General features: G+C 49.6%; 17 protein-coding genes and 1 riboswitch. Of the genes, 3 read left to right on the top strand and 14 right to left on the bottom strand.

Features of this window, described 5'->3' with window-relative positions; genetic code table 11:
- Window positions 1–627: 627 nt before the first annotated feature.
- Together ACUTVW_RS26265 and ACUTVW_RS26260 are read right to left on the bottom strand one after the other, a co-directional pair.
- Window positions 628–1650, bottom strand: coding sequence for a Gfo/Idh/MocA family protein (locus tag ACUTVW_RS26265; RefSeq protein ID WP_434749307.1), 1023 nt, complete (start codon window positions 1648–1650; stop codon window positions 628–630).
- A 73-nt stretch (window positions 1651–1723) separates the two neighbouring features.
- Window positions 1724–2500 carry a sugar phosphate isomerase/epimerase family protein gene (locus ACUTVW_RS26260; protein ID WP_445648422.1) on the bottom strand — a complete coding sequence of 259 codons (777 nt, stop codon included), beginning with the start codon at window positions 2498–2500 and terminating at the stop codon, window positions 1724–1726.
- A gap of 235 nt (window positions 2501–2735) precedes the next feature.
- Between ACUTVW_RS26260 and ACUTVW_RS26255 the strand changes: the two genes are divergently transcribed.
- Window positions 2736–3557, top strand: coding sequence for a helix-turn-helix domain-containing protein (locus ACUTVW_RS26255; RefSeq protein WP_445648423.1), 822 nt, complete (start codon window positions 2736–2738; stop codon window positions 3555–3557).
- Between the two features lie 298 nt (window positions 3558–3855).
- Entirely contained in the window at window positions 3856–5001 is a 1146-nt protein-coding gene (locus tag ACUTVW_RS26250) for an outer membrane protein assembly factor BamB family protein (RefSeq protein WP_445648421.1), read from the top strand.
- Between the two features lie 127 nt (window positions 5002–5128).
- Here ACUTVW_RS26250 and mmuM read toward each other — a convergent pair whose 3' ends face one another.
- The 7 genes from mmuM to ACUTVW_RS26215 all read right to left on the bottom strand — a co-directional run bounded on the left by mmuM (window position 5129) and on the right by ACUTVW_RS26215 (window position 13946).
- On the bottom strand, window positions 5129–6208 hold the full coding sequence (mmuM, locus tag ACUTVW_RS26245) for a homocysteine S-methyltransferase (protein WP_445648420.1): 1080 nt from the start codon (window positions 6206–6208) through the stop codon (window positions 5129–5131).
- The gene (mmuP, locus tag ACUTVW_RS26240) at window positions 6205–7599 is read right to left on the bottom strand and encodes an S-methylmethionine permease (protein ID WP_445648419.1); all 1395 of its coding nucleotides are present in this window, start codon (window positions 7597–7599) and stop codon (window positions 6205–6207) included. The genes mmuM and mmuP overlap by 4 nt, the downstream gene beginning before the upstream one ends.
- 91 nt (window positions 7600–7690) lie before the next feature.
- A riboswitch (SAM riboswitch) is annotated at window positions 7691–7792 on the bottom strand.
- A gap of 137 nt (window positions 7793–7929) precedes the next feature.
- On the bottom strand, window positions 7930–9132 hold the full coding sequence (locus ACUTVW_RS26235; RefSeq protein WP_445648418.1) for a Ger(x)C family spore germination protein: 1203 nt from the start codon (window positions 9130–9132) through the stop codon (window positions 7930–7932).
- On the bottom strand, window positions 9129–10229 hold the full coding sequence (locus ACUTVW_RS26230; protein ID WP_445648417.1) for a GerAB/ArcD/ProY family transporter: 1101 nt from the start codon (window positions 10227–10229) through the stop codon (window positions 9129–9131). Before ACUTVW_RS26230 ends, ACUTVW_RS26235 begins: the two co-directional genes overlap by 4 nt.
- Before the next feature lie 114 nt (window positions 10230–10343).
- A complete protein-coding gene (locus tag ACUTVW_RS26225) occupies window positions 10344–12056 on the bottom strand; it encodes a spore germination protein (protein ID WP_445648416.1) in 1713 nt (570 codons plus the stop codon).
- Window positions 12057–12292: 236 nt separating this feature from the next.
- Window positions 12293–13213 carry a methyl-accepting chemotaxis protein gene (locus tag ACUTVW_RS26220; protein WP_445648415.1) on the bottom strand — a complete coding sequence of 307 codons (921 nt, stop codon included), beginning with the start codon at window positions 13211–13213 and terminating at the stop codon, window positions 12293–12295.
- Window positions 13214–13502: 289 nt separating this feature from the next.
- Complete coding sequence (locus ACUTVW_RS26215; protein ID WP_445648414.1) at window positions 13503–13946, bottom strand: VOC family protein; 444 nt, start codon at window positions 13944–13946, stop codon at window positions 13503–13505.
- A 95-nt stretch (window positions 13947–14041) separates the two neighbouring features.
- On the opposite strand from ACUTVW_RS26215, the gene ACUTVW_RS26210 reads away from it, so the two are divergent.
- Entirely contained in the window at window positions 14042–15088 is a 1047-nt protein-coding gene (locus tag ACUTVW_RS26210) for a helix-turn-helix transcriptional regulator (protein ID WP_445648413.1), read from the top strand.
- A 71-nt stretch (window positions 15089–15159) separates the two neighbouring features.
- Here the strand turns inward: ACUTVW_RS26210 and ACUTVW_RS26205 are convergent, their stop codons facing one another.
- The 5 genes from ACUTVW_RS26205 to ACUTVW_RS26185 form a co-directional block, all read right to left on the bottom strand.
- Window positions 15160–34122 carry a non-ribosomal peptide synthase/polyketide synthase gene (locus tag ACUTVW_RS26205; protein WP_445648412.1) on the bottom strand — a complete coding sequence of 6321 codons (18963 nt, stop codon included), beginning with the start codon at window positions 34120–34122 and terminating at the stop codon, window positions 15160–15162.
- Window positions 34123–34161: 39 nt separating this feature from the next.
- A complete protein-coding gene (locus ACUTVW_RS26200; protein WP_445648411.1) occupies window positions 34162–35895 on the bottom strand; it encodes an ABC transporter ATP-binding protein in 1734 nt (577 codons plus the stop codon).
- Window positions 35892–37718 carry an ABC transporter ATP-binding protein gene (locus tag ACUTVW_RS26195; RefSeq protein WP_445648410.1) on the bottom strand — a complete coding sequence of 609 codons (1827 nt, stop codon included), beginning with the start codon at window positions 37716–37718 and terminating at the stop codon, window positions 35892–35894. The genes ACUTVW_RS26200 and ACUTVW_RS26195 overlap by 4 nt, the downstream gene beginning before the upstream one ends.
- The gene (locus tag ACUTVW_RS26190; protein WP_445648409.1) at window positions 37708–41016 is read right to left on the bottom strand and encodes a non-ribosomal peptide synthetase; all 3309 of its coding nucleotides are present in this window, start codon (window positions 41014–41016) and stop codon (window positions 37708–37710) included. The genes ACUTVW_RS26195 and ACUTVW_RS26190 overlap by 11 nt, the downstream gene beginning before the upstream one ends.
- 153 nt (window positions 41017–41169) lie before the next feature.
- Window positions 41170–42911: condensation domain-containing protein (locus ACUTVW_RS26185; RefSeq protein WP_445648408.1), on the bottom strand; the 1742-nt coding region annotated here is incomplete at its 5' end.

Raw genomic sequence — 42911 nt, 5'->3', positions numbered from 1 at the left:
GCACCCGCACCCGCACCCGCACCCGCACCCGCACCCGCACCCGTCGCAAAGTATAATTACTCACTGCTACACAGTAAACCCCTCATTTGTGGCACTTGGTTCCATCGATTACAGCCTAAGGACATACGCCAAATTTCTAACGATCTCAGATGACGCTATTTCGCCTATTTTAGCCTATTCCCAAATCTAACGATCACGAGAAACGCTATTTTCACATTTCATCCTCAATTTTGCTCTTTCGAAGGCATTTCTGAGGAAATAGCGTCGCTGGTGATCGTTAGATTTCTCAGACCGGCAAAATCATGCAAATAAGCTCATCTGAGATCGTTAGCGCATTCCTGGTGTTTTAAACATACGATGTCTCCCTAGATTACTCACAAAAAAGACATTCCCTAGTCTAGAGTACTGGAGAATGCCCCTTGGATTAAATTCATATCCTGCCTGCATCATATGTGGACATGAAATCACCTCGCGTAATGTGCTTAACAGTTGCACTCTAACCGATGACTCACATAAAAAGGACATCCACCAGCATACTGCGCTGGAGAATGTCCTCTAAATTTAATGATTGCGAACCAATAGCAATTTTTATCCTAAATATAGCCTGTTACAGCCTATTACGACCTACTACAGCTTAACGATCTGACCTGTTTTCTCGGATTCAAACGCAGCCAGGATGACTTGCAGGGAACGCAAGCCCTCTTCACCCGAGATGGTTGGTGGTGTCTTCGTCACGATGGATTCTACGAATGCATCGATTACGCCGCTTGGTACTTGTTTTTCATTCGTAGCCATCGCGCCAACTTTGTATGTTTCAACCGTACCGTTGGTCAACTCAACGATGACCTCGTCACCTTCCACTGTACCGATCTTCATTACGCCGTTTTCACACCACAGCACGGTGCTGTTGTCCCCGCCTCGGTATTGTGTCCAGCTGGCTACGAGTGTGCCGATTGCGCCGCTCTTCATACGCAGCAAACATGTAGCATTGTCATCCACATCTGTACCTTCTTTGTGCAGCGTGCTGATGAAACCAGCCACTTCGGACACTTCATCGTTCAGCAAATAACGGATAAAGTCGGATTTGTGCACGCCAAGGTCACCCATGGCACCCATAATAGCTTCTTCTTTGCGGAAAAACCAGCTACCTGCTCCATCTAAACTCCAGCCTTCCGGACCCGGGTGACCAAAAGCAGTACGGAAGGTCAGCACTTTGCCCAGTCGGCCCGAATCCAGAATTTCTTTGGCTTTCACATGAGGAGGCATCAGACGTTGGTTGTGACCCACCATCAGATATACGCCGTTTTTCTTAGCTGCCTCAATCATTTGCTCGCCTTCCTCAGTGGAAACCGCCATCGGTTTCTCAACCAGCACATGCTTGCCCGCATTGGCAGCGGCAATCGTCATCGGTGCATGCAGATAGTTCGGTGTACATACGCTCACCGCTTCTACTGTTGTTTCGTTTGCAAGCAATTCCTCATAACTGGAATATGCTTTACCGCCGTACATTTCGGCCATTTCCTGCGCACGCTCCACTACCGGATCAGCAAATGCGACAAGTTCTACGTTCTCATTGGCAGCGTACTCTGGAATATGTCTGCGCTGAGCGATGGCTCCACAGCCGAATACAGCAACTTTAATTTTACTCATGTACAAAAGTCTCCTTTGACAATTAGATTCATGTTTGACACGGTCAGATGTTAAGTCTACAGAAGTTGGACTCTTAGAACTGGTTCAGGTAGTTTTGTTTCAGCCAGTTGTGGCTGTTCTCTACGCTCTCAAGCGGAGGGTTCTGACATACATCCTGTTCCACGATCAGCCACTCTACGCCTGCATTTGTTGCACTTTCAATTACAGCTGGCAGATCCACTTCGCCTTGTCCCAGCTCCAGTGTTTTCATCTGACCCTGTTCGTCTTTGCTGAAATCTTTCAAGTGAAGCAGCGGCAAACGGCCCGCATATTTATTAATATACTCGATCGGATTTTGTCCGGCAAATTGCACCCAACATACGTCCATTTCCACCTGTACTGCTTCAGGTGTGGTTTGAGCAAACATCGCATCAAAAGCATTGGCATCTCCAACTTGACCATGGAATTCAAAATCATGGTTGTGGTAACCAAAGATCAAACCTTGTTTTGCTGCTTCGGCTCCGTACTGCTGCAATTCATCAAAAAGTTTTGTCCAGCCTTCTGCATTGTCCGGGCGATCCTCCGGCATCAGATAAGGACAGATCATATATTGTGCACCAATGGTTTTCAGGTAATCAATTTGTTTCTGCAGGTCTTCGCGCATCGCATGAAGGGACACGTGGCTGCTGAAACCTTTTAGGCCAAGCTCGTCTAATAACGCTTTCATTTCCTCTGCTGGAATGTCGCCATATCCGGCAAATTCAACCCCTTCGTATCCAAGCGCGGCTACTTTGCGCAGTGTACCCCGAAAATCTGCTGCCGTTTCATCGCGAAGTGTAAAAAGTTGCAAACCAATGTTCAATTTTTTCATGACAGATACTCCTCTGCTCTCAAATTTGCTTACATTGCTCTATCTGGTATCATCCTAACGCAAAACAGGCTAAAATGAACATATACAATATAATCGAAACATGAACTATCTGATCAAATTTTATTTCCATCCTGATTTAATCCGTGAACTCAGTTATAGGGCTGCTTGCTGGCGGTCCTATAATTCCGCTGATAAGACAGGATTGAATGTTTGGGGGCGTACAACGTTGGAAACTTTGGACACATCCGTACTGATCTGTGACTACTCCTATCACTACAAGGCATTCACCCATAATATGAAAGGCGAGCTATCCACCTATCTGTTCCGCTTGCAGACGGAAGGCTCGTGCAAAGTATACGTACAGGAAGAGGAATTCCGCATGACCAGCGGTGATTTGCTTTTGTTAAAACCCGGGGATGATTACCGTCTCGTCGTGGATGAACCGCATAAGGAAGGACGATTGTCCAGCGGGGACTATTATCTGTTCTGTGAAGGCGCCTGGATTGAAAAATGGTGGAAACGTCAGCAGCGTCCGATTGTAAGCCGTATTGGTCTGGATGATAAACTGATCAGCCTGTGGCGCAATATGCTGCTGGAGAAACGACGTGGGCCGCTGGAGGAAAATACGGAGCTGAAGGACGCTCTGCTGCGGGGGCTATGCCTGTACATTGACCGGGCGATTACGGAAAATATTCAGACCGACCGGGCTGTATCTTCGGCACTTAAGCTGAAGCGTTTTATCGAAGAACATGCCACCGTTACGTTCAAGCTGGAGGAAGCCGCCCGTTATGCCGGACTCAGCCTCTCGCGTGCCGTGCGTTTATTCAAAGAACACTATAATCAGACCATGATCCAGTATGCTATCGAAATCCGACTGAATGCGGCACTGGAGCGTATGAAATACAGCGAGATGACACTAGAGCATATTGCCGAGTCCTGCGGTTTTGCCAGCTACTCCTACTTCCATCGGGTGTTCCGTGCACACTTCGGCGTGGCTCCAGCAGAGTACCAAAAATCCAGACAGCATGAACCGATCGATGATCTGGAACATGTGTAAGTTAAATAGTTGTACTTCTCGACCGAGGCTGCACCTTATGTGCAGCTTCTCTTTTTATCATAAACACATAAAGTTATGACTTTTTTCTACATTTTTTTTGATATGCAGGAGAGAGGAATAGTCCTATATACCTTGCAATTCAGATATGATAGACTGGCTCCATACTATGGAAAAGGAGTTAATTTCTTTGTACAACAAAAATACAACGGTAGGTCCGGATTAAATTTAACCCCATCACAAAGATAACTATGGAATAGGTACAAAATGAAAAGAAAATTACATAAGGAGTCTACCAATCTTGAAATTTAAGCGAATTAACTTTTGGCTCATAACCAGCCTGTGCTTCTTCCTTGTTATCCCGTCTGAGCCTACTCTCGCTCAAGATCTTCTACAACCTCAATGGGAATATGATATGACCAACGGTGGAAAGAATAGCACAACCTCATATTCAATGAAGAAAGTTATAGATGCTACGGGGAATGAGAGCCTGCTCATCAATAAAGCAGGTAAGAATAATGACTATTATATCGATAGTGTTGATGCCAAAACAGGGAAACTCCTCTGGTCGATGCCAACGGACAACGAGTACAAACTTTCTAATGATGGATATATATTCATTTTAAAAAATAATCAAGTGAGTGCCAAGCATGTAGCAACAGGTCGAGTCATATGGACAACTGCTTTGCCAGGGGCGCCAGAAGAGTGGAGACGAGACGGGGCTGAGGCAGCCAGTCCGGGCGAAAATGGAAGTTTATATTTGTTTTGGAGATCCGGCGATAATAAAAGCAGTACCCTCTACTATTACGATACCAAAGGAAAGTTAAGCAAAAAGTTAAAAGCTCCATATTTTATGTACCAGATTGATGGAGACGTGATTGTCGGCAGTAAATTTGGAGATCATCCCGATCTGTACTTGATTAGCCTGACAACCGGGAAAAAAATTAAAACGATTGCTGGCAGTAAAGGCTACAACAGAATTAGGAGGCTATCTGACGGCACATTCCTGCATTATAATATGTACAAAAATACGATGACGCTTAAAGGGTACAACAGCACAGGACAACTTAACTGGACCAAACAACTTCCTTATAATGAATACTCAACCGAGCTTTATGCTATGGAAGATCGTTTTTTATATAAAGACGTTAAAAATAAACGAATCAAGCTATATTCATCTTCAGGTAGATTAATTGCGGAGAAGCCATACCTGCCAGGAGGACGTATTCATATGGCTTTGGATGCCACAAGTTTTATGTTTCTATCCGTCAAGAATGACAAAGAAGAACGTATTATTATGGACACAAATAACCTGAACATTTTACACGTGTATAAAAATGGCGAATTTGATCTTGATAATGAAGCTCTGTATCTGCATAACACAACAGGTCTGTACCTCATAAACAACAAAGGTCGTACCTTAGTTAGCACACAATTAAGTAAATAACATATCAAAAAACATATGTTAATCCTGAGTTAAACTGAAAGCCCCCACCAATCCAGTCATGGATCAGTGAGGGCTTTTTTACAGATATTTATTAAGCTTTTCAGGATACAACCCTACATTAAATCTTCTAGCCCCGCCACTTCTTCGCCAGCTCGCTAATCTGATGTGGTGTTGTCCGGCAGCATCCGCCAATAATCTGCGCACCAGCAGCAATCCATTGTTCCGATGCATCCTTCATACTGCCACAAGAGCCTTGGCCGCTCCATGTTTTGGTCTCGGCATCGTAGATCTCGCCTGAATTCGGGTAGACGATCACTGCTTTATCGCTACCTTGGCGAAGAATACCGATGGCTTCCGTGACCACTTCCATCGGAGCGCAGTTCAGGCCGATTGCCGCAATCTGCGGCACAGAGCCGAAGGTCTGTGTGCATACTTCAAGCGATGTTCCCTCGCTGATGCTTGTCCCGTCTTTTAAAGAAAAAGAAAGCCACGCATGAGCATCAGGAAACTCCTTAAGCAACTCTACAAGAACCCGAGCCTCTTGCAAGGAAGGAATCGTTTCAAACGCTAAAATGTCAGCTCCTGCTTCGATAAGCGCAGCCATGCGCGGACGGTGAAATGCAGCAAGTGTCTCATCCGAGACGCCATAATGTCCCACATATTCGGAACCGTCGGCCAGATAGGCACCGTATGGACCAACAGAGCCCGCAACGACAGGCCGCGGACGACGCAGCTTCTCCTCACCAGTGTGCTCACTTGTACGATTTTCACTCTGCTCGTTCTCCTCATTCTCGGCATGTTTCGATGTCGCCTCCGTAGGCTGTCCTGTTGAACCCTCTCCACCTGCTGTGGCTCTCTGCACTTCTGCCCACACTTCATCTCTCGCTTTGGCAGCCAGTTCTACTGTTTTGCGAATCAGATCCAGTGCAGCCTCTTCTCCAATGCTACGCTTGCGGAAGCCCTCCACCGTGGCCTGATAGCTGGAGGTGATTGCACAGTCTGCCCCTGCACGGAAATAATCGGCATGCACCTTCACAATAACATCCGGGTTCTCCAGCAGCACACGTGCAGACCAGAGCGGGTCATCCAGATCACAGCCATGCTGTTCAAGTTCCGTCGCCAGTGCACCATCCAGAATCATAACAGGATACTTGTCCAGAATGTGCTGTATTGCATTGATATCATTCGTTTGCTCACGTTGAATCATGAAGTCAGCCCTCTTTTCTTCTTCGTACGATCCGTCCAATAATACACGATATAACACAAAATAATGAATGGAATACCACAGTATAAAGCAATCCGTTGTGTTGGGTCAAAAGCTATACCAATGCAGGATGCAAGGCACAATACAAATGAAACGATAGGTACGATTGGATATAATGGCGTTCGATAAACCAGGTCTTTCACGTTATGTCCTTCCCGCAGATACTGTCTACGAAACATGTATTGAGACACGCTGATGCTCATCCACACGACCACTACAGCAAGACCCGAGATGGAGACGAGCGTAATATAAACCGTCCCTGGCGCAATGATGCTGGACAGTAAAGCCAGTGCACCACCAGCCATACTAAGCACAAGCGCATTGAATGGCACACCTCGTTTGGTCAGACGAGCAAACCATGGGGAGATGGTTTTTTTATCCGCCAATGACCAGAGCATCCGTGAGGAAGCATATAGCCCCGAGTTAGCTGCTGAAAGTATCGCTGTTAAAATAACAAAGTTCATTACATCTGCCGCATACGGAACACCGATCCGCTCCATGACCGCCACAAACGGACTTTCCAGCACACTCGCATCCGACATCGGCAGAAGAGCAGACAGGATGACAATTGTACCAATAAAGAAAATGATTAAACGCCACAACGTGGTATGGATCGCTTTCGGGATCGTTTTCTCCGGATTTTCCGTTTCCCCTGCGGCAATACCAATTAGTTCTGTACCTGAAAAGGCAAAATTGACAGCCAGCATCGTCATGAAAATCGCAGTGGCTCCATATGGGAACCACCCTGACGCTGTAATGTTGGAGAAGAACGGAGCTGGTTCCGCATCCGCCATTGGAATAATGCCAAACATTGCAGCACCACCGAGAATGATAAAGAGCACAATCGTCATCACCTTCACCAAAGAAAACCAAAATTCTGATTCTGCAAACAGTTTTACCGTGAATGCATTAAAGAGGAAAATCATCAGCGCAAATAACGCACTCCAGATCCACACGTTCACGGATGGAAACCAGCGCTGCATGAGCAACCCGGCGGCTGTGAATTCCGAACCCAGTGCCACGGTCCACGTAAGCCAATATAACCAGGCTACGGTGTATCCTGTAGCTGGTCCTATATATTTGGCTGCGTAACTATGGAATGCACCCGTCTCTGGCATATGTACTGACAGTTCGCCAAGACAGAGCATCACCAGATACACCACCAATGCACCAATCAGATAGGACAGAATCGTACCAAGTGGTCCAGCCTGCTGGATGGTATACCCCGAGCTAAGGAACAGACCTGTTCCAATGACGCCTCCAAGAGAGAGCATGACCACATGCCTGGTTTGCATTTTTCGCTGAAATTGACCTTTATCGTTGCTATTCTCCATATAACCTGCTCCCCGCTCCTTCATCCAGAACAAACAAAAAAGACCCACTCTTCCCGAAGAGTGCGCCACTACTGACAAATAAAAACAAACGCTCCTATCTATCAGGCTTTCACCCGCTGGAATTAGCACAGTATCCTTCAGATCTGTTGCTGAGGTTTCTAAGGGCCAGTCCCTCCACCTCTCTGGATAAGAAAATGATTTTGTATAACTATATCGACTGCTGCCTGATGTGTCAACATTTAAATAAACACTACGTCTGACTCAAGCAAAGCTTTCAACACCCCATGGTGCCAAGTTAACACATTAAGCATTCCGGTTGGGGAGTATCGACTACTCTGTGGAAGATCCCGGATTCACAATACTCGTTTTAATCTCATACGTAATAGGTACCGTCGCAAATACTTCATCCCAGTTATCTTTTACTTTTTTCCACGTTTTTGGATAATGGATTCGGATGCTATCCCGAAAACCGGCAACGTCAGCTTTGTACGTATGCTGAAGTTTATAGAGCATTTGATCAATCTGTTGATCTACGATTTTGGCGAAATCCTTCTCCAGTTCCTTCAGATATGCACCCTTCTCTTCTTTTTCAGGGGTACGCCAATCCTCCATTAACCAACCCTCGGATTCTGCCTTGACATGGAATGAAATGTCGCCGTGAACCACCTTCGGAATAATTTTTGTGGTCTTTTTCTTGATTTCATAGAGAATTGTGAAGCCTTCTTTGCTATATGTTTTGATGACCCCACCATGTTCCTTAGGCATAATCCAAGATAATGCTTCCAGGTCGGTCTGGTTAAGCTCCCCGATAAATTTCGTTGTTTTCGCTTTAAAGATGCTGCCCCCGGAAAACTTATCCTCACCGTCCGCATTCAACACGTTTTGAAGTAGAAAGCTGGAGCCAGACTGCATCTCCGCATCCAGTTTGGCAAGCGAGACAGGCTCCAGTATCTTATTGGATATATACGAATTATTTGTGATTCCCGTAAGATAAAAGGCCGGAATCCGGGAAGGATCTTTTGAAGTGAGTACATCCAGCGCACGGTGATGGCTAATCAGCACAAGGCAATTGGGGCGAATATCGTTATCCCGCAGCACAAAATCAAGCAACTGTTGTAGTCCATACTTTTTAGCAATATCTTTGGAAATGACGATCACTTTCAGATGATGTCCAATGAGCGGACGATCTCGGCGCAAGGAAAACTGACGAAATATTTGAAGCAACGAATCCCCGGTAAGTTGTTCATTGGAGTAGGATGATTTTCCAGAAGAAGGTGACCCTCCCTCATCGCTCTGCTGACTACTCGATTTCCCTGGAGCAATCTGAACAGTTGCGGTGACGTTGTTCTCTTTGGGGTAGTTCCCTCCCTGGGCAGCTATTTTTTTTTCAAATTTTGTTTCTTGACCGACATCAATTCCGAGACCAACATACAGACTTAAATCTTCAATCTCCCGGCTGCTCCAGCATCCTGAAATGAGGCTAAGAATCAGTAACGCACAGATGATACGAAGCCACAACCGAAGTGAAATCATGCGTGTTTACCTCCTTTTTTACGAATAATGCTCAGCAGCAGCAATACCAGAGGCATAATGGCAAACAAAACGACAGAAACATTACCCAGCATGTCACCGAGGGCAAATGTTTCATATACATTTTTGGGGATCATGGCCGTTAGATAGATGAATGGCAGAAGCACGTACATGATTGTTCGCATCTTCTTGGCTTTAAACAGATCACGGATGCCAACCGAAGCACAGTAATGGGTGATGGCAAAAGTCGAGAAAATCTGCAAAATCCATATCACCAACAACAAGGATTCGAAGCGTTCAAAGATCAAACCCTGAATCTCAAAACTTCGTACGAGGTCCAGCGTTGGCCAAGTTCTCGTTTTAATTCCATCAAGAGATAGACTGCCCACAACCATCACAACAGTAATCAGGTAAATCGCTGTAGATATCCCCAGCCCCCAAGTCATCGCTTTATTGCTTTTTTTCGGATTTTGCATATAGGCCGTAATGACAAGCATCACTTCATAACCTGTATATGAAAGCAAGGAAGGCTTTAAACCATTAATGACAGGCATGATCCCCTCCCCGAGCACAGGTCTCAGGTTGCTGATCTCAAACAACTGATTACTCAGCAAAATTTCCATTACAAATATAATTAACGTAATCGGCAAAATGATCTCGAACACACGAACGATGACTGCAAGTCCGCCAGAAATCAGATAAATGCCAATCCACATAAACACCATCACAATCGCCCAAGTAGGGGTACGTTCCAGCAGATACATTCCAGTAACATCAGCCATTACTCGAATTTCGAAGGCGGCAATCACCATAAAATATAAAATATTGGCACAGCCCAGTATGTAAGCAATCCAACGCCCCGTAATCTCCCGAGTGAATTGGAAAACGGTTTTTTCCGGGAATCGTCGGCACAAGGTCACTAGAATAATTCCAACCCCCGTAATGATTAGTCCGGACAGGATGATGGAAATCCAAACGTCCGGTGTGCCAACCGCTTTGCTGGTTGTCCGAGGCAGTGTCAATATGCCTGCACCAAGCATGTAATTGACAATAATGACCACAGCTTGTGTGGTGCTAATTTTTACTTGGGAGTCATTCACTTCATAACACCTCCAGACTTCTGTGGATTGTACGGAATTGTATGGAACTATACGGTACTATTTTGAACGACGCGGAACTACTCTGCTCTGCACGAAATTTCACTTCGAACTACATTATTCCTTCCGGTCTTCATCGATGGGATTCATCATGTCCGGACGTCTTCTCATCATGTTCAGCGGAGCTCGGATGACAAAATCCTTCCAATCGCTCACGTGGTATGGAACTGCTGGCGCAATATATGGCACCCCGAAACTGGAAAGCCTTGCAAGGTGTGTACACATCAACAAGAAAAACATAACCACGCCGTACAAACCCATTACCGCAGCACTGAACATTGCGGCAAAGCGCAGCAATCGCAAGGTCAGCCCTGCACTATATACCGGAATGGTGAAGGACGAAATGGCTGTGACTGCCACAACAATGACCAGGAACTGGCTGATAATACCTGCCTGTACTGCTGCCTGACCGATGATGAGACCTCCGACGATCCCCATCGCAGGTCCGATAGGTTTGGGTAGACGAATGCCCGCTTCCCTTAGAATCTCAATGGACAGCTCCATAATCAGAGCCTCAATAATCGAAGGAAAGGGCACACCCGAGCGCGTTTCAATAATCGTTAACACCAGCTTGGTCGGAATCAGACCCGGATGGAACGAAATGAAGGATATATATAGCGCCGGAGCAAGTAAGGCTAACATCGCCGACATAAAACGTAGAATCCGGAGAAATGTGCTTGGAATCCAGCGTTCATAGTAATCTTCTGGAGACTGCAGCAACATGCTGAATGTGACTGGCACGACAAGAACAAAGGGAGTTCCGTCTAGCAAAATAGCGACTCGGCCTTCCAATAAAGCACCGATCACGCGGTCGGGCCTTTCCGTATTCAGAATTTGCTGAAAAGGGCTCAGTGCATTATCTTCAATCAGCTGTTCGACATAACCCGATTCCAGCATCGTGTCCATATCGATGCTCTTCACCCGTTTCAAAACCCCGGCTACGAGTTTAGGATCGGCAATATCCTGAATATAAGCGATCGCCAAGTCCTTTTTGATCCGTTTGCCCACTTCAAGCTTTTCTATAAATAGACTCTGATCGCTGCCATAGCGCCGTAAAATGCCCGTATTATCACTCAGTTCCTCCGTAAACCCAATTCGTGGTCCGCGAAGTAAACCTTCAGACAAGGGTTCATCCACCCCACGAGTCTTTAACCTGGAGGTTCCAATCAGCATAGCCCCTGGCAAGCCATCTACCAACAGACCATTTTTACCAACCAATACACCTAAGGCAAGCTCCTGAAGAGATTCTGTCTCTTGAATCTGACTGACGGGAAGGATTTGATTCTTCAGATACGTGGACAGGAAGTCTGCTTGTTCAGGATGAAGAAAACTTTCCTGTTTGAGTTCGGGTATACCCTTAATCATGAGAGGTTCAATTAGATATTTGTCAATCAAATCCGTATCCGTAAGTCCTTCCGTATACAGGATTGCCGCTCTCGTATTGGTTCCTCGAATCGTGAATTCTCGAATATGTACATCTGCATTTTTGCCAAAAGTCTCTCGCACCGTAATCAAATCTGTCGTGTGTATTCCGGTCAGCTTGATATTGGCGTAGTGCCCGGTTTCCGTCCCTGAGCCGACGCCAGCTTCAGCCGGTGAAATGTCCTTAGGCGAAGGATTCATTTTCTTTTTGCGAGAGAAGCTTCCCCGCTTAATTGCCGCATGAATCCAGTTTGTAGTCACAAACATAAGAATAGGTACAATAAAAACCATAAATGCCTGTGCCCATATCGTCCACTTCGGAACATAAGATAAAATCGTTGACCACACACTCCCGTCCCCCTTTCCCGCAAAATCAAACCGCAGGTATTTCCGGATTATTGTGTCCTGTTTGCTCGTAAAAATTCCGTGATTTTGGCAAGTTATACAATGGAATGCTTTCTTACCTGATATATAACAGCATCTTTTGATTAGGGCGTGTCTGAACAGCAAAAAAAAAACGATCCTGTGATAAGCACAGAATCGTCTGAAATTCATATCGTAATTATTTCTGTAAGCAAATATAGCTACACAATTCGAGTCACATGCTGTGCCTTATCATCCAGCAAATGAGCCGCAGCCGCAATCGTTTTGAAATCATTTAACGCAATCTCAATTCTCTCGGAACTCTGCTGCACGTAGTGCTCTACCTTTTTCGTACCGTTTGTAATATTGGCAATCTCTTTGGTGATGCCCGTAACACTGTCACGAATCTCATTGATTGAATTCTCTACCATCGCGGATAACTTGCGCACTTCCTTCGCCACAATATCGAATCCGCGTCCGAACTCTCCTGCATGTGCAGCCTCAATCGCTGCATTCAGCGCGAGCAACTGTGTCTGAGACGAAATTCCGCGAATGGTTCGCACCACACCCTGAATGGAACCGGCCTGTTCTTGCAGATGAGATAGAGTAGACTGGTTGGCCGATGATACCTCCGAGATGTAAGAAACGCTGGACATCAGTTCATGGCTTCGACCGATACCAGCTCCTGCCTGCTCATTCAGTTCATGAGACAACGCCTTCAGTTCCTGAACAACGGCTGTAATGTTATTCTGACGATTCGTAATATCGGTAGCCATTTTGCAGACTCCCAGCACCTTCCGGTTCGACTCGTCAAATACCGGCATGTATGTAGCTTCAAGCCATACCGATTGACCATTCGCATCCATGCGCTCGATCTTGTCCTGAAAGCTTTTCCCGCCCAAAATACTTCTCCAGAACGCCTCATAAGCCGGACTGTCTGCAAATGTTCCAAAGCATAATTGACGATGCTGCATACCATACATCGCTTCCTTGGCATACCCCATCCTTGAAGCAAATACATCGTTCACATATGTAACCCTGCGGTTCAGGTCGAATCGAATGATCGCCAAACTTTTCTCCATTGCTTTAACCACCAGCTCGTCCGTAACCTCATCTTGCCGCCCAGTCTCCAATAAAGACATCCAAATCCCCCACAATCCGTCCCATAGTCAATAAAGTTTTGCTATTTAACCGCTGAATGCCGTTCTACCCAGATGCATTATGCGTTGACTCCTAGTAATGATACCCGAATTCGGGACTTATGGATCACTCATTTGCATGAATCCCAAAATATATTTTTTGTTGTACATACAACCTTCATACTCTGGGTAAGTTCTGGAAAATTCAAACAAAACAAAATAAAGAGCAAGCTATGGATAACCATAACCTGCTCTTCTTTGGGATTGACGCCGAATGGAATCATTTCAAACCTTAAAAATCATGTATCGTTACACAAAGCTGAATCACAACACCAAACGGATCACGAACGATCCCATATCCGGGACTGAATTCATTCCGTTCATAGGGCACAAGTACCTTCACGTCTTCATGCTGTGCCAATGCCTCGTACAGTCGATCCATCTGGCCTTGATCCTGGGATTGAATACATAACGATGTACTGTTCCCCAGCTCCCAAGGTCTCTCCGCATCCATGGCGTCCTCAGCGATCATGATTTTGTTCACTCCGATCTCCAGTACCGAATGGGTAATGTACTCGTCCTGCCCTGCAGGATACGTGAAACCGGGACTCATTTGCTTCATTTCTTTGTAGCTTTTTCGGAACAATACCTTTGCACCCAACGTTTTTTCATAAAATGTAATTGCTTTAGCCGCTTCTCCGTTCATCGAGAGAAAGGGAATCACTTCAACTTTCATTCTGTTTGCCTCCTCTATTCGTTTGCCTTACACTTATCACTATAACGAATAAAGGTGCCAATTAACGGCACCATTGAGAGGGGAGATATGGACAAGTGAAAAAGACTGAACGTTTACACCATATGCTTCGTTTCATTAATCAAAAACAACATTTCACCCTGCCTGAATTGATGCAAGAGTTTCATATATCTAAACGCACCGCATTACGAGATATTGCGTCCTTGGAAGAGATGGGTGCGCCCATCTATGTCGAATATGGACGTTATGGCGGCTACCGGCTGCTTCAGCAGATGCAGCTGCCTCCGATCTCTTTTAATACCGATGAGCTCCATGCCCTGTACTTCGCTATGCAGGCCCTTCGCAGTTTTACCAGCCTGCCCTTCCAGACGACATTTGACTCTGTGCATGAGAAATTTATGGCAGCGTTATCCGATCGACAACGAGAGAATATGGATCTTATGCAACAACGTGTCACCTTTAAACACACAGAACAGATCAAAGACAGTGCTCATCTGGAGCTTCTATTGAAGGCTGCGATACAGCAGATGGTTATTCAGATTGAGTATCCTGAAAAAAACAGAAATGCGGCGGAGCGGAGTAAAGTCACAGTTTCATTTGAGAACAACGAGCCTACGAGAGAGAATCTGGAAGCTACTCCTGATCCGTCAGAAGCCGTTTCCAAAACAAAAACCAGCACCCGTATGATACAGCCCATCGCGCTATACGCCAGTAAAGGATACTGGTACTGTCAGGCATACGATCTGAAGCAGGAAGCCTATCGTGTATATCGCTGTGATCGAATCATTTCGGCTGTCTTAACGGATATGGAGCCTGTTATTGAGCTGGATCATCTGCAAGGAGAGCATTTTCATTCCCGATGGAAACCTTCCGAACAAGCTATTTCTTTTCAATGTAAAATTAGCGAAGCCGGGATAGAACAGTTTCGGCAAAATCACTACCCGTCTATGCGTCTTGAAAAAAAGGACGGCGTCCATCTGCTCCTGGGAACCTATGAACCTCATGAATTAGACTTCATCGTGAGTTACCTTGCAGGTTACGGTACTTCCATTAAAATCGTAGAGCCAGAATCGCTGAAAGAATCGTTGAGACAATATTATTTGAAATTGCTGGAGTGTATTTAATGTTCCGCAAAAAATACCCGGCAGGATGCGTGCCGAACGAACTGCGGCATACACCCAAACCGGGTAATGGATTAGAACATAATATCAATGACCTCTAGCTCATCTTGCTCCTGTTCGGATTGTCCATTCAAGGAAATATCCTCCAATAGTATAGAAGGCTGTTCGCAAACCTGACTGATGATCATGAGCAGGTCTTGCGCAAAATTGTCGATCAGATTGCGTGTGAACAACTTGGTGGCATATTCAAACTGCCCGTTCATTCCCTCATCCAGCAACGAAATGATCAAGGTAAGATCAAATTGGGACACCGCATGCGTTTCCGGATATGATTCGATCTGGATCTCTCCGAAACTTTGAACGTTATCTTCCTTTGTTTCCAGAGCAAACATAACATCGAATACAGGATTGCGACTTTGATCTCGCGGCACCTGCAGCTTTTTCACAAGCTCCTCGAACGGATAATCCTGATGATCGTAGGCCCCCAGCATGGTTTCCTTGACTTCGTTCAAGTACGTGAGGAATGTCTTCTCCCCGGATGGATAATGGCGAATAGCCAATGTGTTGACAAACATTCCGATGAGCGGCTCCAGGTCAGCGTGCGTGCGACCGGAAACCGGCGTACCTACAATGAAATCATCTTGTCCAGAGTACTTGCTGAGCAGGATGGAATAGGCGGCCGACAATACCATATACAGGGTAGCACCATTCTCATCAGCAATGCGCTGCAAGTTGTCAGTCATTAGCTTATCGATGCTGAAAGAAAGTACATCTCCCTCAAAGCTGCGAGTGGCTGGTCTGACAAAGTCCGTAGGCAGTTCAAGCGTTGGCAGTTCACCTTCCAGCATATCCAGCCAGTAGGCTTCCTGATGTTTCAGCCGCTCTTGTACAGGTTTGGACTGCTGCCAGTCAGCAAATTCTTTGTATTGAATGCGAAGTGGTTCCAACGTTTCACCGTTATACAGGCGCAACAGCTCTTCAACGATGATGCCCATCGATATACCATCCGTGACGATATGATGAATGTCCAACATGAGCAGATGCCGTTCTGCTTCCCATTCAACTATACCCACACGCAGTAGCGGCGGCCGCTCCAAATCAAAGACACGCACAAAGCTGTCTGCGATGCTCCTGGTTTCACTCTCCGTCGCTTTCGTATACTCGACGGCAAACTCCAAGTCCCGATAAATCCGTTGTACAGGTTCACCGCCTACCATGTCGAAGCCCGTTCGCAAAATTTCATGACGAGCAATTAGCCCTTTGAGTGCCGCTTCGAATTGCTTCCTTTCCAGTCGCCCGACGAGAACCGTCATGCCAGACATATTATAGCTAAGCTCAGCACCTTCCATCTGTTGCTGGATGTACAACCGTTTCTGTACGGAGGAAAGCGGATAGTACTCCCTCCTATCCAGCACCGGAATGGAGAGGTGTTCCTGACGCTCCAATTGGCTGATTGCTTCGGCCATCGATTCGATGGTTACATGCCGAAACACATCACGCAGCGGCAGGTTTACGCTTAACTCCTTGTGCACCTTGCTTACCAGCGTCGTTGCTCGCAGAGAATGCCCACCTAGGTCGAAGAAGTTGTCCGTTACGCCAACCTTGACCGAACCGAGCACATCCTGCCAAATGGCAACCAGTTTCGCTTCTAACTCGGTGCGCGGTGCCACGTATTCGCGTCCTGCACTTGCTCCCCCTTCCGGCGCCGGCAGCGCCTTCCGGTCGATTTTCCCATTCGGCGTCAAAGGCAATCGCTCCAGCTCCATGAAATATGACGGAATCATGTATCCTGGCAGCTCGCTCGCAATAGCCCGCTTCAAGTCGAGCGCAGTCAAGCCTTCTTCCGCTGTATAATAAGCGCACAATGCTTTTTGACCTTCCTGATCTTCCCTGACAACAACAACCGTTTCCTTCACGCCACTTACACTCAGCATCATCGCTTCGACCTCGCCCGTTTCTATCCGATACCCCCGAATTTTCGCCTGGTTGTCGATCCGACCGATAAAGTCCACGTTTCCGTCTTTCATCCAACGAGCTGAATCTCCCGTTCGGTACAGTCTCTCGCCCTCGGCGAACGGACTATCTACGAATTTCTCTTCTGTGAGGTCCGGACGATTCAAGTACCCGCGTGCCACGCCAACTCCGCCGATAACCAACTCGCCAAGTACACCCACGGGCACCGGATTCAGATGTGCATCCACAATGTAAAACTGCGCATTCAGCCATGCTTTGCCGATTGGCACATGTCCAGTCTGCGGCAGCATCGTCAACGGTTCATCGTAGAAACTGGTGTCAATCGCCGCTTCCGTCACGCCGTAGGCGTTGATGATCCGGAACACCGAGCCATAGCGTTCCTGCAAAGTTCGGTAATCCGCTACGCTGCAGCTGTCCGAGCTTGTAATCAACAGCTCCATCCCACTCATATCCAGCCCCTGCTCATGCACATATTCCATAAATGGCACGATCAGCGCCGGCGTCGATTCGAAGATGGTCACCTGCTCCCGCTCAATCCAGTGGTGCAGACGAGACGGATCAATCCGGTCGTCCTTCGGCACAATTACCATTGTGCCTCCGTTGTACAGCGTGCGCGCAATATCGCCCACGAACACATCAAACGAGAAGCTGGCGAGCTGTAGCAGCCGCACAGGGAACTGATCTAAACGGTATTCCCTGCGGTATCCCGCTGCCGTGTTCACCAGACTGCGGTGCTCGATCATCACGCCCTTGGGCTTGCCCGTCGTTCCCGATGTATAGATTACATACGCCAGATCCTCTGGACGTGCTTCATGGAAGCTGTTCATGCCTGCAACTATACCCGATTCCATCGATGAATTTGCCCGCTCATCGCTATACGATTCCTCGTCGTCCAGATAAAGTACCTTCGCCAGCGCCAGTTCTTCTTCAACGAGCCAGGCTTCAGCACGTTCTCGCAGTAGCTTTTGCGTCAGTAGCACCTTCGCTCCGCTGTCTTCCAGCATGAAACGTACACGGTCTGCCGGATAATCCGGGTCGAGTGGTACATACGCCCCGCCCGCTTTCCAGACAGCCAGTACGGCCACCAACAAGTCCACCGAGCGCTCGGTAAGAATGCCAACGATTGACTCCCGGCCGATGCCGCTTGTGCGTAGCGTAGCCGCCAGACGGTTTGCCTGCTCGTTCAGCTCCGCATACGTCAGCCTGTCGTTCTCGTATACAACGGCTGCATCTCCCGGCGTGCGCTCTGCCTGTTCCTCGAACAAACGGTGGAACGCAGCCGCAGGAACAGCCTCCGCTTCAGGTCGCGTAGGGTTAAACGCGCCGAGAATTTCTTTTTCCTCTGCCGTGAGCAAGTTCAACTCGGCAATGGTTGCCGATGGGTTATGGAGAATCGATTCAAGCAGTTCCAAATAGTGAGCTGCCAATTGCTCCACGGTTTCGGTTTTATAAAGAGCCGTGGCGTATTCAAACAAGTATTCCAAACCGTCTTCAATCTCTGTGACGTCCAGGCTTAGATCAAATTTCGAAACAATTTCTTCGCTGGCATATGTCGACAAATGGAGTCCGGGAAGCTGGATTTCCACATTCTCTGTATTCTGCAAAGCAAACATCGTATCAAACAGCGGATTGCGGCTTAAATCGCGAACCACGTTTACCTTATCCACCAGTTCCTCAAACGGATAATTCTGATGTTCAAAAGCGCCGAGGGTTGCCGCCTTGATTTCATTCAGGTAGTCAAGGAATGTTTTGCTGGCAGCCGGATAACTACGAATGGCCAGGGTATTAACAAACATCCCGATCAACGGCTGAACATCGTTATGATTTCTTCCCGCAATCGGCGTACCTACCACGACGTCTTCTTGCCCTGTATATTTTTGCAGTAGTATGGTATAGCCAGCAAGCAGAACCATGTAAAGTGTTGCACCGTTCTCAGCAGCAAGCCGTTTCAGACCTTCGCTTTTCTCGCTGTTCATAAACAGTTGCAGTGTACGACCCTCGTAGCTCTGCATCGCCGGGCGCGGATAGTCCGTCGGCAATTCCAAAACAGGCAGCTCTCCGTTGAACATATCGAGCCAGTAGGCTTCCTGTTTGGCAAGCAGCGCTTTCTGCTCGTCCGATTGTTGCCATACCGCATAATCTTTGTACTGAATACGGAGTGGTTCGAGCGGTTCCGCACTGTACAGGAGTACGAATTCCTCAATCAGTACGTCCATCGAAACGCCATCAGATACGATATGATGCGTATCAAACATCAGAATGTGCCGATCCGGCGCTAGTTCGGCAAGGCCTACACGCAGAAGGGGGGGCTGAGCCAGATCAAAAGCACGAATGAATTGGCGCACCGTTTCTTCCGTTTGCTCCTCGCTGATCCGCACATATTCCACCTGGAAGACAGCTTCTTCATAAATCCGCTGAACGGCTTCGCCATTAACCATCTCAAAGCCGGTACGCAATGTTTCATGCCGAGCTACAAGCCCGCGGAACGCTTCTTCAAACCGCTGTCGGTCGAGATCTCCCTCAAGCAACATAGCTCCTGGGATGTTGTAGCTCAGCTCGCCTCCTTCCAGCTGATTCAAGATATAGAGACGTTTCTGAGCCGAAGAGAGCGGATAATACTCGCTTGGTTCCGCAGCAGGAATAGATGTAAACGATCCGATCTCCAGTTGCTCCATAGCCATAGCCATTTCCTCAACCGTCGAGTAATTGAACACGTCACGAAGAGGGAATTCAATGCCTAGTTCTTTATGCATTTTGCTAACAAGCGTCGTCGCTCGCAGAGAGTGTCCGCCGAGATCGAAGAAGTTGTCCGTTACGCTAACAGCCTTGTCACGAACAAGCACCTCCTGCCATATGGCAGCCAGTTTCACCTCCAGTTCGGTACGCGGCGCCACGTATCCATATCCTCCGCCTGCTCCCGCTTCCGGCGCCGGCAATGCCTTACGGTCAATCTTTCCATTTGGCGTCAGAGGCAGGTACTCCAGCTCCATGAAATATGACGGGATCATGTACCCTGGTAACTCGCTGGCAATAGCCCGCTTCAAGTCAAGCGCAGTCAAACCTTCTTCGGCTGTATAATATGCGCACAACGCTTTCTGACCTTCCTGATCTTCCCTCACAACAACGACAGCTTCCTTCACGGCACTAATACTGAGCAGCTTCGCTTCAACCTCGCCTGTCTCGATCCGGTATCCCCGGATTTTCGCCTGGTTGTCGATTCGGCCAATGAAATCCACGTTGCCATCCTCCATCCAACGAGCTAAATCTCCCGTGCGGTACAGTCGCTCGCCCTCGGCGAACGGGCTATTTACGAACTTCTCTTCGCTCAGCTCTGGACGGTTCAAGTACCCGCGAGCGACTCCAACTCCGCCGATAACCAGCTCACCTAACACACCAACTGGCACCAGGTTCATATGCGCATCCACGATGTAAAACTTCGCATTTAACCATGCTTTGCCGATAGGTACATGTCCTGTCTGAGGCAACATTTCCAGTGGCTCATCGAAGAAACTGGAATCAATCGCCGCTTCCGTTACACCATAAGCATTGATGATCCGGAACACCGAGCCATAGCGTTCCTGCAAGGTTCGGTAATCTGCGACGCTGCAGCTGTCCGAGCTTGTAATCAACAGCTCCATCCCACTCATATCCAGCCCCTGCTCATGCACATATTCCATAAACGGCACAATCAGCGCTGGCGTCGATTCGAAGATCGTCACCTGCTCCCGCTCGATCCAGTGGTGCAGACGAGACGGATCAATCCGGTCGTCCTTCGGTACAATCACCATTGTGCCTCCGTTGTACAGCGTGCGTGCAATATCGCCCACGAACACATCAAACGAGAAACTGGCGAGCTGCAACAACCGCACCGGGAACTGATCTAACCGGTATTCCCGACGGTATCCCGCGGCCGTGTTCACCAGACTGCGGTGCTCGATCATCACGCCCTTCGGCTTGCCCGTTGTTCCCGATGTATAGATCACGTAAGCCAAATCCTCCGGACGGGCTTCATGGAAGCTGTCCTCCTCAGCATCCTCATTAACATCTGGATGACTCGCATCGCCATCGTTCACAGCACCTTTTAGCGTGCTGGAAACCTTACCGGAGGCAAAGTTCGAACCTATACCAGAGCTGATCGGAGCATTTGCCCGCTCCTCGCTGTACGACGCTTCATCATCAAGGTACAGCACCGCTTCCAGTGCAAGTTCCTCTTCACCAAGCCAGGCTTCAGCACGCCCCCGCAGCGGTGTTTGCGTCAACAACACCTTGGCTCCGCTGTCCTCCAACATGAACCTCACGCGGTCTGCCGGATAATCCGGGTCAAGCGGTACATAGGCCCCCCCTGCTTTCCAGACGGCCAGCACGGCTACCAACAAATCTACGGAACGCTCGGCAAGAATACCAACGATTGTCTCCCGGCCAATGCCGCTTGCATGAAGTGTAGCCGACAAACGGTTTGCCCGCTCGTTCAGCTCCGTATACGTTAGCCTGTCATTCTCGTACACGACTGCAGTCTCTCCCGGTGTACGCTCCGCCTGTTCCTCGAATAGCCGGTGGAACGTGGCTACAGGAGCTGCTTCCGCCTGCGCCGGGTTAAATGCGCCAAGAATTTGCTCTTTTTCCGCCGCAGTCAAAAGCTCCAACTGATTTACACGCATGTTCGGGTTAGCCGCGACTTGCTCCAGTGCCCGGGCAAAATGACTGTGGATCGCCTTGATGTCTTCCTCTCTGTACGTCAGCGCATTGTACGTAAACCGCAGCAAAATATGCTCTTCCGGAATGACGGTAATGTCCAGGTCATAGTTCGTTTGCTCCGGTGACTGGATATTAGCGATTTTCAGCGCTTCTTTATCTCCGCCGACGACCTGTTCGATCTGTTCTTCCATCGGGTAATTTTCAAAGACCATAATATGGTTGATCAAGTCGCGCTTTTGCTCACTCAGCGACTGAATTTCGAACAGCGGGAACGTTTCGTAAGCTCCCGATGCCAGCGCTTGATCCTGGGTTTTTCTCAAGATATCGGCTACAGCTTCCTCGGCTTTGCCTTGAATACGAACCGGGATCGTATTAATAAACAGGCCGATCATACTTTCGATGCCCGGAATTTCCGCCGGACGACCAGATACGACCGAGCCGAACACGACATCTTCACTGTTGTTGTATATCTGCAAAACCAGTCCCCATATGGTCTGCATGAACGTATTAAGTGTCACCTGCTGCTGGCGTGCTACCCGCTCAATTTGCCCCGTCAGTTCCTTGCTGAGCTCCACATCGATTTCAGCTGCTTCAAAAGCGCCCTGCTTCAGCTGCGTTTTCTCCTGGGGTAGCTTGGTCTGCTGATCGTAACCTGCCAAATAGTCTGACCAGTAATGTGAAGCTTTCGCAGCATCTTGAGCTTCCAGCCATTCGATATACCGGGAGTATGAAGTAACCGGAGCAAGCTCCGCCGTACAATTCTCCTGAAACGCGAAGTAAGTGTCGAACACTTCCTTAATCATGAAAGACATGCACCAGCCGTCCATCAAAATGTGATGGTGACTCCAGATCACATGATAGGATTCATCCCCCGTACGCAAAACGGTAACACGCATCAGAGAGTCTCGAGCCAAATCGAACTTGTTCGCTTTATCTGCGCTGACAAAATCGGCTATTCTCTTCTCCGGGTCTTCGTCGCTTGCGAAGCGAATATCTTCGAAGTACACTTCACACTTCCGCTCGCGGAATACCACTTGAACGGGCTCGTCTCTCCAGCCGGTAATAAAATTGGTTCGTAACGCCTCATTCCGCTGCACCAGCGTATCCAATCCTTTTGTGAAAGCTTCAACATTGAGGCTACCGTACAGATCGAAGGTCACCTGTTCGAAGTAAGCCTCCGAATCTGCATCCAGTAAGCTGTGGAACAACATCCCTTTTTGTAAAGGAGTCAAGGTGTATACATTCTCCAGTTCACCTAGTGCCGCCGTTTGTTCAGCCAATCGATCCAGTTCCTCCACCGTCACATCTTGAAGCAGTACGTCACTAGGCGTAAGCTCCGGCCGTTCTTTGGATACGCAATGACGGATGACTTCAAGCAAACTCGAATGAAGCAGTGTGCTCAGACGTTCTACCGTATCCCGTTGATACTGAGTTTCCCCATAACGGATCGTGAGTTCCAATATTCCTTCCGATACCATCCCGTTGATATCAAGGACAAAATCCATCACTGCATTTGGGCTTGAATCAGAGCCTGGACTAAACGGAGACGGCTGTGAACCGCTGCTTTCGTAATCCTGGTCGAACTGACCCAAATAGTTAAAACTGATCTCTGGTTCCAAAACAAAGCGCTCGTTTTCACGCAGTGTCGACATATAACGCAGAATGCCGTAGCCGATCCCTTTGTTCGGGATACCGCACAAGCTTTCTTTCACCTGTTTCACCTGATGACCGAGTGCCTGAGCATGGCCAGGCTCGAGAACGACAGGGAACTGACTTGTAAACCAGCCTACTGTGCGCGTAATGTCTACTTCCGGCAATAGTTCTTCCCGGCCGTGGCCTTCGAGATTTACCAGAACGCGGTCCAGACCGCTCCACTCTTTTACCGCGAGACCAAGCGCGGCAAGCAGTAGATCGTTCATTTCCGTATGGTAGGCACGGTGTGCCTGCTTCAACAGCTGCTGCGTTTCCTCCGCCGACCAGCGAACGGTCACGAGCCCGCTGTTCTGAAGCTTGGATTTGCCTTGTTCAAAATCTTTCGGCAGTGGCTCACAGCTCGATTGCTCGATATGCTGCCAATACTCTCTTTCGATTTCCATCGTCGAGCCGCTCGCATAATCAGCAAGCTGTTTAGCCCACGTTTGGAAGGAATCCGTTTTGAGCGGCAGACGGATCGGTTGCCCTTGCTGTGCCTGCTCATAGCCAGTAGCAAAATCCTCAAGAAGAATCCGCCAGGATACACCGTCTACGACCAAGTGATGAATCGCGATGAGCAAGTGGTCGCCGTCATCACAGCGGAACAAGCCGAGCTTTACAAGCGGGCCGTTTTCCAGATCAATGCTCGCTTGAATGTCATTCGCCTTAGCTTCTACCGCTTCTTTCACGTTACGAGTTCCCTTGAAATCGACAACTTCCAGATCGAACAGAACTTCGTTCTCCCCGGCGCCGCGGTTCCAAGCGGTATAGCCGTTCTCGCTTTGGCGGTAAACCGCACGAAGAGCATCATGATGTATGACAAGCTGACGCACCGCTTGGCGTAAGGCACCTTCGTCATAGCCATGCTGGGAGAATTGCATGAACGCCTGATTGCTGTGATGCACATCGGCCGGATTTTGTTCAAAAAACCAGCGCTGAATCGGAGTTAAGATGACCTCCCCTGTCACTTCGGCCTGACTTGCCGTTCTCTCCGCCGTTCGCAGCTGCAAACTAAGGGCAGAGATCGTTGGATAATGGAACAAATCTTTCATGACCAGCTTGTACCCCGTTTGCAAAAGACGGGACGATACTTGCAAAGCCTTGATTGAATCGCCGCCGAGCGCAAAGAAATTGTCCATCGTGCCAACCTGATCCACACCCAGCACGGACTGCCAGACCGACGCAAGGGCTTGCTCAGCAGGAGTACGAGGCGCCGTGTATGCAGCCTCGGCGCGAATGCCTCCTTCCGGTACAGGCAGCGCTTTGCGGTCGATCTTGCCGTTCGGCGTAAGTGGCATCTGATCCAGGCGCATAATACGCGAAGGCACCATATGGGAAGGCAACACAGTGTCCAGATGGGCCACAAGCTCCTCCAGATCAAAGCTGGAATCCGCTACGACATACCCGCACAAATATTTCTGCCCCCGCTCGTCCGTCCGATCAACGACAAGGGTCTGACGCACGTTAGCAACATTTTTCATGGCCGCTTCAATCTCACCAAGCTCGATTCGATAACCGCGAATTTTCACCTGGTTGTCGATCCGGCCGATGAAGTCCACGTTACCGTCCCGCATCCAGCGCGCCAAGTCACCTGTCCGGTACAGCCGCTCTCCATCGGCGAACGGGCTGTCTACAAATTTCTCTGCTGTTAAATCCGGGCGGTTCAAGTAACCACGGGCCACCCCCGCCCCGCCGATCACCAGCTCGCCGAGAACTCCAATAGGCACCGGCTTCAGATTCGCATCCACAATGTAGAACTTGGCGTTCAGCCATGCTTTCCCAATCGGCACACTGCCTGTCTTCGGCAACTGTTCCAGCGGCTCGTCATAGTAGCTCGAATCAATTGCAGCCTCTGTTACGCCATAGCTGTTAATAATACGGAACTGCGAGCCGAAGCGCTCCTGCAGGTTGCGGTAATCCGCTACGCTACACGCATCCGAGCTTGTAATCAGCAACTCCATCGAACTGAGATCCAGACCCTCGGCGTACACATGCTCCATGAACGGCACGATCAGCGCCGGGGTTGATTCAAACACAGTCACGGCGTAATCATGAATCCAGCCGTAGAGTCGGGTTGGGTCAATCCGGTCGTCTTTCGGCACAATGACCATGGTTCCACCGTTGTAAAGCGTCCGCGCAATGTCGCCGACGAACACATCAAACGAGAAGCTCGCGAGCTGCAGCAGCCGCACCGGGAACTGATCCAAACGGTAGTTCCGGCGGTATCCCGCCGCCGTATTCATCAAGCTGCGGTGTTCCACCGCCACGCCCTTCGGACGGCCCGTCGTACCGGAGGTGTAGATAACGTAAGCCAAATCGCCTGGCTTGTTCACATTCGCCGGATTCGATACGAAATCTGCCGATAGTGCGCTTTGCTCGGTTTCTGCCGTGACAGACGTTTCCGCTGCAACCATCTCCGCTTGTGCCAAATCCTCCTCCGCTGCGCCTACTTCACCTACAGCTTGTAAGCTCACAGCCGTTTCAGATACTCCGAGGCTATACGTCGCTGTATCATCAAGTGCAAGCACCGTTTGCAGCGCTAGAGTTCCATCTTTGCGCCAAGCTTCCGCCTGCTCCAACAGGCAGGTTTGTGTGAGCAACACCGATGCCCCACTGTCCGAGAGCATATACTCGATCCGCTCCCCCGGATAGTCGGGATCAAGCGGTACATAAGCGCCGCCCGCTTTCCATACGGCGAGTACCCCGATCAATAACTCCGCCGAGCGACCGGCCAGAATGCCAACCACCTGCTCCGGCTTCACACCGTGCGCCCGTAGTACATATGCCAGATGATTCGCTTTGGCGTTCAGCTCCGCATACGTCAGCTTGTTGTCTTGGTAGACAACCGCCAACGCTCCCGGAGTGCGTTTTACCTGCTCCTCGAACAGCTCGTGGAACGTTCTCTCTCTCCACGACTCATGAGCTTCCGGACCTGTAGCCTCCGGGGCGGATTGCTTCGCAAGGGCCGAAGACGATACGTCAAAACCGACCAGCAGATCATGTTTTTCGCTGTCCATCAGGATATCCAAGTCCGAAATCCGCGAACTCGGCTGAGCCAGGATCGACGCCAAAAGCTGCTCGTAATGACCTGTTAGCCTCACCATCGTTTCCTGTCTAAACAACGAAGTAGCATACTCAACCTTGCAAACCAATTCGTTACCCGCTTCTACAATATCCAAGCTAAGATCAAACTTTGCTGTTTTTTCCTCGATATCAAACAGCGACCATTGCAGACCTTCCAGGGTTAAATCCAGGCTTTCGTGCTTTTGCAATGAAAACATCGTATCAAACAGCGGATTCCGGCTTAAGTCCCGGCTCACCTGAAGAGCTTCCACCAGTTCTTCGAACGGATAATCCTGGTGTTCGTAGGCTCCAAGCGTCGTTTCCTTCACTTTCTGTAAATACTCCATAAACGTTTGCTCCGCAACTGGTTCCAAGCGAAGAGCCAGCGTATTGACAAACATACCGATAATCGGCTGCAGATCCGCGTGAGAACGAGCAGCGATCGGTGTGCCGACCACGATATCTTCCTGTCCCGCATATTTATGAAGCAATACGGAATATGCGGCGAGCAGAAGCATATACAGCGTTGACCCCGAATCACCAGCAAGCCGTTTAAGAGCTTCACTTTTCTCCGCATCCAGCGTAAACGTGAGCGTTTGACCGTCAAACTGCTGAACGGCCGGACGGGAGAAGTCGAGAGGCAGTTCAAGAACGGGAAGCTCTGACCGGAATACCCCGTGCCAGTATTCCTCCTGTTGTTTAATGCGCTGGCGCTGCTCCTCGGATTGCTGCCAAACGGCATAATCCTTATATTGGATCCGTAGTTCTGGCAATTCTTCTCCATTGTAAAGCCGCACGAATTCGCGTAGAAGCACATCCATAGAGAGGCCATCGGAAGCAATATGATGAATATCCAGCGCAAGCAAGAACTTTTCTGTCTCCAGTTCGATTAACAGGGCACGCAGCAAAGGTGGCTGAGTCAAGTCAAACGGCTGAATAAAACCTTCAAGAATAGCCGCAAGCTGATCTTCACTCGCTTGAACCTTCTCGATCTTGAAAGCAATGAGCGGAAAAATATGCTGAACCGGCTCCCCGTCCACGATCTCAAAACCGGTACGCAGCATGTCATGGCGGGCCACCAAAGCATTCAATGCTTGTTCGACTCTGGCCTCGTTCAAAGTGCCTTCCAATTGCAAGGCGCTTGGGAGATTGTAATTCAGCTCCAAGCTATCCAACTGGTGCAGGACGTACAATCTTTTTTGAGCGGAGGAAACCGGATAGTACGCTTTCTCTTCCGCTTTCGGAATCGAGATATGTTGCGATTCTTCCAAACTGGCAATAGCCTTGGCCATCGACTCTACCGTCATATAGCGGAACACATCACGCAGCGGAAGTTCGACATTCATTTCCTTCCGAATCTTGCTGACAAGGCTTGTGGCACGCAAGGAGTGGCCTCCAAGCTCAAAGAAATTGTTCAGGATACCAATACCAGAGTAACCCAGTACATCCTCCCAGATCTTCACAAGCTGAGCCTCTGTACGGTTACGTGGCGCTACAAATTCAACGCCCGTTTCCATGCCGTCTTGCGGCTCTGGTAGCGCTTTACGATCCACCTTACCGTTCGACGTGAGCGGCATACGCTCCATCTGCACGAAGTATGACGGGATCATATATCCTGGCATTTCCTGAGCTAGCGAGTTTCTCATCTCGCTGACCGTCAGCATGCGGTTCGCAACATAATAAGCAACAAGCGCCTTTTCGCCCCCACCGTCCTCACGAGCAAGCACCACTGCTTCTTCCACGCCTTCGACATTCAGAAGCTGTGTCTCGATTTCGTCCAGCTCGATCCGGTACCCGCGGATTTTCACCTGATGGTCAATCCGGCCCAGGTATTCGATGTTGCCGTCTGGCAACCAAGCAGCCAAGTCACCCGAGCGGTACAGTTTCTCCCCCTCCGCAAACGGGGAATCAACAAACTTCTCCGCCGTTAGATCCGGTCGGTTCAGGTATCCTCGCGCCAGACCTTCTCCGGCCACATACATCTCGCCTGCAACGCCGATGGGCACAGGACGACGATTCTCATCCAGAACATACACGCTCAGGGTTGGGATCGGCTTACCGATATTGCTCTTTGCCGCCTCCATCTCAACCCACGTAATCTCCTTATACGTCACGTGAACCGTTGTCTCGGTAATGCCGTACATGTTAATTAGCTTCGTCTCCGGGTACTTGGTCTTGAAACCCTTGAGCAACAACGGACTGAGTGCTTCCCCCCCGAAGATGACGTTGCGAATACGCAAATCATATGGATGATCCGATAAGGCCTCACGCTGCAGCTGATAGAAGTACGTTGGCGTCTGATTCAAAATCGTGACCTGTTCACGGCCTAACAGCGCCAGAAAATCAGCCGGATTCTTCGCAGTAAGTGGGGGTACGATGACCAACTTTCCTCCGTACAACAAAGCTCCATACATTTCCCAGACGGAAAAATCAAAACAGAACGAGTGGAACAACGTCCACGTATCAGATGCACCAAAGTCGAACAGATTCTTGTCGTTGAACAGGAGACGTACAACGTTTTTATGCTCGATCAACGTCCCTTTCGGTCTGCCGGTCGTTCCCGACGTGTAGATGACATAAGCCAAATTGCTCGGCCAGGAAATCGGCTCCAGGTTCGAAGCGTGCAGAGCATCTGCGGAGGCCGCTCCGCTCTCATCCCAAACGAAACCATCTAATTCGAGGCGCGTTCCTGCAAAGTCGGTCTTCTCGTGCAGATGCTGTTGAATAAGCAATAACGGTGCGCCCGAATCCTCGATCATGAAACGGATGCGCTCCTCCGGGTAGTCGGGATCGACAGGCACGTAGGCCCCGCCCGCTTTGAGGATCGCCAGTATGCCGACGACCATATCAAGCGAACGTTCAGCCAAAATCGCTACCAGTTGATCCGCGTGGACTCCTGCCTCCCGCAGCTTCCGCGCAAGCCGGTTGGATCTCTCGTTCAGCTCGCGGTAAGTTAGCTCCCGCTCATTCATGACGACGGCTACGTTATTTGGGTAAAGCTCTGCCTTTTCTTCGAACAAGCCATGAATCGTCTGCTGACGCGGGTAGTCTGCCTGCGAGTGATTGAAACCACGCACCAGCTCGTCGATTTCCTCCTCCTTGAGCATTTCAAGCGAGGCAATATTTCCGCCCGGTGTCTCTGCAATAGTTTCGAGCAACTTGTCGTAATGTCTGGCGAATCGTTCAGCCGTCTCCTGTTTATACAAAGCTGTAGCATACTCCAACCGGCACTCAAGCTGACCGTCTAGATCCGAAATATCCAAAAGCAGCTCGAATTTGGACGTTCGGTTTTCCAGCGGATAAAACGATTGCTCCAGCCCCTCGATAACAATTTGCTCGTTCTCCGTATTTTGCAAGGAGAAGAACGTATCAAAGATTGGATTCCGGCCGGTCGCACGCGAAATATGAAGACTCTCCACCAAATCTTCGAACAGATAATTTTGGTGTTCGAAAGCCCCAAGCGTGATGTCTTTAATTTCTTCAAGGTACGAAAGGAACGACTTGGAACGCTCCGGACGACTGCGGATAGCCAGCGTGTTGATAAACATGCCCACGATCGGCTGCACTTCTTCCTGCGTTCTTCCCGCAATGGGAGTTCCCACGATCAGATCTTCCTGACCAGAGTATTTATGCATCAGGATGGAGTAAGCCGATAGCAGCACCATATACAGGGTCGTGCCTGTCCGTGCAGCCAGCTCTTTCAGCTTCTCCGTCCGCTCTTTTCCGATATAAAACTTCACGGTGCGGCCGTCAAAACTTTGCACCGCAGGCCGCGGGAAGTCCGTTGGCAGCTCCAAGACCGGCAGCTCGCCCGACAACTCTTGCAGCCAATACTCCTTCTGCGGCTGAATTAGTTGCCCGTAAGATTCAGACTGCTGCCAAACAGCATAATCTTTGTATTGAATATGCAGTGGAGCCAGCTCCTCGCCCCGATACAGGCGGCTGAACTCGTCGAAAAGCAATGCAGTCGAAATGCCATCTGAGACGATATGATGCATATCAAACAACAGAATATGGCGATCCTCGGCAACTTCGATCAGGCCGATGCGGAGAAGAGGTGGTTTGGTCAGATCAAACGGGCGATAATAGGCTTCTACTACTTGATCCACTTCCTGTTCGCTCGCCTGGAGAAAATCTACAGCAAACTCCACCTCATCATAGATGTGCTGCACAAGCTCGCCTTGAACCTGTTCGATCCCGGTACGCAGCGTCTCATGGCGCTGAATCAGTGCCCGGAACGCTTGCTGGACGCGCTTATGATCCAACACCCCTTCGAGAAGAAGCGCCGCAGACATATTGTAGCTGCGCTCAGCTCCGTTAAGCTGGCGCAATACATACAGACGCTTTTGCTCCGATGAAACTGGATAGTACTTGGCCTCGGCCGCCTTCGTAATCTCATACGCTTCCTGCTGCCTTAACCCGCTGATTCTTTGAGCAAGCTGCCCTATCGTCGTATAACGGAAAACGTCACGCAGTGGAACCTCGACTTGCAACTCTCTCCGAATCTTCGAAACTAGCGAGGAGGCTCGCAAGGAATGACCACCCAGCTCAAAGAAATCGTCATGGACTCCAACTCGCGTAATACCTAGCACCTGCTGCCAAATGAGCGCAAGTCTTGTTTCCAGCGTGGTACGCGGAGCCACATACTCATGGCCTACTTCCAACGTTCCGGTCGGTTCAGGGAGCGCTTTACGATCAATTTTTCCATTCGGCGTGAGCGGAAGCTTATCCAGAGACACCAGCCGTGCCGGGATCATATGGGCCGGCAAATCTTGCTTCAATTGCAGCAGTAGATCGCTGGGCTGCAAGGAGGCGTCACTTGCCACGTAACCGCATAAATACTTTTGCCCCTGCTCATCCATACGGTCGGTCACTACAGCCTGCTTGACGCCCGGGAAACGAAGTAGAGCTGTTTCAATTTCGCCAAGTTCAATTCGGAACCCGCGAATCTTCACCTGATAGTCGATCCGGCCAATGAAGTCGACATTGCCGTCTTCCAGCCAGCGAGCCAAATCGCCTGTCCGGTACAGACGTTCACCCGGCACAAAAGGGCTGTCCACAAACTTCTCGGCAGTTAAATCCGGACGGTTCCAGTACCCGCGCGCAACCCCTGAGCCGCCGATGACAAGTTCGCCCGGAACCCCTACAGGTACTGGATTTAACGCAGCATCAACAATGTAAAATCTGGCATTCAGCCAAGATTTTCCAATCGGCACATGACCCGATGACGGCAGTTTATCCAGCGGCTCATCGTAAAAGCTGCTGTCAATGGCCGCTTCGGTAACACCGTAGCTGTTAATGATGCGGAATTGTCTGCCGAATCTTTCCTGCAGTGTACGGTAATCGGTAACACTGCAAGCGTCCGAGCTGGTAATCAACAACTGCATGGAGCTAACATCCAGCCCTTCATCATAAATATGCTGCATGAACGGCAGGATGAGCGCGGGCGTTGATTCAAATACCGTAATGTTTTGATCCCGAATCAAGCCATGTAAACGACTCGGATCAATTCGGTCATCCTTCGGCACAATCACCATCGTGCCTCCGTTATACAACGTACGCGCGATGTCTCCGACAAATACATCAAACGAGAAACTGGCCAGCTGCAGCAGCCGCACCGGGAACTGATCCAACCGATATTCACGACGGTACGCATCAGCCGTATTTAGGAGGCTACCGTGCTCGATCATGACACCTTTCGGGCGTCCTGTCGTTCCCGAGGTGTAAATTACATAAGCCAGGTCTTCCGGTGCACTATCAGTAGATTCAAATTCCCCCCTTAAAGCCTGTCCGTTATAAATCTCTTCATCGTCCAGTGCATAGATAGCTTGAAGCTTCAGACGCTCATCGGCTAACCAGCCTCCAGCACGCTCCAACAGATGGCGCTGCGTAAGCAGCACCGAAGCATCGCTATCACCGAGCATGAATTCAATCCGCTCCGCAGGATAATCAGGATCCAGCGGTACGTAGGCTCCGCCAGCTTTCCAAACGGCGAGCACTCCGACCAGCAGCTCCACCGAACGTTCCGCCCAAATACCTGTAATCGTTTCCCTTCCCACGCCCTGTTCGCGAAGGAGAACAGCCAGCCGATCGGCGCGTTCATTCAATTCGCTATAGGTCAGCTGTTCGTTCATATAAACTACTGCCGGATGATCCGGAGTTACCCGGGCAAACTTTTCAACATACCGATGGAATGCTTCGCCTTCGTTCAGTTTTGCCACCGAAGGGTTAAACACGTGAAGAATACGCTGTCTCTCCTCATCACTCAGCAGGGAAATTTCGCGCACCGCGAGTTCCGGCTTCTGAACAAACTGATCCAGAACAGTTACATACTGTTCAATAATTCGATCAATCTCGGTCGTCTCAAACAAGCCAGTACGATAGGAAGCATGGAGAATGACATGGCCTTCATTCAACATATGGTCGAAGCGCAGCAATAAATCATCCATTTCATGCCTAGCGAAGTGAGCTTCCAGACGTACTTTGATTTCTTCGTATTCCTCAATTTTCAGAGGAAGATATTCCAGAGACGTACGGAACAGTTCCGATAGATCGTTTCGGCCGTGTTGTTCGCGCAAATCTTGAATTAACTGATTATAAGGATACTTTTGATACCGAAGATCCGCTGTATTTTTCTTGGCAACCTTGTGAATCAAGGAAAGCACATGCTCGTCTGGATTTAGATGAATGCGTGTAGCTACGGTGCTGACGAACATACCTATGGTTTCTTTTTCCTTCTTGCTGGTCCGATTGGCAAAAACCGTGCCGACTGGAACATCGGTGCTATCGGTCAGTTTGTACAATAAGGCGTACATCGCGGACAAAAATAATGTATATAAGCTGACCTGATGTTGTTCACTGAAGGCCAGAATGCGTTCATACCGGGAACCGTCCAAAGTGATGGCAATTGTATTGGATTCGCTGCCGATAGAGAATGGCGGAACCGATTTAATACCGGTCGTTTCAGGCAAAGTGTTGTACTTCTTCAGCCAGTATTCCTTACCTTTTTGATAACGCGCCGAATGCTCATAATCATACTCCGCAGAGATATAATCCAGATAGGAAGGGGCCTGGCCACTTCCCGAGATACCTTTATTTTCGCCTTCGTCTTTGCCTCTGTCTTTGTCTGTACGCAGTTCCAGATATTTTTCCATTACTGCATGCAGCAAAGCATTAACAGACAAACCGTCAGCGATGATATGATTTATCGTCAAATTAAGCCATACCTGGCCGTTCGCAAAAAGGATCATCGTAAATTGGTGAAGGTGTTCATCGAACACACTAGCCGGCTTTTCGCTTAATTCATTCACCCATGCATAAAATTGTTCGGTATTGTCTATTTCGAGTCGGCTTATTCTTGCTTGCACATTCTCCGGCTCTTCAAACCACTGCGTTGGATTTTGTACATCCCCACTAAGGCGAATTCGGAAAGCATCATAGGTTTTCACGATCTCTGTCGCCGCTTGCTCCAGAAGCTGTGTGTCGATCTCACCCGTAATTTGGTAGGTAGCAGAAAGCATCGTGATGGACGTACCCGGATTCATAATCTCCATGAACCATATTCGGCGCTGGGCTTGCGTTAATCCATATTGCTTGTTGGCATTCTCTCTCACATCGACACACTCCCGTTTTAGAGATTGTTTGTAGATAAGCTAACCGTAAAGCCGAGCATAATAACCCCCGAGCGCCAGCAAATCCTGATGGCGACCCCGTTCGACGACCGTCCCTTGATTCATTACACTAATTAAATCTGCATGTTCCACCGTGCTGAGACGGTGAGCAATCAGAATCGTGGTGCGCCCCTTCATCAAAACGTTCAGAGCCTGTTGTACCCAATGCTGGGATTCGTTATCCAGTGCGGAAGTCGCTTCGTCCAGCAGCAAAATTGGGGCATTTTTGAGAATCGCCCGGGCGATTGCAATGCGCTGCCTTTGTCCGCCCGATAATGAGGCTCCCCTCTCTCCCACCGGCGTTTTATATTGTTCGGGAAGTTCCTGAATAAAATGATGAGCATATGCCGCTTTGGCTGCTTCGACCACTTCTTCTTCCGATGCGTCCGAGTTACCGTAGCGGATGTTTTCCTCAATCGTGCCGGTAAACAAAAACGGTTCCTGCGGAACGTATGCAATCTGCCTGCGGATTTCATCCAGCGTGTAATGACCGAATGGTTTGCCTTGAAGCAGAATTTCACCGCTGTCCACAGGATAAAAGCCGAGTAACAGCTTGATCAGCGTACTTTTGCCGCTGCCGCTGGCTCCCACGATCGCAACAACCTGACCGGGAAACACTTGCATGGACATGTTTACAAGCACCTTTTTATCCGCCTGATAGGAAAATTCCACATCGCAAAATTCCACTGCAGCCTCAGACACAAGTTCGCTGTTAGGAGATCCCAGACGCTCCGGTTCCTCTTCCTCCCTTAACACCTCTTGAATCCGGTGAGCACCCGCGAGTGAATTTTGGGTCATCGACAGAACCGTCCCCAAGTTCAATAAGGCATGCGTCAGATTCACTTGCAGAACCGCCAGGGCAGCGACGCTTCCCATGCCCATCATTCCGTAGGCATACAGGAGACTGCCGATGACGATAATGCCGCAGAACGTAACATAGCTGATAAAATGGTTTACCGCTGCCTGCATGCCGTTCTTCTTAGCCGTTTGTCGAAGCGTCTGTGCCATTTGTTCGTTCAACGTCTCGTACTGGCTGTAGATCGTGCGGATGCGGAACAGCTTCACCATTTGAATGCCGCCCATAAAATCTTTGAATTTTTCGGTCATTTTACCGAGTGTTTGCAAACCTTGTTCGGACAAGATGCGAATATCCCGCGCAAATTTCAGGCTGACCACGGAGGATAACAGCAGTATGACGAAGGATACGCCAGCAAACCGCCAATCAATCAACACCATTGAGGCAATCGAGCCAATGCAAAAGACAACTTGAAGCAGCAACACAAAATAAACCTGCGAGAATGTAAATTCAACGGTCGTTACGTCGTTGTTCACTCGCGACAGCAAGTCCCCATGGTGCGTCTGCTCCAGAAATCTCGGCCGCACCCGGCATAACTTGTCATACAGACGCCCGCGGATATTCAGTACCGTCAGTTCGACACTACGCTGGTACAAGTAAATGAACCAGGGAGAAATTATATTTTCCAGGAACAACGCCGCACCTAAAATAATAAAAGCATTCACCATCAGAGACGTATCACGGGATACGGCAAAATCAACCAAGTTATGTACGACCAGACTGAAGGCGATCAGGAACAATGTCTGGGTGAGCGCCGTTACAGCAAGGCCTGTGGCGTACTGCGTTTTTTGCTTGCGATTCATAAATGTTAACAAGTAGCCGAGTTCTTTCACTTGCGAGAGTCGTCCGCTTTTTCTCATATGTACGCCACCTCCCTGCGTTCGGCAGACTCGGTAAATTCCTGGTAGTACGACTGGGCATACAGTCCCTTCATCTCCAGTAATTGTTCATGAGTACCCTTTTCCACAAGTTTTCCTTGTTCCATGACCCAAATCTCGTCTGCACTTTGTACCGTAGACAGCCGGTGGGCAATAACCATCGTCGTTCTTTGCTTCATCAATACACCCAGCGCTTCCTGAACCGCACTTTCCGACTCCGGATCAAGAGCCGATGTTGGCTCGTCCAGCAGCAGAATGGGAGCATTCTTCAGAAAAGCCCTAGCCATGGCGATCCGCTGGCGCTGACCGCCAGATAAGAAACCTCCACGCTCTCCGACATACGTCTGATATCCGCCGGGAAGCTGCATAATGAAAGAATGTGCCTGGGCAACTTTGGCGGCTTCAATGATCTCGTCCATCGACGCTTCTTCCCGCCCATAGCCGATGTTTTCGGCGACCGTGCCGCTAAACAAATAGGAATCCTGAGTGACTACGGAAAAATGTGACCGAAGCTGCTCCGGATCGACTCCTTCGATCAGGCTGCCAAAAACGCGGATCTCGCCTTGATTCTCCGGAAGCGGATAAAAACCGCATACCAGTTTAAATACCGTGCTCTTTCCTCCACCGCTCGCTCCAACAAGCGCAATCGTTTTTCCTTCCGGCACGGAGAAGCTAACATTCCGCAGGATCGGCGAGTTTTCCTCGTACCCAAAGGTTACGTTCTGAAATTCGATAGGTGCTGCACTTGTTCTCGGAAGGGAACGGCCATTTTCCGTTTCGGTCGGCTGCTCTATGATGTCCGAGACCCTTCTCAGGGCACCAGTCATTTCGAACGTGCGCGTGATGAGCTCGGGAATATGCTCCAGCGGCTCCAGACACAAATTCAGTAAGTACAGGAAGGCAACCAGCTCTCCCGCACCAAGCTGCCCTTGATAGATCAAATAGCTTCCGTAACTGACAGCGAAAATGATGGGACTGATCATCAGCGTTGAAAGCAGCGGGTTGACCCAGGCTTCACGCTTTTTCACGGCCAGCTTTTTTTGAGCCGTCAATTGCAGCAACACTTGGTACGAGCGGGATAACATGCCGGATAACAGATAGCTTTTTACAATTGGCATCCCCCCAAGCGTATCCTGGAGGTTGACGTTCATTCGGCCCATGTTGGTCTGAGCTTCCTCCGTTAATCGTTCCAGCTGTTTGCCGATCCATTGGGAAACAAACAGTGCTAAAGGAAACAACAGCAGGCTGTACAGCATTAGCTCCCATTGGAGGTAGATCAAATAGGAGAAACAGCCGATGAACAATAGCGGATGATAGAACCACTGGGCAAGATCCCGAATCATAAACTGCTGGATAAGCTGCAGGTCATTGTTCATCCGCGACAACACGTCACCCGAGTGCTGCTTTTCCAAATAGGAGACCCGCAGTTTCCCGATATGACGCATGACATGGTTGCGGATATCCTGCACGGCAGAGGCACTGCTCCGCTCCACCCCAAAGCTCATAAAAAACTTCGCTGGCACACCGATCAAGATGACCACAAAGACGGTGTACACGATTTGCAGAACGACGGGCCCTGCTCCTTTCTCGGCTTGGGTGGTCAGCCGCTCAATCAAACTTCCCGTCCATATTTCAATAACGGCGGCGGCAATCGCGGACAAGATCCCGACGATCATCCAACCTTTGTGACGGTTTACATAGGACATCAGCCAGCGGAACGCTTTCCAGGTAGCGTAAGCGGTTTGGCGCTTGGAAGGCGTCACTGTGCCTTGTTCCAGATCAGATGACTGCCGGTCAGCTTCCATGCAATACCCCGGCCTCCGCTTCGATCTGCCGCTTGACTTGCTCTAAAATGTCCCGGATAACCACGGCAGTTTCATCTACGCGCGCGAGTTCAAGCAATTCCTCATGCGCACCTTCCAGCCGGTAATCGGCGTAAGCTTGCTTCGTTGCCCCCTGCCAGGACGGCAACTGGTGCTCCAGACGGAAAGCTTCGCTGTCCTTTGCAATCAGTTCGTAAATCCGGGCAGTGATCGTGCCGGAATTAATCAGCTGTGCTTCGTACGTCAAGGTTGCCTTGACCTTCCGATGAACCCGCTCCCGCACAAGTGGGTTGCTCATTAATTCCTTCTCTTCTTCGTCGAAATCGGCAAGCATTTCTTCAAGCTCTTGCTCCGACGTTTCAGCAGGTGTCAGCGTGTTCTTAATCCACGAGTCCACCATAAGAACATCTGTTACGGAATACCCTCGTTTCCCCATCGTCTTGGCTACCTCGAACGTCAGGTTGCCTCCAAAACAGTAACCTAGTAACACGTAAGACCCTTCCGGCTGGATACGGACAATCTCGTCCACATAATGGTTCAACATGGCATCGTAATCGGCAGTATCGTCGATAAAATCAATGCCGTAGAGCACAAACCGGCCGTCCAGCCTGCTTGCAAGCTCTCGGTACCCGATACCGAAGCCGCTGCCTGGTGGGAAGCAGAATACGTTCAAATCTCCTGTTTTATTCAGCTTAATGAAGGAATCCCCCCCTTGATCCAACCCCAGATCTCCCTCTTCCAAAGCCATGGCTTCTACAGTTATATGATGAAATTGGCGGTTCAGTGGTACTTCAATACCCGTCTCATCGTAAACGGCTTGAACGAGCCTCATCAGACTTAACGAATTGCCGCCGAGTTCAAAAAAGTTACTCTTTACGCCAACCTGCGGAACACCAAGTGTTTCCTGCCAGACGCGGGCGATCTTCATTTCAAGCAGCGTTCTCGGCGCGACATACTCCACTTCTAAATCTGTAACTTCCTCCGGCGCAGGCAGCGCTTTTCGGTCGATTTTCCCGTTTGAAGTCAAAGGCATCTGCGAAAGCTGCACGAGATGCGATGGGATCATATATCCTGGAAGCTGCTTGGCGAGCTCCTCCTTGAGTTCATGCGCCTTCAGTCTCTTTTCCGCGACATAATAAGCAACAAGCTGCTTTTGGCCGTTCGCGTCATCGCGGTCGACCACCTTGGCTTCTTGCACAGTGGTGATCTTCAGAAGCTGCGTCTCGATTTCATCCAGCTCAATCCGGTAGCCGCGGATTTTCACCTGATGGTCGATTCGGCCCAGATATTCGATGTTGCCGTCCGGCAACCATGCCGCCAAATCACCCGAGCGATACAGTTTCTCCCCCTCCGCAAACGGGGAATCGACAAACTTCTCTGCTGTCAGATCCGGGCGGTTCAGATACCCTCTCGCCAGCCCTTCCCCAGCCACATACATTTCACCTGCCACACCGATCGGCACAGGCCTGTGGTTCTCATCCAGAACATACACGCTCAGTGTTGGGATCGGCTTACCGATATTGCTTTTCGCTGCCTCTATCTCAACCCACGTAATTTCCTTATAGGTCACATGAACCGTCGTCTCGGTAATACCGTACATGTTGATTAGCTTTGTCTCGGGGTATTTCGTTTTGAAGCCCTTGAGCAGTAACGGACTCAGTGCTTCTCCTCCGAAAATAACATTGCGAATCCGCAGTTCGTACGGATGCTCTACCAACACATTACGCAGCAACTGGTAAAAGTACGTTGGCGTCTGGTTCAAAATCGTAACCTGTTCACGGCCCAGTAGTGCCAGGAACTCAGCTGGATTTTTTGCTGTGAGTGGCGGTACGATGACCAGCTTGCCTCCGTTCAGCAGCGCTCCGTACATTTCCCAGACAGAGAAATCAAAGCAGAACGAGTGGAACAGCGTCCAGGTGTCCGACGGCCCGAAGTCAAACAGGTTTTTATCGTTGAACAGGAGACGTACAACATTTTTATGCTCGATCAACGTCCCTTTCGGTCTGCCGGTCGTTCCCGACGTATAGATAACATAGGCCAAGTTGTTCGGCCCGGAAATCGGCTCCAGGTTCGAAATGTCGAGTGTGTCTTCAGAGTCTGCCTCGCTGTCATCCCAAATAAAATCATCTAATTCAATGCGTGTTCCCGCAAAGTCGGTCTTCTCATGCAAATGCTGTTGAATCAGCAGTAACGGCGCGCCTGAATCCTGGGTCATGAAGCCGATGCGCTCCTCCGGGTAATCGGGATCGACAGGTACGTAGGCTCCGCCCGCTTTGAGAATCGCCAGAATGCCAACCACCATATCAAGTGAACGTTCCGCCAAAATCGCTACCAATTGATCTGCTTGAACTCCCGTTTCCCGCAGCTTCCGCGCAAGCCGGTTGGATCTCTCGTTCAGCTCGCGGTAGGTCAGCTCGCGCTCATTCATGACGGCGGCTACATTATTTGGGTAAAGCTCCGCCTTTTCTTCGAATAGCCCATGAATCGTTTTTCCTCGATCAAACCCACTTTCGGTATCATTAAACTGATTAAGTAACTTCTCCCTCTCGTCTCGAGACAGCACATCGGCTTGTGCAAGCTCCAGATCCGGCTGAAATAAAAGCACGGACAGTAGCCCAACAAGATGGCTCGCTGCCTGTTCCATAAATGCAGGCTCGTACCGCTGCCTGTCGAAACTTATTTCCAGCTGAATGGAGTGGTTCTGACGGTCAAAGCGAAAAAAGGTATCCGTCGCCATCCGGTTAATCATCGGTTCGGGATGAATCGGAGTGAAGGATACTACCGTGTTGATGGCTGGCAGGCCGTCCCCCGTATAGTCCAGATGAAGCTGTTCCACCATTTTTCGAAAAGGCAGGTGTTGATGTTCCAGCGCTTCTCCGATGGAGGCTTTAATGCCCCCGAGCAGCGTTTTCAGTGTAGTCTGACGGTCCACGGACGTCTTGATCACCAAGATATCATGCGGGGGCGAAGTCCCATCAGGGTCTGGCTGATAAGAAGGCATGCCAACCAACACTTGATTCTGACCGGTATATTTGAACAGCAGGCTTTTCACTCCTGCCAAAACAATCATGTAGAAAGCCAAATCTGAACCACTCGCAAGGCGAATTATTCTCTCCGAAAGTTCGCTCGGCAGAGTACGACGAATCAGCCCCGGTTCAGCCGTAGCTTCACCGTCAGCAGATAATTTGGAGGATTTACTGTAGGGAAGGAAGCTCAGGCTGTCATCGGTTTCAAACTTACCGCTCCAGTACCTTTCTTCCTTTTCAAATAAAGATTTCATCTGTACCTCCCCTAAAAATGAAGTGACCACATGCCCCGGCGCAGATTCAAAAAGCTTGATTTTGAACTGCGCATTTTCGGGCTTGCATGTTGTTCCCGGTCTTCCTTGGAACGCGTACCGTTTTCGCTTGATGGCAGATGCGCGCTTGTAGCATTAAAATGCAAATTCAATTGTATCAACGGCACTTTTTGCGCTCGCCGCCGGTTTATGACATTCAATTTGGCTTAGTTCCAGTTGTGGATTCTCCACGATTTGAGACAGTACCCGCAGATAATCCTCGGTCAAGGTGCGGATCATCGATTCTTTGAACAGCTTGGTGGCGTAGAAGAAGCCCCCGCTCAGTGCCCCGTTGTTTTCATACATAAACAGTGTCAGATCAAACTTTGCTTCTTCCAATTGGTCAAGCTCATAATTCTTCAGGCTGACCCCTTCAAGTTCAACGTCTTGCTCCTCGATATTTTGCAAGTCGAAAACGGCATCGAACAACGGGAAGCGCCCCGGTTCCCGCTTCACATTCAAACGCTCCACGAGCTCTTCAAATGGATAATCCTGATTCTCGAAAGCACCCAAAGCTGTCTCCTTCACTTCTTCAAGGTAGGACAAGAACGTTTTGTTTCCCGACGGACGATTACGGAGTGCCAGCGTATTCACAAACATCCCGATGACCGGTTCCAAATCGGCATTCGTTCTTCCCGCCACCGGGGTACCCACGATCAAGTCGTCCTGCCCGCTGTATTTGGACAGCAGCACGGTATAAGCCGCAAGAAGCACCATGTAGAGCGTGCTTTCACGCTCGGCTGCCAATTGGCGCAACCGCGCAGAAAGAGAAACTTCGACATCGAAATCCAGATGCATGCCTTCGTAGTCGCGAACCGCAGACCGCTCGTAATCCATCGGCAGATCCGACGTTGGCAGCTCGCCTTCGAAGGTTTCCAGCCAGTATGCTTCCTGCTGCCCGATCCGGTCTTGATGAGCCTTCGACTGCTGCCAGACGGCGTAATCCTTGTATTGAATGCGCAGCGGCGGCAGTTCTTCCCCGGCGTATAAAAGCGAGAACTCATCCATCACAATCGCCATAGATATGCCGTCGGACACAATATGGTGCATGTCGAAAAGAAGAATGTGCATGTTTGGCCCCAGCTCAATGACCCCAGCTCTAAGCAGCGGCGGCTTGCCGAGATCAAACGGACGAACGAAGCCACGGATGATCTGCTCGATATGAGCCGCATCCTCTTGATCCGCTTGATGAGGCTCAATCACAAAATCGACCTGTGGGTAAATCCGCTGAACCGCTTCGCCCTTCACGATTTCAAAACCGGTGCGCAGCGATTCATGCCGTGTGATCAATTTCAGCAAGGCGTCTTCCAGCCGTGCTAAATCAAGCTCACCTTCTAACTGAACGAGTTCCGGCATGTTGTAAAGCTGATCCGCTCCGTCCAGCGTGTGCTGAATAAACAGCCTTTTCTGCGCCGAAGACAGAGGATAGTACTCTCTCTCTTCCGCTTGAGGGATCGCCTCATGCTCCCGCCGTTCCATCCGGGAAATCACATCGGCCATTGCCTCAATCGTGTAATGGCGGAATACGTCGCGTAGAGGGAGATTCACGTTTAGTTCCTTAAATACCTTGCCCGCCAGTGTCGTTGCTCGTAGGGAATGGCCACCGATGTCGAAGAAGTTGTCATGAATGCCTATCGCCTTCTCAATCCCCAGTACCTCCTGCCAAATCGCCGCCAGCTTCGTTTCCAGCTCATTGCGCGGTGCGACATACTCCACTCCGCTCCCTGCTTCCCCTTCCGGTGCTGGCAGTGATTTCCGGTCAATCTTACCGTTCGGTGTCAGGGGCAGGTGATCCAGCTCCACAAAATACGACGGGATCATGTATCCTGGCAACTCCT

Source organism: Paenibacillus sp. TSA_86.1, assembly GCF_052691815.1.
Note: the sequence above shows the minus strand (reverse complement) of the source record. Positions and strands in the feature narration are given on the sequence as shown.

Coding starts and splice junctions, on each gene's coding strand:
- ACUTVW_RS26265 (WP_434749307.1), bottom strand. CDS start 1,650: ATGAGTAAAATTAAAGTTGCTGTATTCGGCTGTGGAGCCATCGCTCAG.
- ACUTVW_RS26195 (WP_445648410.1), bottom strand. CDS start 37,718: ATGGAAGCTGACCGGCAGTCATCTGATCTGGAACAAGGCACAGTGACG.
- ACUTVW_RS26190 (WP_445648409.1), bottom strand. CDS start 41,016: ATGAAATCTTTATTTGAAAAGGAAGAAAGGTACTGGAGCGGTAAGTTT.
- ACUTVW_RS26200 (WP_445648411.1), bottom strand. CDS start 35,895: ATGAGAAAAAGCGGACGACTCTCGCAAGTGAAAGAACTCGGCTACTTG.
- ACUTVW_RS26235 (WP_445648418.1), bottom strand. CDS start 9,132: ATGATTTCACTTCGGTTGTGGCTTCGTATCATCTGTGCGTTACTGATT.
- mmuP (WP_445648419.1), bottom strand. CDS start 7,599: ATGGAGAATAGCAACGATAAAGGTCAATTTCAGCGAAAAATGCAAACC.
- ACUTVW_RS26220 (WP_445648415.1), bottom strand. CDS start 13,213: ATGTCTTTATTGGAGACTGGGCGGCAAGATGAGGTTACGGACGAGCTG.
- mmuM (WP_445648420.1), bottom strand. CDS start 6,208: ATGATTCAACGTGAGCAAACGAATGATATCAATGCAATACAGCACATT.
- ACUTVW_RS26260 (WP_445648422.1), bottom strand. CDS start 2,500: ATGAAAAAATTGAACATTGGTTTGCAACTTTTTACACTTCGCGATGAA.
- ACUTVW_RS26215 (WP_445648414.1), bottom strand. CDS start 13,946: ATGAAAGTTGAAGTGATTCCCTTTCTCTCGATGAACGGAGAAGCGGCT.